The 57,671-nt window shown below is 54.8% G+C and carries 51 protein-coding genes (1 of these 51 only partly in view); 13 read left to right on the forward strand and 38 right to left on the reverse strand.

Annotation, left to right across the window (positions count from 1 at the left end; all coding sequences use genetic code 11):
- The 6 genes from ACTQ33_RS02030 to ACTQ33_RS02055 form a co-directional block, all read right to left on the reverse strand.
- Nucleotides 1-365, reverse strand: partial view of an AAA domain-containing protein gene (locus tag ACTQ33_RS02030; protein ID WP_441461706.1) — the beginning only. It extends 4,792 nt beyond the left edge of the window; only the first 365 of its 5,157 coding nucleotides appear in the window; it begins with the start codon at nucleotides 363-365; its stop codon lies beyond the left edge, outside the window.
- A gap of 254 nt (nucleotides 366-619) precedes the next feature.
- Entirely contained in the window at nucleotides 620-3,967 is a 3,348-nt protein-coding gene (locus ACTQ33_RS02035) for a DUF499 domain-containing protein (protein WP_441461708.1), read from the reverse strand.
- Between the two features lie 138 nt (nucleotides 3,968-4,105).
- Complete coding sequence (locus tag ACTQ33_RS02040) at nucleotides 4,106-5,782, reverse strand: RNA-binding domain-containing protein (protein ID WP_441461709.1); 1,677 nt, start codon at nucleotides 5,780-5,782, stop codon at nucleotides 4,106-4,108.
- Nucleotides 5,783-5,800: 18 nt separating this feature from the next.
- Complete coding sequence (locus tag ACTQ33_RS02045; RefSeq protein WP_441461711.1) at nucleotides 5,801-8,575, reverse strand: DUF1156 domain-containing protein; 2,775 nt, start codon at nucleotides 8,573-8,575, stop codon at nucleotides 5,801-5,803.
- A 10-nt stretch (nucleotides 8,576-8,585) separates the two neighbouring features.
- Nucleotides 8,586-12,092: a helicase-related protein gene (locus tag ACTQ33_RS02050; RefSeq protein WP_441461713.1), complete on the reverse strand. Its 3,507-nt coding sequence runs from the start codon at nucleotides 12,090-12,092 to the stop codon at nucleotides 8,586-8,588.
- Between the two features lie 452 nt (nucleotides 12,093-12,544).
- Nucleotides 12,545-12,916, reverse strand: a complete 372-nt coding sequence (locus ACTQ33_RS02055) for an SLOG family protein (protein ID WP_441461715.1) — start codon at nucleotides 12,914-12,916, stop codon at nucleotides 12,545-12,547.
- Between the two features lie 114 nt (nucleotides 12,917-13,030).
- Between ACTQ33_RS02055 and ACTQ33_RS02060 the strand changes: the two genes are divergently transcribed.
- The 6 genes from ACTQ33_RS02060 to ACTQ33_RS02085 all read left to right on the forward strand — a co-directional run bounded on the left by ACTQ33_RS02060 (nucleotide 13,031) and on the right by ACTQ33_RS02085 (nucleotide 16,821).
- A complete protein-coding gene (locus ACTQ33_RS02060) occupies nucleotides 13,031-13,234 on the forward strand; it encodes an Arc family DNA-binding protein (RefSeq protein WP_441461717.1) in 204 nt (67 codons plus the stop codon).
- 452 nt (nucleotides 13,235-13,686) lie between these two features.
- Nucleotides 13,687-14,157 carry an RNA polymerase subunit sigma-70 gene (locus ACTQ33_RS02065; protein ID WP_441461718.1) on the forward strand — a complete coding sequence of 157 codons (471 nt, stop codon included), beginning with the start codon at nucleotides 13,687-13,689 and terminating at the stop codon, nucleotides 14,155-14,157.
- A 480-nt stretch (nucleotides 14,158-14,637) separates the two neighbouring features.
- Nucleotides 14,638-15,102, forward strand: a complete 465-nt coding sequence (locus ACTQ33_RS02070) for a type II toxin-antitoxin system PemK/MazF family toxin (RefSeq protein ID WP_441461719.1) — start codon at nucleotides 14,638-14,640, stop codon at nucleotides 15,100-15,102.
- 64 nt (nucleotides 15,103-15,166) lie between these two features.
- Nucleotides 15,167-15,376, forward strand: a complete 210-nt coding sequence (locus tag ACTQ33_RS02075) for a helix-turn-helix domain-containing protein (protein WP_441461720.1) — start codon at nucleotides 15,167-15,169, stop codon at nucleotides 15,374-15,376.
- Nucleotides 15,369-16,520 carry a tyrosine-type recombinase/integrase gene (locus tag ACTQ33_RS02080; RefSeq protein ID WP_441461721.1) on the forward strand — a complete coding sequence of 384 codons (1,152 nt, stop codon included), beginning with the start codon at nucleotides 15,369-15,371 and terminating at the stop codon, nucleotides 16,518-16,520. Before ACTQ33_RS02075 ends, ACTQ33_RS02080 begins: the two co-directional genes overlap by 8 nt.
- Nucleotides 16,510-16,821: a plasmid mobilization protein gene (locus ACTQ33_RS02085; protein WP_441462033.1), complete on the forward strand. Its 312-nt coding sequence runs from the start codon at nucleotides 16,510-16,512 to the stop codon at nucleotides 16,819-16,821. The genes ACTQ33_RS02080 and ACTQ33_RS02085 overlap by 11 nt, the downstream gene beginning before the upstream one ends.
- 169 nt (nucleotides 16,822-16,990) lie before the next feature.
- Here ACTQ33_RS02085 and guaA read toward each other — a convergent pair whose 3' ends face one another.
- The 6 genes from guaA to ACTQ33_RS02115 all read right to left on the reverse strand — a co-directional run bounded on the left by guaA (nucleotide 16,991) and on the right by ACTQ33_RS02115 (nucleotide 22,089).
- Entirely contained in the window at nucleotides 16,991-18,532 is a 1,542-nt protein-coding gene (guaA, locus tag ACTQ33_RS02090) for a glutamine-hydrolyzing GMP synthase (protein ID WP_441461723.1), read from the reverse strand.
- A gap of 24 nt (nucleotides 18,533-18,556) precedes the next feature.
- The gene (locus tag ACTQ33_RS02095) at nucleotides 18,557-19,183 is read right to left on the reverse strand and encodes a hypothetical protein (RefSeq protein WP_441461725.1); all 627 of its coding nucleotides are present in this window, start codon (nucleotides 19,181-19,183) and stop codon (nucleotides 18,557-18,559) included.
- 78 nt (nucleotides 19,184-19,261) lie between these two features.
- Nucleotides 19,262-19,837, reverse strand: a complete 576-nt coding sequence (locus ACTQ33_RS02100; protein ID WP_441461727.1) for a xanthine phosphoribosyltransferase — start codon at nucleotides 19,835-19,837, stop codon at nucleotides 19,262-19,264.
- Nucleotides 19,838-20,073: 236 nt separating this feature from the next.
- Nucleotides 20,074-20,394: a thioredoxin gene (gene trxA, locus ACTQ33_RS02105; protein ID WP_441461729.1), complete on the reverse strand. Its 321-nt coding sequence runs from the start codon at nucleotides 20,392-20,394 to the stop codon at nucleotides 20,074-20,076.
- A gap of 2 nt (nucleotides 20,395-20,396) precedes the next feature.
- Nucleotides 20,397-21,263: an NAD(P)/FAD-dependent oxidoreductase gene (locus ACTQ33_RS02110; protein WP_441461730.1), complete on the reverse strand. Its 867-nt coding sequence runs from the start codon at nucleotides 21,261-21,263 to the stop codon at nucleotides 20,397-20,399.
- A gap of 22 nt (nucleotides 21,264-21,285) precedes the next feature.
- Entirely contained in the window at nucleotides 21,286-22,089 is an 804-nt protein-coding gene (locus ACTQ33_RS02115; RefSeq protein WP_441461731.1) for a DUF368 domain-containing protein, read from the reverse strand.
- Nucleotides 22,090-22,343: 254 nt separating this feature from the next.
- Between ACTQ33_RS02115 and ACTQ33_RS02120 the strand changes: the two genes are divergently transcribed.
- A complete protein-coding gene (locus tag ACTQ33_RS02120) occupies nucleotides 22,344-23,729 on the forward strand; it encodes an MATE family efflux transporter (protein WP_441461732.1) in 1,386 nt (461 codons plus the stop codon).
- Between the two features lie 62 nt (nucleotides 23,730-23,791).
- On the opposite strand, the gene ACTQ33_RS02125 is transcribed toward ACTQ33_RS02120, so the two are convergent.
- The 11 genes from ACTQ33_RS02125 to ACTQ33_RS02175 all read right to left on the reverse strand — a co-directional run bounded on the left by ACTQ33_RS02125 (nucleotide 23,792) and on the right by ACTQ33_RS02175 (nucleotide 36,405).
- Nucleotides 23,792-25,006, reverse strand: a complete 1,215-nt coding sequence (locus tag ACTQ33_RS02125; RefSeq protein ID WP_441461733.1) for a hypothetical protein — start codon at nucleotides 25,004-25,006, stop codon at nucleotides 23,792-23,794.
- Nucleotides 25,003-26,016: a carbohydrate kinase family protein gene (locus ACTQ33_RS02130; protein WP_441461735.1), complete on the reverse strand. Its 1,014-nt coding sequence runs from the start codon at nucleotides 26,014-26,016 to the stop codon at nucleotides 25,003-25,005. Before ACTQ33_RS02130 ends, ACTQ33_RS02125 begins: the two co-directional genes overlap by 4 nt.
- 154 nt (nucleotides 26,017-26,170) lie before the next feature.
- Nucleotides 26,171-27,427, reverse strand: a complete 1,257-nt coding sequence (locus tag ACTQ33_RS02135; RefSeq protein WP_441461737.1) for an ROK family transcriptional regulator — start codon at nucleotides 27,425-27,427, stop codon at nucleotides 26,171-26,173.
- A gap of 75 nt (nucleotides 27,428-27,502) precedes the next feature.
- Nucleotides 27,503-28,813: an ABC transporter substrate-binding protein gene (locus ACTQ33_RS02140; RefSeq protein ID WP_441461739.1), complete on the reverse strand. Its 1,311-nt coding sequence runs from the start codon at nucleotides 28,811-28,813 to the stop codon at nucleotides 27,503-27,505.
- Between the two features lie 11 nt (nucleotides 28,814-28,824).
- The gene (locus ACTQ33_RS02145) at nucleotides 28,825-29,493 is read right to left on the reverse strand and encodes a response regulator transcription factor (RefSeq protein WP_441461741.1); all 669 of its coding nucleotides are present in this window, start codon (nucleotides 29,491-29,493) and stop codon (nucleotides 28,825-28,827) included.
- Entirely contained in the window at nucleotides 29,486-30,814 is a 1,329-nt protein-coding gene (locus ACTQ33_RS02150; protein WP_441461743.1) for a sensor histidine kinase, read from the reverse strand. The genes ACTQ33_RS02145 and ACTQ33_RS02150 overlap by 8 nt, the downstream gene beginning before the upstream one ends.
- The gene (locus tag ACTQ33_RS02155) at nucleotides 30,792-31,748 is read right to left on the reverse strand and encodes a substrate-binding domain-containing protein (RefSeq protein ID WP_441461745.1); all 957 of its coding nucleotides are present in this window, start codon (nucleotides 31,746-31,748) and stop codon (nucleotides 30,792-30,794) included. Before ACTQ33_RS02155 ends, ACTQ33_RS02150 begins: the two co-directional genes overlap by 23 nt.
- 80 nt (nucleotides 31,749-31,828) lie before the next feature.
- On the reverse strand, nucleotides 31,829-32,827 hold the full coding sequence (locus tag ACTQ33_RS02160) for an ABC transporter permease (RefSeq protein WP_441461746.1): 999 nt from the start codon (nucleotides 32,825-32,827) through the stop codon (nucleotides 31,829-31,831).
- A gap of 18 nt (nucleotides 32,828-32,845) precedes the next feature.
- A complete protein-coding gene (locus ACTQ33_RS02165) occupies nucleotides 32,846-34,330 on the reverse strand; it encodes a sugar ABC transporter ATP-binding protein (RefSeq protein ID WP_441461747.1) in 1,485 nt (494 codons plus the stop codon).
- Nucleotides 34,331-34,453: 123 nt separating this feature from the next.
- Complete coding sequence (locus ACTQ33_RS02170) at nucleotides 34,454-35,476, reverse strand: sugar ABC transporter substrate-binding protein (protein ID WP_441461749.1); 1,023 nt, start codon at nucleotides 35,474-35,476, stop codon at nucleotides 34,454-34,456.
- A 242-nt stretch (nucleotides 35,477-35,718) separates the two neighbouring features.
- Entirely contained in the window at nucleotides 35,719-36,405 is a 687-nt protein-coding gene (locus ACTQ33_RS02175; protein ID WP_441461751.1) for a D-lyxose/D-mannose family sugar isomerase, read from the reverse strand.
- 367 nt (nucleotides 36,406-36,772) lie between these two features.
- On the opposite strand from ACTQ33_RS02175, the gene ACTQ33_RS02180 reads away from it, so the two are divergent.
- Complete coding sequence (locus tag ACTQ33_RS02180; RefSeq protein WP_441461753.1) at nucleotides 36,773-38,542, forward strand: ABC transporter ATP-binding protein; 1,770 nt, start codon at nucleotides 36,773-36,775, stop codon at nucleotides 38,540-38,542.
- An 84-nt stretch (nucleotides 38,543-38,626) separates the two neighbouring features.
- Here the strand turns inward: ACTQ33_RS02180 and ACTQ33_RS02185 are convergent, their stop codons facing one another.
- Entirely contained in the window at nucleotides 38,627-39,259 is a 633-nt protein-coding gene (locus tag ACTQ33_RS02185) for a hypothetical protein (RefSeq protein WP_441461755.1), read from the reverse strand.
- Nucleotides 39,260-39,552: 293 nt separating this feature from the next.
- On the reverse strand, nucleotides 39,553-39,726 hold the full coding sequence (locus tag ACTQ33_RS02190) for a hypothetical protein (protein WP_441461757.1): 174 nt from the start codon (nucleotides 39,724-39,726) through the stop codon (nucleotides 39,553-39,555).
- 186 nt (nucleotides 39,727-39,912) lie between these two features.
- On the opposite strand from ACTQ33_RS02190, the gene ACTQ33_RS02195 reads away from it, so the two are divergent.
- Together ACTQ33_RS02195 and ACTQ33_RS02200 are read left to right on the forward strand one after the other, a co-directional pair.
- On the forward strand, nucleotides 39,913-40,857 hold the full coding sequence (locus ACTQ33_RS02195; RefSeq protein ID WP_441461759.1) for a TerD family protein: 945 nt from the start codon (nucleotides 39,913-39,915) through the stop codon (nucleotides 40,855-40,857).
- Between the two features lie 13 nt (nucleotides 40,858-40,870).
- Nucleotides 40,871-41,575, forward strand: coding sequence for an AIM24 family protein (locus ACTQ33_RS02200; RefSeq protein ID WP_441461761.1), 705 nt, complete (start codon nucleotides 40,871-40,873; stop codon nucleotides 41,573-41,575).
- Between the two features lie 182 nt (nucleotides 41,576-41,757).
- Here the strand turns inward: ACTQ33_RS02200 and ACTQ33_RS02205 are convergent, their stop codons facing one another.
- Nucleotides 41,758-42,663 carry a LysR family transcriptional regulator gene (locus ACTQ33_RS02205; protein WP_441461763.1) on the reverse strand — a complete coding sequence of 302 codons (906 nt, stop codon included), beginning with the start codon at nucleotides 42,661-42,663 and terminating at the stop codon, nucleotides 41,758-41,760.
- A gap of 166 nt (nucleotides 42,664-42,829) precedes the next feature.
- On the opposite strand from ACTQ33_RS02205, the gene ACTQ33_RS02210 reads away from it, so the two are divergent.
- Genes ACTQ33_RS02210 through ACTQ33_RS02220 form a run of 3 tightly spaced genes read left to right on the forward strand, consistent with a single transcriptional unit; the run spans nucleotide 42,830 to nucleotide 44,338 of the window.
- Nucleotides 42,830-43,360: a chromate transporter gene (locus ACTQ33_RS02210; RefSeq protein ID WP_441462034.1), complete on the forward strand. Its 531-nt coding sequence runs from the start codon at nucleotides 42,830-42,832 to the stop codon at nucleotides 43,358-43,360.
- The gene (locus ACTQ33_RS02215; protein WP_441461765.1) at nucleotides 43,357-43,914 is read left to right on the forward strand and encodes a chromate transporter; all 558 of its coding nucleotides are present in this window, start codon (nucleotides 43,357-43,359) and stop codon (nucleotides 43,912-43,914) included. Before ACTQ33_RS02210 ends, ACTQ33_RS02215 begins: the two co-directional genes overlap by 4 nt.
- Nucleotides 43,915-43,924: 10 nt before the next feature.
- The gene (locus tag ACTQ33_RS02220; RefSeq protein ID WP_441461767.1) at nucleotides 43,925-44,338 is read left to right on the forward strand and encodes a hypothetical protein; all 414 of its coding nucleotides are present in this window, start codon (nucleotides 43,925-43,927) and stop codon (nucleotides 44,336-44,338) included.
- A gap of 44 nt (nucleotides 44,339-44,382) precedes the next feature.
- Here ACTQ33_RS02220 and ACTQ33_RS02225 read toward each other — a convergent pair whose 3' ends face one another.
- From ACTQ33_RS02225 to ACTQ33_RS02280, 12 genes are all read right to left on the reverse strand, one after another.
- Entirely contained in the window at nucleotides 44,383-45,879 is a 1,497-nt protein-coding gene (locus tag ACTQ33_RS02225) for a lactate racemase domain-containing protein (protein WP_441461769.1), read from the reverse strand.
- A gap of 17 nt (nucleotides 45,880-45,896) precedes the next feature.
- A complete protein-coding gene (locus ACTQ33_RS02230; RefSeq protein ID WP_441461771.1) occupies nucleotides 45,897-46,733 on the reverse strand; it encodes a triose-phosphate isomerase family protein in 837 nt (278 codons plus the stop codon).
- Nucleotides 46,730-48,016, reverse strand: coding sequence for a glucose-6-phosphate isomerase (locus ACTQ33_RS02235; protein WP_441461773.1), 1,287 nt, complete (start codon nucleotides 48,014-48,016; stop codon nucleotides 46,730-46,732). Before ACTQ33_RS02235 ends, ACTQ33_RS02230 begins: the two co-directional genes overlap by 4 nt.
- A gap of 3 nt (nucleotides 48,017-48,019) precedes the next feature.
- A complete protein-coding gene (locus ACTQ33_RS02240) occupies nucleotides 48,020-49,174 on the reverse strand; it encodes a class II fructose-bisphosphate aldolase (protein ID WP_441461775.1) in 1,155 nt (384 codons plus the stop codon).
- A 13-nt stretch (nucleotides 49,175-49,187) separates the two neighbouring features.
- Entirely contained in the window at nucleotides 49,188-50,354 is a 1,167-nt protein-coding gene (nagA, locus tag ACTQ33_RS02245) for an N-acetylglucosamine-6-phosphate deacetylase (RefSeq protein WP_441461777.1), read from the reverse strand.
- A gap of 12 nt (nucleotides 50,355-50,366) precedes the next feature.
- Nucleotides 50,367-51,182, reverse strand: coding sequence for a glucosamine-6-phosphate isomerase (locus tag ACTQ33_RS02250; RefSeq protein ID WP_441461779.1), 816 nt, complete (start codon nucleotides 51,180-51,182; stop codon nucleotides 50,367-50,369).
- An 18-nt stretch (nucleotides 51,183-51,200) separates the two neighbouring features.
- On the reverse strand, nucleotides 51,201-51,878 hold the full coding sequence (locus ACTQ33_RS02255) for a response regulator (protein WP_441461780.1): 678 nt from the start codon (nucleotides 51,876-51,878) through the stop codon (nucleotides 51,201-51,203).
- Nucleotides 51,875-53,389 (reverse strand): sensor histidine kinase, encoded by a 1,515-nt coding sequence (locus ACTQ33_RS02260; protein ID WP_441461781.1) that lies wholly within the window; start codon nucleotides 53,387-53,389, stop codon nucleotides 51,875-51,877. The genes ACTQ33_RS02255 and ACTQ33_RS02260 overlap by 4 nt, the downstream gene beginning before the upstream one ends.
- Nucleotides 53,390-53,514: 125 nt before the next feature.
- A complete protein-coding gene (locus ACTQ33_RS02265) occupies nucleotides 53,515-54,621 on the reverse strand; it encodes an ABC transporter substrate-binding protein (RefSeq protein WP_441461783.1) in 1,107 nt (368 codons plus the stop codon).
- Between the two features lie 54 nt (nucleotides 54,622-54,675).
- Complete coding sequence (locus ACTQ33_RS02270) at nucleotides 54,676-55,467, reverse strand: ABC transporter ATP-binding protein (RefSeq protein ID WP_441461785.1); 792 nt, start codon at nucleotides 55,465-55,467, stop codon at nucleotides 54,676-54,678.
- The gene (locus ACTQ33_RS02275) at nucleotides 55,443-56,222 is read right to left on the reverse strand and encodes an ABC transporter permease (RefSeq protein ID WP_441461787.1); all 780 of its coding nucleotides are present in this window, start codon (nucleotides 56,220-56,222) and stop codon (nucleotides 55,443-55,445) included. The genes ACTQ33_RS02270 and ACTQ33_RS02275 overlap by 25 nt, the downstream gene beginning before the upstream one ends.
- Nucleotides 56,223-56,362: 140 nt before the next feature.
- Nucleotides 56,363-57,517 carry a diphosphate--fructose-6-phosphate 1-phosphotransferase gene (locus ACTQ33_RS02280; RefSeq protein ID WP_441461789.1) on the reverse strand — a complete coding sequence of 385 codons (1,155 nt, stop codon included), beginning with the start codon at nucleotides 57,515-57,517 and terminating at the stop codon, nucleotides 56,363-56,365.
- Nucleotides 57,518-57,671 lie beyond the last annotated feature (154 nt).

Consider the following 57,671-nt stretch of genomic DNA (forward strand, 5'->3'; position numbering starts at 1 on the left):
GGATGCAAGAGAAATTCTTTTGTCTTAAGTTCATGACGATAGCTGTCCCATCCTCGCTCCAACCATTCCTCAAATACTTGCTCAGGCTCCGGGCAACGTTGAAATTCAGGCTTATGTACCGACAGCAATATATTGGCAGTATCCTCTGCTGCATCCTCCTCCACACGATCCCGATAGTAGATTTGGATATTCTCAGGATCATTTGGGAATGATGCGACTGAGCGCCACCATGGATGCTCTGACACACTAAGTACGACTTTCTGCTTTAATTTATTTAATTCTTCGATGAATTTGAAAAGAGAAACAACTTTATCCTGTTTGCTCCATTGTCCATCCACCATTTCCGTTATTACTCCGTCAGTCAAAGTTTCACTTCCTTTGCTGGTATTTATCCTGTATTGAAGTTGTTAGTACTTCCATGTTATCGCTGATATCAATGAGTAAAACTGTTAAACTACACAATTTTATCAATTCTATATGGATATACAGCTTTAACATATTTTTATGCACAAGACTTTCGGAGGCCTTTTTATGTAAAATCTCAGTTTTACTCATTTATAGTGTAGAATTTAACACACCATAAACCATATATCACCACAGCAAGCATTACAATTAAAATTTAATTATCTATACCAAAATTCTTGACCTTTAACGTTTTGCAATTTTCCATAATTGTACGCACAACAGGAACTGGCAACCCGTTAGGAGCTTGTACATTTACCTCAAGAGACACTTCAACTGCACAGCCATCTATATTCGTTAGATGTGCAATTACTTCTTCTACAAGGCGCTGAACGTCTCGGTTGATCCTCGTATTATCTAACTGCGCGGACATGAAGAAGTGTGTGTTTTGAGGAATTGAAAGCTTTTCATCTGCTGGTTTAGTGACTCCATCTTGTTCTTGATTTATAGATGGAGTCTCCTTGGGAGAAGGAGCTTGAATATTGTCTTTCACATTATTCTGCGCTTCGGAAGCAATTTGCTCCAGTGCAGCCATCTTTTTTACGAGGTAATCCGATGGCTGAATAAATCCTACATATTGATTAAATTTCAGGTCAATAAAACGGTTATCACTGCACCCTGCTGCAATTGCAAAGTATTCCGTAGAGTTTAATCCGGTTTGAATAGCATCTTCTAAAACATTATAACGTGCCAAACGCGGCAAATAGCAGTATGTGCAAAGATACTCCCATAGTTTTTTAATTTGGATATTAGTACTATCTTTCCAGAGAATATTGTCAAGCTCCATTGTCAGAAGCGCAGGTGCCCACTTGGTAATGAGCAATTCCTGCTGCATCATTTTATTCGCCGCCTTTATAACAATGCTGTCTGTTCCACCACTAATACGGATTGCTTCCCATTGAACAACCTTCATATCAACAAAACGGTCAATATAAGGTGCCAATAGCCAGCAATAGGTCTCCTTGATACGAGACTCAACTGTATCATTACTACGGTGCAAACTTCCGTCGGCTTCTCTCGTCTGAGAAACATCCAGATTCAATACTTCTTTGTCATCAATGATTGACTTCCATGCAAGATATTCGCGTGTACCTTGTTTCAGTGCCCCTATCAGTTCTTGATCTGGCGCAATAAAAGTCAGCATATTTCTATAAATTCGTGGAGAAGTTCCACGGTTATCCAAAATATTTGCTGCAGCATCCAGTGCACGATTTTTAGGATTATTCGGACGATATTCTTCGTTAATTCCGAGAATCACCAAACGAACTGCTGGATCATCTGATACGTGTAGCGATGATTCAGGGCAAATATGCAAGCCAGCGAAGGGCTCTTCTTTGTGGAGTTTGCGTAGTCGAGATTCAATTTCATATTCTACATCAATTTCAGAAAACTGTGTGGCTCGATCCTGTGCTGTTTTACGCAAGGTTGGTCTGGTATCATACCAATAACGATCTCCAGACATATTTGTATACAAATATGCTAAAGAACCTCTTAACGTATTCAGTGCATCATTAAAGTCCGCAATACTCTCTCCTGGCTGCACCACTCCCAAGCGGATGCGTGAAGACTCTATTCCTCGTACCGCCTGTGCCCTTACTGTAGGAGCACTTCCAAGCATAATAGTCCTGGCAACACGTCGAGCTGCTAATTTTTGGCCATATCGAGGGATAGTTTGATCCTTTTGATAAGGCACAGAGTTCTTTCCATCAATTTCACTACTGACAATTGAGTTCCAGCCTTCGTCCAAATAGCGAATCAATTCCTCGCGTACATTTGGTACATCTAGCGGAATAGAGCCTGGCATAATTAGAGCACTAGCATCATTACTCATCCATAGCTCATGAATAACAGAAGCCATTAGCCTCAGAACACCACGAGTACGCTGGAACCGCTCAAGTGTAGACCAATCCTCATACAAACGGTCAAAAATTTCTGGATGGATGGGATAACAAGACAACATGCGCTCGCGATATTCCACTTCCTTTGTTTCATAAGGAAAGTCTCCCGCATTTTCCATATACATTTGGCTGAACCGTGCACACACCTGATCCCTAGCAGTAGGATTTTTACAATCCAGGAACAGGCGGCGGCGTACCACCTCAAAACCTTCATTGGCAGCAACAGGTTTCCAGATTGATTCCATACGCCCAAATGTGTGCTCAATGGTCTCCAATGCAATTTTTCCAGCCTCTCCACCGATCTCAATATCCGATTCCGGAATAGATGCTACAACCAGGCTGTTTTGGCTTGCACGGGCGGCCTCGGTTACTTCTTGAATGAAGGAAATAAAGTTGTCGAAAGAACCGGCAGGCAGTCCAGTCACACCATAAATCTTTTTGGCATATGCAACCAACTCGTCCATTAGAATCAAGCAGGGGCCGCAAGCATCAAACAGATTCTTTAATGCCTCTGAACCGGGAGAAACACCTTTCTTATCGGCTTCCTTTACATAGTCATACAGCTCTGCATGACCAGCGGATTCTGCTAACTGCGCTGCCATTTCGCCCCACAGGGTATTGATCGTTATACCCGGAAAATTGATGGGCCGCTTGGCTTTGGTGGGATCCAACGCTGTGCCCACCAAAACCGCCACATTTGCGCGTGGAAGGGTAGCCACGCCTGCTCGCTCCATTACCGGCTTGATGGCAGGAATACTGTCAGCGGGAACCTTTCCGCGTAGCATATGATACAGTGCCAGCATACTATGGGTTTTACCGCCGCCGAAAGCAGTCTTCAGCTGAATGACCGGCTCTCCATCTTTACCGCGCACTCGCTTTAGAGCCTGCACTAGCAGTCCGGTCATGCCCTCAGTTACATAGGTGCGAGCAAAAAACTCTACTGGATCTCGATACTCAAAGGATCCCTCGCCACGAGCCACCTGAGCCAGGTCTGCAGCGAACTCAGCATTTTTATAGCGTCCCTGTGCCACGTCCGGATGGGGCTCAATCACTTCTCGCCAGCTGGGAAGACCAGAGAGTGTAAGATTCAGTACACCCGCCTGGCTCGCTCTGGGTCTTCCAGTCGGAACTGCGGTTTCGGTCACCATGGTGGAACCTGCAGCAGAACCGTACCGTGCTTCCCGCAGCAATTTACGGATCTCCTCCGCCCCTTCATCGTCAAAGGCCTCGCACAAACGGGCCATGGTGTCTAGCGCACGCCATGTATCGTCATTGTTGAAATCTTGCCCGCCAACATGGGCAACCTTGTGGCGCATACCCATCAATTCTTTGGCCCATGTGCGGTAGTCCATTGAAAGTTTCCGTTTGAAAAGGTCATTCCATTTACGATCAAAAAGCCGCAAACAATTTGCTATGTCCAATGAGTCAACAAGATCCCCGTATTCTCCTGTGTCCGGCAGATCCCGACTCTGGTCGGGCAAGGTCATCAAAACCTCCTGCCACCAGGAATCTTTATATTCATGACTCAGTTCCTGTCCCACATATCCTGCCAGAAGCGGGTGCAGAATACGAAAGGCCTGTTGTATCTTAGATAAATTATCAGGCATCTTAATGTTTCCTCCCATTTGTTCCGGACTACAAATTTCTTTATCATAGCTAACCGAGATTAGCCGGTTTAACTTCGCGATTGACTTTGGATTAACTTTGGATTGACTTAAATTGACTTTCATTCAGACATTTACAAGTCAATCCTTCCTTAAGAACCAAACTGCAGCTTTGGTATTACCCGTGCAGTCAATGGTTCTATCTTTGACTTTCATTGTCCGAAGCAAATTGGATAGTTTCCGTCGCTTTTTGTCTGGCGGCAAAATTGCCGGAAAGAGATCTCCAACAACTGCCATGAGTTCCTCCTTTTTTGCGGGACCTTTTTGGAGCGCTTTTAGGATAAACTCTTTGCACTTTTCATCTTCAAGTCCACTGTTGCGGATATACTCCGGTTTTTGTCCAACTGCTTCAGCTACACTGTACGAAACATAAATACTGGGATAACGTCCCTCGACTAAACCCGCTTTCTTCAAAGCTAAATACTGTTCGTGGGTAATCGTTTCCTTTTTCTGTACCTTATCCAAAAGAAAAACCGTTTGGATATTTAGACTTCGGTCTGAATTCAACAGCTGGGTGTAGTTCTTATCCAAGATTTTACCGTATACAGTAACCTTCACCCGGTTAGGGACAGAAAGATCATAACTGGGTAACGGGAAAAACTTTTCCTGTTGAATGCGGAACATAGTCGGAATACCAATGGCATTGCTGTCGATCATATACAGATTCACCATGGCATTGCATAAAAAAGTATTGCGATAATACGGAGGTTTGTAGCCTGGTTCCAACGCTGTTTCAATGGTTTCCGGAATAAATCCGCCCTCATTGATAAAGACCAGATAGTCCTCAAATTCCTCCACATTGATTTTGCCTCGCAAGGTGTAGTCCTGATGAGCAATGCAGTTGTGTAGAAGCTCTTTGATCAATTCAGCGTCATATTGATCTACTTCTTCCGGGAAAAGCGTTTGTTGACCGGCAATATACCGATATTTCACATTGCGGATTTGTCGGAATACCTTGTCCACTGCCAACAAAAAAGGCGTATCAAAATGCTCATAAGACTTTACAGAGCCATCTTGATTGTACAATGTCCAGGTGATTCTGGGAATGAATCCGTCGAAATAGTTTTTTGCATATTCGTCACCCAGCAATAAAAGAGCAGTACGCGTCACTTTGCCCCCAAGCAGAATCCCAGCTTTATTGAGAAGTTGTTCGTCTTCCAATTGTTCAAAATATGCTCGATCTTTGCCGCGCTGCACTTCGTGTTGGATAAACAATTCACGGGCCCGGCGGATGGCTTTCGGGTCAAGATCCGCCATAGACGCTTCTTCTACCACTGCTTTAGACCAGTCAAAGCCGATCTGTTGGCGGATTGCATCTAGTTTATTCATTGGCAGAGGGCAGACCGACTCATGGGCACGGCTATAGGCCATATCATCCCATGTTGTCGGAATCCCTGGGATAGCCGGTGGAATTTGAAACAAAATGATACGCTTGCCGTCCATTTGTAGTTCATAGATTTCTCGAAAAAGTAAGCCTTGGTTAGTTCGAGGTCGAATCTCTTTCTTCAAACCCTGCAGCGAATGACTGTCCTTGCGATAGTTGCTGCCCACAATCTGCATATCATTTGTTATGCCAAAGATTAGCCATCCTTCTGCTTTTCCTCGTAGATTGGCTTCGTTGCTCAAGGCAGAAAAATATTTTCCAATATCGTTAAAGCTATAGTTGCTCTCAGCTGTTTTGAACTCTACAACCTCATCCTCGTGATGTTTCATCATTTCCCGAAGTTTTTGAGACAAAGTCTGCTCATCATAAATCAAACCGGCATTCCTCTTTTCTTATTCAAACAATGTGATCTGTTCCGGCTTATATGCCTGCAGCTCGGCAGCGCGGGACTGAATTTCCGGCCAGGCGATGACCAAAGCATTATAGGCATAGGCCTCCTGGGCCCAGTTTTTACGTTCGGCCACAGTATAAAGGCGATAGGCCAAATCCTTAGCGCGTTCGGCGTTGGAGCCGAGCATATTCATGACGATCTGAGCACAGGCCGCCACGCCGCCGGTGGCCATGGCTTGGGTGAGCTGCTGACAGAGCAGCCAGATGGTCTCCTCCTGCTCATTCACCTTTTTCGGTAATTCCTCACGGGTAAGAAGATGAACCGATCCCTTCTGTGCATACAGCATACCTTTGGATACCAGTGCTGCCACCGAGGTATTTTTGGCCCGGGCCAACGTATCGGCATCACCGAACTTAATATCGTTGAAGGCATTCTGCATATATAAATCCACACAGAAGCGGCTGTTTTGATCCAGTTCACCGTCCTGTTCATTAAAGTAGACATCCAATTCTTGGTTGATGATCTGCAGTGCGCTGCGCACCGTCATGGGAGTGCCGTCCGACTCCAGCACCTTAGAATATTTGGAGTAAACGCCCATGCCAGGGCCGATAGCACTCTGTGCCAAATCCACCGGTGCAATATTACTGCGCTGGAGTTTTTGCAGAGCAGGCCGCAATTCTCGCTTGAGTTCCGCAATAAAGTTGCGGCGGGTGGTCATGGGAGCATCCTCTGGCCGCTTGCGGCAGACCAGGACGATGGAGGAGGCTAACGCATTTGTACCCATACCGATAGCGCGATAAGATTGTTCCGTACGCATTGGCCAAGTGCCAGTGATGGCAAACCCCGCTTGAATGACGGCCGACAGCATAGTTTCCCAGCCTGTAGATGCTGTTTTCGCTTCGGCTTCTCTGGTATCGGTATCGCTCTGCTTGTAGGCATAGTAAATGGTGACGGGGATGTCCTCCCGGGCATACTGGTAAATCTGCTGGCATGTGTGCAACATACCATTCTCAAAGAAATCCCTGGCTTTTTCCACGCTACCGTCAAAGCGGTAAGGAGTTGCCACCAATTCTTCCGCCTTGGGCACCAGCATAGTGCGGAACAAATTTGGATAGGTATGCTTCAGTGCCTGCCGCATCCATACATAGAAAAAGTCAGACAGATCAGCATAGCCAATATTATCGTAATAGGGTGGATCTGTGGATACCATAATATTTCGCAATCCACAGTCACTTTGTGCATCAAATTGTTTAACGTGACCCTTTTTGCTTTCTAGCGGCAGTTTTTCGATGCATTCAGAGATATAAGCTATAATACCAGTAAAACTACCAACAGCGTTGCCCATCGGATTTGCTTCAGGATAGTCCCACGTCATTGGTATAGCCTGTTTGCTAAAGCAATTCATAGGCTTTTCATTGGTAGGAGACCATCGAGAAACGGATGTGGAAAAGTCTGCTAAGCGATCAACCGCAAAAGACAAGTACACACCCACTGCTTCTCCATAGGCACAGGCACCGGAACCTCCTTCGCTGAGGGCAATGTGATCGTTAGGTAGCCCAGCGGCAACCGCATCTGCCTCAGCTTGCTTCTGTACTTCGCCTACCAGTTCGCTGAAAGTAGTTAATGCCGTCAACTGTCGATTAGTGAACAACTTGTGAAATTCATTCAGACCATATACATTGGTATTTAGGTGCCCTGGGTAAAATGCTAATTCACCATGGGGGTACTGCTCTGGCTTGTCAATGTGCGCGGTGAGTATTTGTTCGTCATCGGGTGATATATACAACCTTCTGCGGTTTCCTTCTGCCACAACAGCTATGAGCTGCGCAGACATTCTTCCCTCACGGCTTTCCTGACGAATATAGGGGTACTCCACAGGTGCACCGCAACAGGCACAAACAGCACCTTTGCGGTTGACTGTGCCCTCAATTGCTGGTTTCCCCTCGTGATGCACGGTGTACTTTGCTTTTCCATTTTCAAATAGCGGCTCGGCCCAGGCTACCTTTCCCTTTTTTTTCGAGAGCACAAAAGAACGAACCAGAGGCATCTCGCAGCCACAGGCCGGGTTAGGGCATTTGACTGTCCGTGCCCAGATCCAAGCAACGACATTGGCCTCACCGCCACCTTGTGTGGCAGGTATCTTTACCTTGGGGTAGAGATGGCCAATTTTCTTGGAAGCTTGTTCCCTCATCCATTCACCATAGTAGCATACATCCTCAGCAAGACCCTTTGCACCAACCCAGCCGCTGTCACTGTCCAGGCGCACCCGTGCATCGGGATTGATGGGAGCCTGTCCGGCAAACTTCGGTGGAATCTCGATCATAGCCTTGTTGATCATCACTGCCACCGGGTTCAGATCGTGGGCGTGGGCCTCCAATCCCAAACGCTGAGCCTCCAGCGGAATCGCGCCTCCACCTGCAAAGGGGTCCAGAAGCGGAGGCGGGTTGTTGCCGGTGGAGCGCAGAATTTCTGCCTTTGCTACCTCCAGAACCTTTGGGTTATTGGAGTTTTCCCACTTGACCAGCTCTTCCAGAATGGCAAACAAACGCTGACGTTCCTGGTTCTGCTCCTCGTCTGTGGGAAACTGCTCAGAATGCTCAGATGGATCATCCACCAAACTGGACCAAATCACCGCGCGGGCCGCTGCTAGGGGCCGCCTGGCCCACCATAAGTGCAGTCCTCTAGGATGCGCTCCAATACCGGGCATTTTTTCATATGCTGCAGCATTATTAATCGCTTCCAATGGAAGCGCAACTTCGATCAGTTTCCTTGCCATGATACTCTCCTTATTTTTGGAACACAATCTCCGCATTGCGGATCAAGTCCATCAAATCATAATTTACGCTGGTGGCGGTAAAATCTGGCGCATTCCGGAATGGATTCTTTAAATACACTGTATGGGTGTCGGTTCCATCTACCTCCACCACTGCCAAAATAAACTCCTCCGGTTTGTTGAGGCCAGTGAGGATTTCATTTTTGGAGACGGTCACGGTGGTTGCGCCCTTGGTCCGGCCCTTTACTTCGATAAACCGAAGCACATTTGTACCGGTACGTCGTTCTTCTGGGATGCTGGATTCAATGTCATACCCTACTTTACCAGCACTAACATCCCGAGGCAAATAGCCCAGCTTTCGTTCAATCTCCATCACTGCGTTCATGGCAATAAGTTCCACTGTCTTTTTGTCCACTCCGCCAAAAGACGCTACGGTGGATGGGCCCATCAGACGCTCCAAAAGGCCACGCGGAATCACCAGTGCGCCTCCGGTGACCACCGGTGGTGCCGGAGAAACCATACGTTCATTGTCCAACTCTGCCAGGCGTTTTTGCAGCCGGGCAGCCAAATCCTCGGCACGGCGGGCTGCCATTTGCGAATTGAGCCGTGCATTTGTTTTGCCTGCAGCTTCCTTTTGTTTCAGATCTGCGGCCCGGAAGTCCCAATATTGAATCTCAGCGGTTAACCGCTCTTTTACCGCTCTTGTAATCTTATCCACCATATTCTGCTTATGCTGTCGAACTTGCGCAAAATGTTGAGGAATAATTTGGGAAATTGCATAGCCCCTTGCCCGATCTTCTACTCCAGATATCAGCCAATCCTGCGTACTGATATAGCTACGGATAGCTGTTTGCTCCTGCTCTGTAGCTGCACGATAATCCAGATATGGGGCATAGCCCGCATGGCGGGCGGTACCATCTTCCAGCAGTTCCACAAAATGAACCTGCTTTGAGATCACGCGCTTTCCACCATCTGACAAAATGACACCATCCTGAATGCAATCCTCAATATAAAACAGCAGCCGTGCCTGGTCGCTGTCATCGCTGTCATCTACAAAGATTGTACCGCGTTTGAGCACATCCACGCTGCGCTCCCGGATCAGGTCAATGGTGGCTTCCAGCAGAGGATGACCGGGACAGACCAATTCTGCAGTCGGTAAGCCGGTAAGATTACAAGTGCTTTTATCAAAGCATACCCGTTCATACCTCTGCAAAACCGGTTCGCCAAAGCCAATCTGCATATCCCGATTACGCACTGCAAAGGGTACAGAAGTAATTTCATATCGGCCAGATTCCCGTGGGCGAATCTGGCCTCCCACAGAGCGGAACGCCTCTACAAAAAATGCTTCGATAAAATGTGGCTGAAGCTTGTGCGCTTCAATCCGTTCCATATCCTCACGGATAGCAGTCACGCGGTGAATGTCCATGGTATCCTCAGTCAAGGCATGCTCGTTTAACAGTTCCCGCAATGCCTGCTGATCCAATGAGTGATCTACCACCTGCCAAAGTCGAGCCCGTACATCCGGGTCATTGCCATATCGCACTGCTTCAATCAGCAGATCACGCAGCGGACGATTGTCAAACGTCATTTTTCCAAGAATGTCAAAAACTTTGCCACCCAAAGCCTCCCTCTCCTCCTCCAACTTGGAGAACAGGCGCTGAAATACCATACCTTCTCGCGTTTCCCGGGAGACCAGATTCCACAAATGACACACATCATTTTGCCCAATACGATGAATTCGTCCAAAACGCTGTTCCAAGCGATTTGGATTCCAGGGCAAATCATAGTTAATCATCAAATGCGCACGTTGCAGGTTAATACCTTCTCCAGCGGCATCTGTAGCAATCAGAATACGAACGTTTTTATCCTGCTTGAACAGCTCTTCCACCTTTCGCCGGTCATCCCGCAGCATACCTCCGTGGATTGTCACAACTGATTCGTCGCTGCCAAACAAATTGCGGATTTTATCGGCCAAATAGTGCAATGTATCCCGATGCTCAGTAAAGATAATCAATTTTTCACGTTGCCCCTCCGGACTGAACATATTTTTTTCTTCCTGTAAAAGAAGAGAGAGCTCATCCCACTTACGGTCTTCTCCACTAACACGAACAGCATTTGCCAACTGTTCCAAATGTTTTAATGTTCGGATCTCTGCTTCCATCTCCGAGATGGTATTGGCCGCGGATGCACGGTCGGCCACATTCTCTTCAGCATCTTCCATCTCCGCTGCTGTATAGTCATCTTCATCATAGTCATCAGAAAGACTGATTTTAAGGTTATATCTATCCCCACGACGCCCGATTTTTTCTTCAGCTAAAATATGTTCCAGTCGCTCTCTTCTGCGACGCAGGGATTGATAAATTGCTTCCGGTGAGGAAGCCAGCCTACGCTGCAAAACGGTCAACGCAAAGCCAACTGTTGTTTTCCGCTCATTTGTTAGTTTTTCCGCCCGGTTAAATTCGTCTTGGACATACTCCGTTACTTGCTTATAAAGTTGGGCTTCCCTGGGAGAAAGGTCATAGTTGACTGTATAGGCTCGCCGCTCTGGAAATAGCGGTTTGCCATCAAATTTAAGCAGTTCTTCTTTTACCAGACGGCGCATGACATCAGAAACATCAATGGCATGATTAGAAGATCTCGCTGCACCTTCAAAGCGATCGGAGTCAATCAATGATAGAAACAGCTGAAAATCCTCGCTTTTTCCATTATGCGGCGTAGCAGTCAGTAAGAGTAGGTTGCGGGTAATGTCAGATAAAAGCCTGCCAAGGTTAAAACGCTTTGTGTATTTGATTTCACCCCCCCACACAGTGGCACTCATTTTGTGTGCCTCATCACATACGATCAGATCCCAATCAGTGATTTTAAGCTTTTCTTGTAGCGATTCATTGCGTGCCAGCTTATCCAGCCGTGCAATACAAAAGGGCATTTCAGTAAAAATATTGCCGCTGACTGCCGACTCAATTCGATCATTGGTAAGTATCTCAAATCGCAGGTGAAATTTCCGATACAATTCATCTTGCCACTGTTCAGAGAGGTTACCTGGTGTCACGATAAGGCATCGCTTGAGGTCGCCTCGGACGATCAGCTCCTTGATAAACAGGCCAGTCATAATTGTTTTTCCTGCGCCAGGATCATCTGCCAAAATATACCGCAGGGGAAGCCTGGGCAACATTTCCTGATATACCGCAGAAATCTGATGTGGCAATGGTTCTATTGATGAAGTATGTACAGCAAGATACGGATCAAAAATATGTGCTAAATTGATTCGATAGGCTTCAGAAGCAAGCCGCATTTGATCTGCATCAGCATCAAAGCTCCATGGTAAATGATCATCCAAGACGTGAATACGGCTCTCGGCTTCCCTCAATAATAATTGGTTTGCCAGCTGTCCCTTGCTATTTTTAAATGTTATTTCTAAAACTGCATTTCCGTACCATTGTACTGCCACCACAGTAACAGACTCTCTGGCTACAATACCATCAATTTGGCAACCAATCGTTATATCTTCAAGTCGCGACATCTTATGCCCTCCTTTAATCAGAAATGCACATATCCTTAGACAATAGTCTAAAATAATATTTTTTAATGCTAACTCTAACACACCACAAACTACAAATCTTTTCCTAATGCTTCCAGCTTCTATATCTTTGTCACTACTTAGCTTTGTCATGGTGTTGGGAGCACATCCCGCCGCACGCGCATATCTGCCTCACTCATTTTCTGGTCAATTATCATTTTCCAGAGTTTGTTGTGTGAAATGATCTTAACAGATATCTGCAACCAGAAAATTCGACTATTTTATTATATCAGATACAGAAATTGAGAACAACAGATTTTCACATCTCGTTATGCGAAATATAAATAAGAAAAATTATTGCTGTTTTGATTAACTGTAGCTATTTCTATTCAGCTCTCAAAAGCATAATAAGCAACAAGCTATCTTTGACATTCATACGCCAATCCCTAAATGTATCAGCCAAAAATGACCATTTTAGAGCTGTGATAACATGAAGGATTGAGATCAAAAACCTTCACCGGCACTCCCATGCTCTTACAGTGATCAATAACAAACTTTGTACCACGGGATTTTCCATCCCAAAACGCCAAAACCAAATCCGCATACTCAATAATAGTAATGTTCCGCTTTAAAGGAGCAGCTTTTCCATACTTTTTATACTCTGGAAGAAACTCAATCAGCTTGATCCCTTTAGCCACCGCATACTCTCTGGCGCTGGTATCCACCCCTTTGGCTCCGCCGGAAACAATCTCTGTCACCTCTGCAGGTAGATACTTCCCCAGTTCTTTTACCGTCAGTCCTCGAGAGCCAATCACCGCCACTTTCATAGTCGCTTCTCCTCTACATCATATATTTTAGATATACCATATATCTATTATTAACATAGTACCACATGATAGCTATAAACTGAACACATAATATATCTAATCTGAGGTGTGTTTATGGCAATCAAAAGCGTGTCTATCCGAATTGAGGAAAAAATGTTGGAGAAGCTGAGCTTTGTGGCAGACTACGAAGGCCGTTCTGTCAACAGCCACATCCTGGTACTCATCCGTGAAAGCATTCAGGCCTATGAGCAGAAGCACGGAGAAATAGATGGTACGATCAATCCTGCTGTCAATGTAAAGCCCTCCCGTAAAAGCTGAGCCGAGAATATAATTTTGAAATCAATATTGGAATACTGGGTTTGGAGGTCATCTCCAATCCCAGTATTTTTTATTGTCAAAACATTTTCCACAGTTTTCAAAAATATGTCGAAAAAACGGTTGACCGACACTATATGTTCTGGTGTTTTTCGACCTGGTTGTTATAAAATATTGCTTTCCAGAAATATACAAAACTCCTTTGGCACATTTGGCAGTATGTGTGCATTGGTAAATTAGTGAAAGCAGTGTGTTTATGACGTTTCTTTTTGGCACTTGCCCGACTTTTTAGCATCACGCCCCTTCATACTAACAAAAAGAGCAGCGTAGACGTCCGTACAGGAGACGTCTGCGCTGCTTTCTGTTTTTCTGGATCAAATTACCATATTTGCTGCCGTTCTCCGCCTCCATTTGATTCACTTACCGCTTATTTGAATCAAATTGGAGGTTTTATCATGGGATTTCATTACGCATCTGAACTCAAAAAATTTACAAAAGAGTGGGAGCGTCTGGAAAAGAACTATCGGGATGCCGGTATGACTGACGAGCAGATTCAGAGTATCCGGGAATACGATTGGCAGTGGTTTTGCAGCCAGCGGACGTATCAAAACCGGAATCAGCCTCTGCCCAGTGAACAATGCGACAAAGAGAGTGAGCTGTACTGTCTCTTCCATAAGTTTGACTCTCTCTCCTATCGTTGGGATAATAGCGACATTGACCGCAATCGTTACGGTTGGTTATCTACTATCGAAGATCCACAGCTGTTTCAACGGCTCTGCAAACTCAACATCAAAGATCTGGAATTATTGACCCTGCTGTTTGTGGATGGGTATCGGCAGGCTGATGTGGCCCGGTTTTGGAAGTGCTCCCGAAGTGCAGTTGCCCAGAGATTGAAAAAAATTATAAATTTTTTGAAAACAGCTTAACAAATGGCCGTTCCCAATGCCTACACATTGAGGGGAACTATACCCTTTTCCCTGCACCTTGAAAATTCCATACCAGCAGGTCCGTACATAACCCATGTCCGAGCGAATCAGACACGCCGCCGGAACGGGACAGCGCCAGGAGGTGAACCAGCTGCGCTGTTCCCAGCGATACAACGTCCGTTTGAAACCCACTGTGGCACCGTGGGCCGCGACAACGGCATGGGGGCTAAGGATACTTCCTCACGGCCCCTCACAGACTGGAGGGGAACCCTGCGGCGCTTGGAATACCCGGCGTCCGTGGAGTTATGACAGCCGCGCCAGCGGAGACGAGACCTGCTGTTCTCTGCCAGCATAGCTGTTTTATGTTCCAATCTTTGCAGCTGTATTATGTCCCGGCATAGCAATGTGCCTCATTCCATGGTGCAGCTGCATTGGATTGTACTGTACATATCATCAATGAATCGGAAGGAAGTGGAACCAATGCAAGATTCCAATTCCAATAACAGCAAAGGTGGTGCTTCCACTCCCCCATCCACACATGGGACAGCAGATCGCAGAACTCCCTCCAATGTGGACTGGACTTATCGCCGTGGTGATCTTTACCTGGCAGACCTTGACCCCTGCATTGGCTCTGAGCAAGGAGGCACACGTCCAGTGGTCGTGCTTCAGAACAACACTGGAAATTTGTTCTGCCCTACCATCATCGTAGCGCCCATCACTTCACGGCTGGCCAAGCACCGGGGCTCGCCTGTCCATTACTTTGTAACAGGCACAGGTGCTTTGCATGGCCCATCTATTGTTCTGTTGGAGCAGATCAAGACCATTGATAAATGCAGAATTCGCAAATATCTCGGTAAACTGAGCCAATCGCAAATGGCTGAGATTGATGAGATGCTGGAAACCAGTTTGGGACTGTATGTACCAGAGAAACTGGAAAGACCCTGACCAGGTGACATCATGGCGTAAAAAACGATACTTTGTTAAGATATAGCACACAGGAGGTGCGCTTATGAGTAATCCAATCAATACAAACCGTTGCCTGTTCGTATCCGCGCAAGAGGTCTGCGAAGTACTGGGCATATCCAGAGCATACGCCTATCGTATTATCAAGGAACTCAATGATGAACTGAGCCAGAAGGGCTATCTGACCATTCATGGAAAGACCAATCGAAAATACTTTTACCAGAAAATCTATGGAAAGGATGCTTCCAATGAGTAAGCAGAACACGGATCTTTTCAAAAGCAGTATTCACAAATGCCCCGATGGAAAATACCGTGTGGATTACAGCTATCGTTCTCCCGATGGGGTACGTCACCGCACATGCAAACGCGGTTTCAAATTACAACGGGATGCCGTCAAGTGGCAGCGGGATGAACTGCCCAAAGTAGTCCAGCAACTTGGGCAGGAAAAGACCCTGGACGAGAACCTGACCATGGTCGATCTGATTGCCGAGTACATGGAATTCACAAGACTCCGCAGACGCGCAAGCACCGTAGAAATGAAGGCCAACATCATAGAAACAAAGATTGTTCCCTACTTCGGCCATCGGAAGGTATTCGATATCAGCCGGAATGACATTCGGGAATGGCAGGACAGGCTGTTGTCCATGACCAAGGCCAGCGGCAAGTCATATTCAACCACATATCTGCGGGCCATCAACAATCAGCTTTCGGCCATTCTCAACTATGCTGTTACCTACCACAATCTCCCCTCCAATCCGGTACTGCAAATCGAGCGCATTGGAACGAAACAGGCTGAACAGGAACGCGAGTTCTGGACGCTGGAGGAATATTCGCAGTTTTCCGCCGCCATTCAGGATAAGCCCCAATACTATTACGCCTTCCAGGTGCTTTTCTGGTGCGGTCTGAGAATGGGCGAACTTCAGGCCCTCACGAAAAAAGACGTTGATCTGGAAAACGGAATTTTGAATGTCCGAAACAGCTATTCCAAGGAGGAGCAGGCCAACGGCAAGACCAAAACCAGAAACAGTGTCCGTCTCGTACATATGCCGCAAGAACTGACGGAGGAAATCAGGGAATACATGGACACGCTTTATGAGCCTGACGATGATGACAGAATTTTTCCTCTGTCAAAATCCGAACTCCACAGAGCCATGACCTATGGCTCCAGCAAGGCCGGTGTCAAACGCATTACCATCCATGGATTACGCCATTCTCATATCAGCCTTCTGATGAACTATATCAGCTGTGCATCGGTCATGGATATTGCAAAGCGGGCCGGGCATAAATCCCCTGATATTACCATGATCTATTCCCATCGGTATGCCAATAAAGATGAAATCATTGCCCGGCAGCTGGATGATATGATGAGAGGAGGCAGGGAGTTTGTCGGTGAAAAATAGAGATCCCAAAGGGCATTGGCGCTGTAAAACCGTAGCCTTCCGGGTTTCTCCCGAGGAGGGCCAGCGGCTCGATATGCAGGTCAAAACCTCGGGGATGTTGAAGCAGGACTTTATTATCAAGCGGCTTCTGAATGACGAGATCACCGTCCGCCCCAACGTTCGGATTCAAAAATATCTGGCGGAGTATCTCACAGAGATGACCGCTGAACTGAAGCGGCTGGAAACGGTCAGTGAGAGCAGTTACATTCTGGAGAATATCCGCTATCTGCTGGAACTGATTGACAGACTCTCTCCCAGATAGAAAAAAGTGCTCTGCCTACCAAAACGGAGGCAGAGCACTTCTATTGTAACAATTATTTGGCAATAGCAATGGCAACACCTTCTGAACCGTAGTGTTGTCATAGTGTTGTCAAAACACCATCCAATTTACCAAAACCACTGTATTTTCAATGCTTTTCGGGTTTTGAAAATTATTCCCACTCTATTGTGGCGGGCGGTTTGCTGGTGATATCATAACAAATCCGGTTGATATTCGGGACCTCATTGACGATGCGCACCGACACACGGTCCAGCACATCATAGGGAATCCGTGCCCAGTCGGCGGTCATAAAGTCCGACGTTGTCACAGCGCGGAGGGCTAAGGTATAGTCATACGTCCGGCCATCACCCATGACGCCGACACTGCGGGTATTGGTCAGCACCGCAAAGTACTGGTTGATACTCCGATCCAAACCTGCATTGGCAATTTCCTCCCGGTAGATGGCGTCGGCATCCCGCAGAATATCAGCCTTCTCCTTTGTGATGTCGCCAATGATGCGGATGGCCAGACCGGGCCCAGGGAACGGTTGCCGCATGACCAGATACTCCGGCAGCCCCAGTTCGCGGCCCAGCTGACGGACTTCGTCCTTAAACAGCATTCGCAGGGGTTCGATGATCTCCTTGAAGTCCACATAATCCGGCAGACCTCCCACATTGTGGTGGCTCTTAATGACGGCAGCATCACCGGCGCCGGACTCAATCACGTCGGGATAGATGGTACCCTGGACCAGGAAGTCCACACGGCCGATCTTCTTTGCCTCTTCCTCAAAGACACGGATAAACTCTTCCCCGATGATTTTGCGCTTGCTCTCCGGCTCTACCACACCGGCCAGCTTCTCCAGGAACCGGGCCTCGGCATCCACACGAACGAAATTCAGGTCCCACTTGGAGAATGCAGCCTCCACCTCGTCGCCCTCATTTTTCCGCATAAGGCCATGGTCCACAAAGACACAGGTCAGCTGGCTGCCCACAGCCTCGGCTAACAGAGCCGCCGCCACAGAGGAATCGACGCCGCCGGACAGGGCCAGCAGCACCTTACCGCTGCCCACCTTCTCCCGAATCTGGGCAATGGCCGTCTTGCAGTAATCGCCCATGGTCCACTCGCCCTTGGCGCCGCAGACCTCATAGAGGAAGTTCCGGATCATATCGGTGCCGTGCTCCGTATGGTTGACCTCCGGATGGAACTGGACGCCATAGAACCCCCGGGTCTCGTCGCAGATAGCCACATTGGGGCAGGCGTCGGAATGGGCCACCAGCTGGAAGCCCTCGGGCACCTTTTCCATATAGTCTCCATGGCTCATCCAGGACACGCCCTGCTTGGGCAGACCCTTGAACAGGCGACAATCGGTATTGTAATACGTCTCGGTCTTGCCGTACTCTCTGGCAGAATCGTCGGTGGCGGCGGTGACACGGCCGCCCAAGTTATGGGCGATCAGCTGGCAGCCGTAACAGATACCCAGGACCGGTACACCCAGTTCAAAAATAGCCGGGTCCACCTGGGGGGATTTTTCATCATAGACGCTGTTGGGGCCGCCGGTAAAGATGATGCCCATGGGGTCAAACGCGCGAATGTCCTCCAGAGACATGGTATAGGGCTTGACCTCGCAATACACGTTGCATTCACGGACGCGGCGGGCAATCAGCTGATTGTACTGACCGCCGAAGTCCAGAACCAGAATCGATTGTTTCGACAAACTATATTCTCTCCTTTTGTCAGACTAGGGGACTTTGCAGCCTCCCCACTCCACAACTGTAAATCCTTCTCTTTGGAACGGTTCCAACGTTTGGGACGGCACTTCCACCGGCTCCTCCACCGGTTTCCAGGCCAGAAATACCCTTAGAATGCTGTCTGGCTCCGGTGTGATGGTCAGACGGGCATGGTCGGTGTAGGCCTCCGTCTGAAATGCCATCAAATTATAGGCGTTGCCTTCCATCTGCGGCAGCCAATAGATCAGAAACTCGTTGGCCTCCCGTTCCGTAAGCCCCAGTTCCGCCAGTGCCTGCTCCAAAAAGTCCGCCGTATCGGCGCCCGCCACGCAGAAGCCCTCGGAAAAGTCATACTCCGTTTCCGTAACGCCTTCCCAGAACAGACAGTAATACATTCTGCCCGTTTCCGGGTCGATCAGGGTCCCGTCTGGTTTGGCATGGATGTTCCACCCAGCTTCATAGGCTGGATAGGTGGCGGTCAACGGTCCGTCATGGTCCAGTTCCACCGTGACATCGGTCTCCTGTTCCGGATAAAGGTAGAGGACCGGTTTTGCACTGACCGCCTCCTCTTCCTGTGGCGTGCAGGCCGTAACCGTCAGCAGCACCAGCAGGGCCATCAGACAGCTGTTCCATTTCATAGCAGCATACCTCCTTTTGTTGGGGTTCTACCAATAGAAACGGAACTTTGGGCGGTTGGGTTGCAGTTTTCGGGGCGCTTACTCCTCGCGGAAGATGATGCCGTTCTCGTCGGCGCGCTCAATGATGGCCAGGGACTTCAGATTGATGCCGGCGGCACGGAGCCGGTCTCCGCCGCCCTGGAAGCCCTTCTCCACGGCGCATCCGACGCCCACCAACGTGGCGCCGGCGTTTTTGACAATGTCGCACAGACCACGGACAGCTTCGCCATTGGCCATAAAGTCATCGATGATCAGGACATGGTCCGTGGGCTTCATCCACTCATTGCTGACCAGCAGCGTGACTTTCTTCTTATATGTATAGGAGAAGATATCACTCTGATACAGACCGCCCTCGATATTGTCGCTCTTGGCCTTCTTGGCGAACACCATGGGCAGACCCCAGCGATGGGCGCAAATGGTGGCCAATGCAATGCCGCTGGCTTCTGCCGTCAGAATCAGCGACACCTGGCGCAGATCAAAATGATGGGCAAATTCGTCGGCGATATCCTGCATCAGCTTTGTGTCGATCCGATGGTTCAAAAATCCGTCTACCTTGATGATGTTGCCGGGCAGAACCTTGCCCTCTTTGAGAATGCGCTCCTTGAGTTGCTGCATAGTGTGATATGCCCCTTTCCTGTTATTCAAAACATAAATGGTCCTAGATGCCGCCATTTTATACTATTCTTTATTATTCCCTATTTTCTGATTTTTTCAACTGTAAAGGATGATAAACTTTCCATGTAAAATTTGTCGATATTCGTAGGTTCTACCCACACCGGGGCAGCCGCCCGGACGCACCGCCGGAATCGGCTAGAAAAGGGATGCCGCATACGACGGCATCCCTCTTTGCATTATCCCTCCAGAGCCGTGTCCAGCAGCCCGGCATAGACAGACTCCGGCTGTACGCCCACGGTCTGCTCCAAAATACGGCCGTCCTGAAACACCATCACCGTGGGAATGCTCATGATGTTGAACCGCTGGGCCAAGCCCGGGTTCTCATCGATATCCACCTTGGCGACGGTGGCTTTCCCGTCGTATTTCCCGGCCAGTCCCTCCAGCACCGGAGCCACCATCTTGCAGGGGCCACACCAGGTGGCCCAAAAATCCACCAGCGTCACACCATGCTCAATGGTGTCATCAAAATTCTGTTGGTTCAGATGCAAAATTGCCATACTCACTGTACTCCTTCCGTCGAGGCCGTCAGCCACCGGTCCGCCGACAGCGCCGCGATATTGCCCTCACCGGCAGCCTTTGCCACCTGATACGGCTTTCCGACACAGTCTCCGGCCGCAAAGACGCCGGGCACCGACGTAGCCATAGCGGCATCGACGCCGATGTGGCCGTCGTGCATCTCCAGACCCGGCAGCAGACTATCGGCCACCACGCTGTCCCGCAGGAGGAATACCCCCTCCACCGCGTAGAGGGAGCCGTCGGCCTCCAGCCCGGTGACCCGGTCGCCGTCGCCCTGGATGGCGTAGCGGGCCGCCTGATGGTATTCCAGGGCGTCATCCCACCGGTCCGGTTTGGGACCCCTGCCAAAGTACAGGACCTTGCAGCCGATTCCGGCCAGGAAGGCGGCCTCCTCCGGCGCTTCCGCGCCGAAGCCCAGGACCGCCACCGTCTTCTGGCGGTACAGCATACCGTCGCAGGTGGCGCAATAGCTGAGTCCCCGGCCCAGATACGTCTGCTCGCCGGGCAGGCCCCGCTGGGGCATATGACCCATGGCCAGAATCAGCGCTCTGCCCTCGTAGACCTCCGACCCGGCGGCACAGAGGAACCGGTCTCCCAGGGCCATGATCTGCACCACTTTACTCTCCACCCGCTCAATACCGGCCACGTCCAGCTGGGCCGTCATGACTTCCAGCATGGTCTGGCCCGTCACGTCGGGCATGCCGGGATAGTTGCTGACCCGTTCGGCCCGGGCCAGCGGGTTGCTCTCAATGGGGTTGCTGAGGACCAGGGGGGTCCTGCCGCGGCTGTGGGCCGTCAGCGCCGCGGAGACGCCGGCGGGACCGCCGCCAATGATCAAAATATCGTACATAAAGCCTCCAATTCCCGATGGGTCAGCCCACCGTTCCTTCCTGACGGGGCTTGCGCCGTCCTTCCAGTGTCCAGGCTACGGCGAATCCCATAATGCTGCAAACGGCGCAGGCCGCAATCACAGCAGGGTCGCCGTACTTCGTAGGTATGATTGCCACGGTGGAGGCCACGACAAAGCCCACCACCACGTGGAACGCCAACCGGTAATAGTTGGCAAAGATGTAATTGACCAGCCGGCTCAGCAGCACCACCGTGGCCAGCGCGCCGACAAAAATCGGCAGGACCACACCCATGTCAAAGGCGGCAATACCGGCGGTCATGGGCTCAAAGAGCCCCAGAAAAATCAGGGTGGACGAAGAGCTCATGCCAGGCACCACCACGCTCAATCCCCACAGGACGCCGCAGAAGGTGAACCACAGAAGATTGGGCTGGATGTGAAAGGTCGTGCCCCGCTCCAGTATATTGAAAAACAGCAGCATCACAACAGCACTGACCGCCAGTGACGTCCATCCGCCCCGGCCATGGCCCCGTTTGCCCGCTTCCCGCCAGAGACTGGGGAAAGACCCGGCGATGAGGCCGATGAACAGCCAGATAGCCACGGCGGCATTGGCCGCAAACAGGACGTTGACCAGTTTCGCAAAAGCAAAGAAGCCGATCATCCAGCCGATGCCCGCCGGAAACAGCTGGGGAAACACCCGCATAAAGTTGCCGATGGGATGGGCAAAAAAGGACATCATAGGCTGATAGATGCCGAAGAGCACACACAAAACACCGCCGCTGATACCCGGCAGAATGGCGCCGCTGCCCACCAGGATCCCCTGGACCATACGCAGGAGCCATCGACCCGGCGGCATGGCAAAAAACAATTTACGAAATAACAATTTGATCGTTACCTTTCTCGCTACAGATCGCGTTAGAGTTCTGTAGTTGAGTATATCATATTTTACTGCTTTGGAAAAGAGTACGGCGGGAATTTCTTAAAAAAACCAGTGCTTCACGAACGCAACTGCATCTTGCCCGACGGTGGAAAATCGGGTATACTGGTCCATGACACGCAGACAAATCTTAATGAGGTGATTCCTTGTTCTCCTATTTGAACCGCGGCGGCGCGTTTTACCGCAATGTGGCAAAGCTGGCCCTGCCCATCGTCCTGCAAAACCTGTGCACCACCCTGCTGGGTCTGGTGGATACCTTCATGGTGGGCGCGTTGGGAGAAGCGCCCCTGGCAGCGGTGCTGGTGGCCAACATCCCGGTGTTTATCATTCAGCTGATTATCTTCGGATTGCAGAGCGGCTCGTCGGTACTGATCAGCCAGTTCTGGGGCAAAGGGGATACAGACTCCATCAACCGGGTCATGGGTCTGGGCGCCTATGTGGCCGGGGCCATTTCCCTGCTGTTCGCGTCGGTGATGTTTTTCTTTCCGGTGCAGCTCATGGGATTGCTGGCCGACAACGCCGAACTGGTGCCCCTGGCGGCCCAATACGCCCGTATCGTGGGCTTCTCCTATATTTTCAACAGTCTGACGGGCATTTATGTGGGCGCCCACCGGGCCATGGAGAACCCCAAGCTGGGCACCATCGTCTTTGCCTGTTCCATGGCGGCCAACACCTTCCTCAACTGGGTGTTTATCTTCGGCAACCTGGGCGCACCGGCCATGGGCGTGCGGGGCGCAGCTTTCGCCACGCTGCTGTCCCGGATTCTGGAATTTATCATTATGATCAGCTACGCCCTGACCAACCGGCGGTTCCGCATGAAACCGGCGCTGATGGTGCGGCCCGGCAAGGTATTGATTCAGAAATTCCTCCGTTACTCCGGCCCCGTGGTCCTCAACGAAACCCTGTGGGGCGTCGGCGCGTCCATGTACAAGGTGGTCATGGGCCATATGGAGGGCTCCACGGAGATTCTGGCGGCCCGGGCCCTGGCGGGCAACGTGGAGGACCTTTGCACCGTCATCGTCTTTGCCATTGCCGGTACCACGGCCATTATCATCGGCCGGGAAATCGGTGCGGGACGGCGGGACTCAGTCTATGAAATCGGCGCCACCCTGGACACCCTGGGCTTTTTCTGCGGCCTTGTCATCGGCTTGCCCATGGTGGCCTGTGCCTGGCTGGTGTTCCCGGACCTGCTGTACCCTTTCTTCCACCTGTCCCCCGCTGCCGGACGCATCACAACGATGATGCTGACGTTCATCGGTTCCCTGCTGGCCTTGCGATCCTTTGAGACCGTAAATATTGTCGGCGTTCTCCGAGGCGGCGGCGATGTACGGACGGCCACAGTCATCGATCTGATTCCCATGTGGTGCGTGTCCATTCCCCTGTCGGCCCTCTTCGGTCTGGTGCTGGAATGGGGCATCTTCTGGGTCTATGTGGGCATGGTCAGCGAATATTTCATCAAATTTACCGTGGGCCTCATCCGGCTGCGGTCCGGCCGCTGGATTCGGGATGTAACGCGTCTTTCCGAACCGTAACTTCCATCCTAATGCGCAACAGGGCGTGCTGCCACCGGCAGCGCGCCCTGTTTTGATCGGATTCAAACAATATTGTGCAGCGCCGCGCCCCGAACCTCGTCGGCGGCCCGACGCAAATCAGCCACGGTGCAGCCGTCCAGGATTTTGCCGTAGAACTGCTCCACCAGTGCTGTAAAGGGGTGATCCATTGGCAGTTGGGACACCTCAGCCAGGACTTTGCGGCAGGCATCTGCCGTCTTCTCCCAGCCCGCCTCCTGCACATAGCGCCGCACACCGGCGGCAGCGCCCACAGCCATATAGGCAGGCATCACGTCCATGTCCACAGCCAGCTTGGCCGCACCCACCAGACGGTCCTCCGGCGACAGCTTCCGGCCCGGATCGCCGCCCACTCTGGCGCAGGTATCGCCCAAGGCCCGATTGGTAAACCGCCGCAGCAGGTCCATCTTGTGGAGCATCAGCTGATCCATGGGGACCGCATACCGCTTGGACAGGGCCATCAGACTTTCCTCCATGGCCCCCTCCGTGAGAATGCGGATGTCCGGGTTGTCGATGGCCTGCCAGATGTAGGGCAGTCCCAGCAGATCGCCCAAATAGGCGCAGGTGGCATGCCCCATGTTGTGGAGGTACAGCTTGCGCTTGATGTAGAAATCAAAGGGCGCGAAGGGCACCATGCCCGGCAGCTCCGGCGGCTGTCCTTTGAAGGCGGCCCCGTCCACCGGCAGATAGCCATAGCGCTCCACACAAACCCGCAGCGGGTCTCCGTCCTTCATCTCCTCGGTCTGCACCGGCACCATGCGGCCGATGGATGCCTCCACCAAGCCCACAGTCTCGTCGAATTTCCGGCACTCCTCCTCCGTCAGCTGTTCCTTGAGCATCCGCTCCAGAATCCGGTTGGCGTCCATGAGGTTTTCACAGATGATGATATTCAACGGCATATCGGTACGCTGCCAGCGTTTGCGCAGACCCGCCACGATATTCCCCACAATAAATTTAAGGATTCTCGCGCCCACGGCCGTAGCCATGATATCACAGGCGGCGATGGCCTCGGCGGCGGCTTCCTGGTCGTTGCCGTTGACCGCCGTCACCGGCGACACCATCACATCCTCATAGCCCTGGCTGGACACGTAGCGGACAGGGTAAGCACCCCGCTTCTGCAAGCCCTCCACCACCGGCTCGGCCACATCGATAAATGTGACGGCGCAGCCAGCCTGGCTGAACAACGCACCAATAAATCCGCGGCCGATATTGCCGCCGCCGTACATAACCGCCTGTTTCATTCCGCATTCCCTCCGTACTGCTCATACAGTTTCATGACCTCTTCCACCGTGCCAACACCATCGGACGCGCCGGGACGGCTCAGAGACGCCGCCGCCGTACAAGCGGCCAGCTTCAGTGCCGCATCCAACGCCATGCCCGTCTCCGCACCGTAGAGGATACCGGCGCAGAAGGCGTCGCCCGCGCCCACAGTACCCTGAATGTAGCCCTTGGGCAGCGTCAGGCTGGGAACCCGGTGGAACGTTCCCGCCGCGTCCAGGGCGCAGCCCATCTCCGGACAGTGGATGACGGCCCAGGTGGACACGCCCAGGTCGAAAAGCGCCCGCAAGGCGGTTTCCATGTGCTCCGGGTGGAGCGTTCCGGCATCGTCCCGCAGCACCACGCCGGTGGTCTGCTGGGCTTCCAGCTCATTGATGATGCAGTAGTCGGTGTACCGCAGAGCCGGGGTCACCAGACGACGGAACCGGTCACCGGCCTCGCTGACCACGTCAATGGACGTCTTGAACCCCCGCTGCTGGGCTTCGTGGAGCAGTCGCGCCATGGCGGTGCCGTACTCCGGGTCCTCCCGATCCAGGGCAGGCAGCAGCAGAATGTAGCCGATGTGGAACAAATTCACGTCCAGCTTGTCCCAGTCGATGTACGTCTCGTCATACTGGGCGTTGGCACCGGCGTACTGGAAGAAGGTCCGTTCCTTCGTCTGGTTGTTGCTCATAACCGCCGTAAAGGAGGTCCGTCCCGTGCGGCGAATCATGGACAGGTCGATGTTCTTGTATTTGCCGAACTCCTCCATGACCAGCTCCCCCTCTGGGTCATATCCCACGGCACCGGACGCCACCAGATGGAGCGTCGGGTCCAGCCGGGCCAGGTCCACCACCGTGTTGCAGACCGCGCCGCCGGTGGTATGACAGATGCCCTCGGTGATGTGGGTCAACTCACTCTGCCGGGGCCACGTCTCGATGGGATAGGTGATGTCCACCAGAATGTTTCCCGCGCAGCAGATGCCCTTCTTCACATTGACTCACCCTTTCCAGCGGAACCGCTGGCTTCGGTACCGCCATTTATAAATTCATTTTAATAAATAATGCCATTTTTTCTGTGCAAACTCATTGTACCATAGGAACTCGCGGAGTTCAACGGAGCATTTTGCACACATTTACAAGTTGATTTTAAGAATTCAGCACAATTGCCTCGTCTCCGTCGGTGGACAAGCCGCCGCACCGGCACAAAACGGCCTCCTCCAAAAAGGCGTCCATGGCCAGCGTCACACCGCCTTTGACAAAGGCCCGGTCGCCAAAAGCGGTCAATTCCACCGCTACCGTGTGGCCGTGGGGCGGATAGGGTGTCCGCCGGACCTGCTCCCGGATGGCGTCGGCAAAGCCCGCCTGAAAGGCCATGGGACCGGACAGGACAATGATTTCCGGGCTGATGGTATTGATGATATTCCGCAGCGCCATGGCCACATAGGCCGCTGCTTCCTCCACCGTCCGGCGGCAGATGGGTTCCCCCTGCTGCGCCAGATCAAAGACCTGTTCCAGCGTCAGATGGGGGCCTTGGGACGCGGCCCGGGGGTCCAGCGTCATGCGCCACCGCTTCCGGACCAGCTCCACCAGCACGTCGCCGGAGACCACGGTCTCCAGACAGCCGTACCCGCCGCAGGCGCAGGGCGCGCCGCCGGTGACCACGGTGGTGTGGCCGATTTCTCCGGCGCCGTCGCAGAAGCCCCGCAGAACCCGGCCGCCGTACACGCAGCCGCCGCCGATGCCCCGGGTGAAGAGCCCCAGCATATAGGACGTCTCCCGTCCGGCGGAAACGCCGTAGAGCGATTCGGCCAGGGCCGCCGCGTTGGTCTCCCGGTCACAGCAGACGGGCATCTTCAGCCGCCGGGAGAGGATCTCGCAGATGGGCACATTCTTCCACAGGGGCATATTGGGGGGACTGCGCAGAACACCGGCCTTGGAATCCAACGGCCCCGGCAGGGCCATCCCCATACCCAGGACCCGCTCCAGGGGCACCCGCTGATCGGCCAGCAGCGCCCGAATCACGGTTTCCAGCTCCTGCAAGGTCTCCTCCACGCCCCGCTGGGCGTCGAAGTCCATGACCCGTACCGCTTGGATATTCCCTCGGAAATCGGCCAGGCCCACCACCAGACTACAGTTGTTCATCTCCACGCCGAGACTGTAAAAGGCGCAGGGGTTGACATCCACCATGACGGCCCGCCGTCCCAGCGCCCCGGTGCTGTCGTGGCCCGCCTGACACAGAATCCCGGCTTCCACCAGACCGTTGGACAGATTGGTGACCGTGGCCACGGTCAGTCCCAGCTGTTCGGCCAGGGCCGTCCGGGAGATGGGGCCCCGGCGCTGTACCGTCCGGACCACCTGCATCAGATTAAAGCGTTTCATCACGCCGCTGTTGATTTTGCGCATGAGGTGTTACCTGCCTTCCTGCCGTTCCAGTTGGTTCCATGATAGCATGGACTGGTCTCCGTGGCAACGGTTGTCCTATTGCTGCAAGTAGGCGTCCACCTCATGCTGGAGAATTTTCATCTCGCTGTCCACCACATTGTCGGCATCCAGCAGGGTGTTGATTTTGCTGTTGGCCAGGGACATGGCCTGCTCGTACTTCTTGAACTGCGGCTCGATGCAGCCTTCTTCAATGACACGGCTCAGCAGCGCGCCGCTGATGACGCGGTCGCCTTCGTCCATATCCTCCTGCAAAATGGCCTCCACCTGCCGGGAGCCGGTGACGGATTTCAGCACCGACGCCCCCTGAGACTGGCGGAAAATCTCCGTCTGGATGGTGGGATCACAGGTCAGCAGCTTCAAAAACTCCCAGGCCAGCTGTGTCTGGCGGGTGTTGGCGCTGATGCCCATGAGCAGCGTATCCACTTGGGAAATGTTGTCTCCCTGGCTACCGGCGGGCATGGTGATGCAGTCCCACTGGAAATTGCTGTAGCGCTTGATCTTGTAGGGATACGTCTTATAGGTCCGATACTCGGCAAAGGTCAGGGGCATAAAGGCCACCTTACCGGCATTGAAGTCCTCCTGGGTCACGGTCTGGCCCTGGTACAGCTCCTGAAGCTGCGCGATGAATTTCACCGCCTGGACCGTCTTTTCGTCACCGAAATAGCTCTGGGTCCCCCCCTGGTTGAACAGGTCGGCGCCGTTGCTGTGGGCCGCCTCCAGCCAGCCGTAGTTGTAGGTTCCAAACTGGTCCAGAATGCCGTCGCCGTTGATATCCTGGGTGACCTGGCGGCAGATTTTATAGAATTCCTCCCACGTCCAGTTTTCGTCCGGGACCGTGATGCCCTCCTTGTTCAGCAACGTCTGGTTGACGAACATAAGGGTGGGCACCGTCTCGTAGGGCAGGGCATACTGGGTCCCGCCGTACTGGCCCGACACAAAGGCGCTGGTAAAGTAGGCGCTTTCGTCAAAGGTGTCATCCGCCGCCATCAGCGGTCCCAGGTCCTTTAGAATGCCCATGGAGGTAAACTGGTGAAAATCGGAGCCCAGGACCATAAACACGTCGGGCGTCTCGTTGCGCAGGAGTTTCCGGGAAAACCACTCGGAATAATCGTCCTTGTCCACGCCGCTGTAGTAGTGGATGCGGACGCCGGGATGGGCCGCTTCAAAGGTCTCAATGGCCTGGTCGATGATGGTAAAGCTGTTGGCGTTGGCCACGTCCCAATAGCTGCCGGTGAACATGCCGAATTCCAGCACCACTTCCCGTTCCCCACTGGCGTAGGCGGCGCCGCCGGCCACGGCGGCCAGCACCGCCGTCCCCAGCAGCACACCGATCCATTTTCGTTTCATCCGCTTCCCCCTCAGTCCAGATTCCGCTGGGACGCATGGCTCTGGACAGCCCAGATGGCCAGTTGGGTCCGGTCCCGCAGCTCCAGCTTGTTGAGGATGGAGCTGAGATAGTTGCGCACCGTACCGTCAGACAGGCGCATGACCTCGGCAATCTCCTTGTTGGTGGCGCCCCGCTCCACCTGGGCGATGATCTTCCATTCGGTTTTCGTCAGTTCCTCCACGGCCCGGGTCCCCACTGGGATGGTGTAGTCGGCCTGGGCCATATGGGAAAAGAACTTTAAGACCTTGGTGGCAATATCCGGGTTGATCATTGCCCGGCCGCTGTGGACCACCTTGATGGCGTTTTCCAGCTCGTCCATGGAAACGCCCTTGAGCAGGTAGCCGCTGGCGCCGTATTTCAGAGCATTGAACACATACTCATCGTCGTCAAAGGTGGTCAGAATGACAATTTTAATTTCCGGATATGTCTCCTTGATAAGCTTGGTACACTGAACGCCGTCCATTTTGGGCATACGGATATCCATAAGGATGACGTCGGGCCGCTGCTGCCGGACGCACTGCATGACCTCCTGGCCGTCGGCGGCCACGCCGATGACCTGTAAATCCGGCTTGCTGTTGAGAACGATTTCCAGGCTCTGGCGGATCAGCTCCTGGTCGTCGGCGATGAGAATTTTAATCATACGTTTCACTCCATCGGATGGGGATGCGGGCTGTGACGGTGAATCCATCCGAACCGTCAAAGGTCACAGTCCCCTGCAACATTTCAATCCGTTCTTTCATGTGCCGTGTGCCGAAGCCCTTTTTGATCTCCGCCGCACCCACGCCGTTGTCGTGGATCACCAGCAGCACTTCCTGTTCCCGGCGGCTGAGGGTAATCCAGATTTCCTTGGCATGGCCATGGCGGACGGCGTTGGTGATGCCCTCCTGAATGACGCGATAAATGGCGTTTTCCTCGTCGGCGTCAAACTGCAGCCGTTCCTGATCGGTCTGGAAGTGAATCTGCACATCGGAAATCTGGCTCATGGCCTGGACCATTTCCTCAATCGCCTGCCGGAGATTCAGCCGCTCCAGGGCGTCGGGCCGCAGCTCATTGACCGACCGGCGCACATCCTTGATGCCCTCGCGGCTGACTTTGGACAGCAGCTCCAGCTGCTTTTTCGTCTGCTCCGGCGACACCTCCACCAAGGCCAGACAGGCATCCAGGCCCGCGGCAATGCCAGTGAGCGTGTGACCCAGCGTATCGTGAATCTCCCGGGCCAGCCGGTTGCGTTCCCGGGTCTGGGCCATGCGCTCGGACATATCGGCATATTGGAGCAGCTGCTGGTTGGCCGATTGCAGCTCTTCATAGAGCTGGTTGACCTTCTCAATGGTGCCCCGCTGCCAGTCGATTACGCAGATGCAATAGGCCACAAACAGGACAATATTCAGCGACGTCAACACATTATTGATACTGAACAGGTACTGCTGGACGTCGGCCGTATAGTATTGGATATAGTCCGACACCCGATACAGCGGCAGATAGATGGACAGCAGATTGTAATCGGCCAGCAGATAGCCGCAGATGGCCAATGCCGCCACCAGCAGCTTGGCCTTGCCGTCACGGACGTTGGCCACCACATTGGCAAAGACCAGCAGCACTACGCCGTTATAGTTGAAGTCCAGGCGGTAGATCAGCAGAGCGCAGACCACCACATCCAGCGCCAGTGTCACCGCCGTCCACGGTCCCTGATGGTGCTCCAGCCACAGAATCCGGGCCACAAAGGTCGCCGCCAGAACCCCCATAAGCACCATGCAGAACAGCAGGTCCTCCCTGGGGTCCGCCGGAATAGTCACCACAGTATCCAGAAACGTGCGGGCATTGTATTGGGCGCAGATGCGCTGGGTGGTGTCGTATACGAAAAAGCAGATGGCAAAGACGGCGACGCAGTTCAGGGCCAGCATGGCCCCCTGGAGCGTCCAAATGCGCCGCTGGTTGCTCTCATTCCCATTCGTTGATCTCATAATACTCCAAATTATCCTCTGTGATAAGATGTGGTTCAATGCTGATGTACGGTTCCACGGTCTGGCCGTCCAGATAGGCGTAGGCCGTCTCCGCTGCCACCCGGCCAATGGTGCCGGGGCTCTGGGTACTGGTGCCGGAAACGTATCCCAGCTCCAGCATGGCCTTGAAGTCCGGAGAACCGTCGATGCCGTAGATCAGAACGCCTTCATCCTCCAGCCGGTTCTGCTGCAACGCGGCCAGCGCGCCCAATGCCGACGGGTCATTGCCGCCCAGAATCACCTCAAAGTCAAACTGCCCGCCCTCCTGTGCAATTATCTCATTGACCACATCCGCGGAGATTTCAAACTCACCGGCAGACGTCTCCACATATTGGACCCGGAAGTTGGGATTGTCGCCGATGGTGTCGACGAACCCCTGAATACGGTTGACAATGGACATCTGCACCGGATTTCCCAAAACCAGAATATCCCCCTCGGTAATCTGCGTCATCATTTCCCGGGCGCAGAAGACGCCGGCCTGATAGTTGTCGGTTTCCACCACCGACACCACATACTCTGTATCCTGCACCACCGTGTCCACGTTGATGACCACCACGCCCGCCTCCCGGCAGGCCTCCAGGGCCGGTTTTACCTCAATCCAGTCCGCCGGATTGAGAAACAGCACGGAGATGCCCTCGTCGATCATCTCGAGAATCTGTTCATTCTGCTTCTGCTGATCCTGGCAGGGGTCCCGGACGATGAGAATGTCGCCGTTGCTCTCCACAACGCTTTCAATGGCGTTGTGGAGCACGTCAAAATAGGGGTTGTTCCGCGTCATATAGGTTGCCCCGAATATCCGGGGATCGTTTTGAGCGGACAGCTCCGCCGTCAGGCTGCACCCTGTCAGCGGTAACAGTGCCAGCACCAGGGCGGTCCATTTCCAGAATTGCTTCATGCCGTTTGTCTCCATATGCGAATATAGGGCAAAAGCCCCTCCCGCACCGGGCGGGAGAGACTGTTGCTCCATGGAAGTCGTTATCTGCCGGCCTTCTTGTTCCGCAGGAAGTCCACATAGACCGCCAGCAGAATGACAAGGCCCTTGACGATGTATTGCCAGTTGGAATCGACGCCCAACAGGTTCAGGCCGTTGTTCAGGACACCGATGATAAGAACACCGATGAGGGTACCGCCCAGGCGGCCGGAACCACCGCTCATGGACGTACCGCCGACGACGACCGCGGCAATGGCGTCCATTTCAGCGCCGTCACCGGCTGTGGGCTGACCGGAGTACAGGCGGGAGGCCACCACCATACCGGCGATACCTGCCATAATACCAGTATAAGTATACACCAAGAACTTGACTTTTTCCACATTGATGCCGGAGAATTTTGCTGCCTGGGCGTTGCCGCCGACAGCGTAAATATGACGGCCCAGGTGGGTACGGTTGACGATGAGCACCGCGATGACAAAGACGACCAGCATCAGAATGACGGGAACCGGAATGGGGCCGACATAACCGGCGCCGGGGAACTTGAACGCGTCGGTCATGCAGCGGATGGGGGCGCCGTTGGTGTAGACCAGGGCGATGCCCTTGGTGATGTTCATGGAAGCCAGGGTCACAATGAAGGGGGGAATCTCGGTCTTGCTGATGATCAGACCGTTAAACATACCCACCAGGCCGCCGACAACGATGCAGGCAGCAAAGCCGGCCACGGCGGCAACGGCCTGAGCGCCGGCGGTCTCGCCGCCCATGGCGGTGGTGATACCGGCGGCCACGCAGCCCGACAGGGCGATGACCGTACCAACGGACAGGTCGATGCCGCCGAGGATGATGACCATGGTCATGCCGGTGGCCAGGAACAGGTTGGAGGCGTTCTGGCGCAGAATATTGAAGATGTTCTTACCCGTCATAAAGGTGGTGCGGGTGGTGGGGAATGCCACCAGGAAAATGCACATTGCCACCAGGGCAATGATGATACCGATGTTGTCTTTCAGATATTTGACAACCGGATTCGTGCTGTTGAGTCTGTTCATGAATCCAATCCTCCTCACTTACTTGGCAGCCAGCTGCATAATCCGCTCCTGGGTTGCCTCTTCGTGGCCCAGGCAGCCGGTGACCTGGCCATCGCACATGACATAGACGCGGTCGCTCATATTGATGATCTCGGGCAGTTCCGAAGAAATCATGATAATGGACATGCCCTGCTTCACCAGTTCGTTCATAATGGCATAGATTTCCGCCTTGGCGCCCACGTCCACGCCGCGGGTGGGCTCGTCCAGAATCAGAATCTTGGGATTGGTGGCCAGCCAGCGACCGATCATAACCTTCTGCTGGTTGCCGCCGGACAGGTTGCCGATGATCTGCTCCTGCGACGGTGTCTTGGTAGCCATCATATCAATATATTTTTGCGTGATCTGCCGCTCTTTTGCGGAATTCACACCCAAATGCCGGATAAATTCACCCAATACCTCAATGGTGGCGTTGAACCGGACGCTCATGACCCGGTACAGGCCCTCCTCCTTGCGGCTCTCGGGAACCAGGGCGATGCCGTATTTCATGGCATCGATGGGCGACTTGATCTGGACCTTTTTGCCCTCCACATAAACATCGCCGCTCATATTGGGAGCCAGGCCGAAGATGGCCTTCATGGTCTCGCTGCGTCCGGCGCCCACCAGGCCTGCGAAGCCGATGATCTCGCCCTTGCGCAGTTCAAAGCTGGCGTCCTTGGACATCTTGCCGTCGGAGATGTGGTCGCACTTGAGCACCACTTCGCCGGGTTCCAGATAGTCGCGGGTGTAGTAATTGGTCAGCTCGCGGCCCACCATCAGGGCAATGAGATCGTCCTTGGTGCTCTCCTTGACCACCTTCGTGCCCACGGTCTCGCCGTCGCGCATCACCGTAACGCGGTCGCAGATCTCCTCCAGCTCGCTCATTTTATGGGAGATATAGATAATGCCGACTCCCTTTTTCGTCAGGGTGCGCATGGTTTCAAAGAGGAAGCCCACTTCCTTGTCGGAAATGGACGAGGTGGGCTCATCCATCACCAGAATCTTGGACTGGAAGGAAATCGCTTTCACAATCTCCACCATCTGCTGCTGGGCGATGGTCAGATGCTCCACCAGCATATCGGCATCGATATTCATATCGTAGGTGTCCAGGAGCTTTTGTGCCTCCTGGGACATTTTCCGGCGGTCAATGTTGAACTTGCCGCCCATTTCACGGCCGAGGAAAATATTTTCGGCCACAGTCATATAGGGGACGAGGACCAGTTCCTGATGGACGATGGACACGCCGGCAGCACGAGCCGCCACAACGCCGTCAATGTCCTTCTTCTGGCCATCGATGTAGATTTCGCCTTCTTCGGCATGGTAAATGCCGCCCAGAACCTTGATCAGCGTCGACTTGCCGGCGCCGTTTTCGCCGAGAAGCGCATGGACTTCTCCGGCTTTCAGCTGCAAGCTCACGTTTTTCAGCGCCTTGACGCCGGGGAAGGATTTGCTGATCCCTTTCATTTCCAGTAAATACTGCTCACTCATAAATCGCCACCACCTCTCGCGGATTTCGTCGAATACTACGCTTTGGAAAAGGGCTTTGCCCCGTCGTTGGGGCAAAGCCCTTGCCTATGTACGCTATACGGTCAGATGTACAGCGGCTGTCGATTATTGCCAGCCGTCGGTGCCGTAGTCGGCAACGTTGTCAGCGGTGATGAGGAAGGTCTCGATGGGGATGAACGCCTCCACTTCCTCGCCATTCAGCCAGCTGTAAGCGGTCTCAGCAATGGTCTTGCCGATGGTCATGGGGGACTGAGCGCCGGTGCCCTCCATCATGGTGCTGCCCAGCAGAGCCTTCACGTCGGGGGAACCGTCAACGCCGTAGATCATGGGGCTCAGGCCGGCGGCATCGGCAGCGGTGTAAGCGCCCAGGGCCGTGGGATCGTTGCCGCCGAAGATGGCGACGACGTCGGGGTTGGCAGTCAGCATATCGGTGGCCTTCTGGTTGGAGACCTGCTGGTTGCCCTGGCCGTCCTGCTGGCCAACGATGTTGAAGGTCACGCCGGACTCCTCAATGGCGTCCAGGAAGCCGTTGACACGGTCGGTGATGGACTGCATGGTGGGGCTGTCCAGAACCAGGATGTCGCCGCCCTCGGGAACCTTCTCAGCCAGGTCCACGCCGCAGACGTAACCGGCGTTGTAGTTATCGGAACCGGCGTAGGACACCAGATAGCTCATGTCGCCCACCTGGGTGTCAAAACCGAACATGGGGATATCGGCATCTTTCAGCATATCCAGCGCGGGAATGATGCCGTCGGCGTCAACGGGGTTGACGAACATAACTTCCACACCACGGGAGATCATATCCTCGATCTGGTCGATCTGGGTGTTGGAGTCGTTGGCAGGGTCCATGGAGATCAGGGTGTCGCCGTTGGCCTCCACAACCTCACGGATGGAGTTCTCCAGAGCCACAAAGAAGGGGTTAGTGCCGTCCATGCAGGTGTAGCCAAAGATGCGGCCGCCCTCGGAGCTGGTGTCGCCGCCCTCGGTGCTGGCGTCGGTGTTGGCAGTGTTTTCGGTGTTGGCGGTATCCTCCGTCGCGGTGTCGGCGGGGGCCTTCTCGGTGCTGCAGCCGGCAGCCATGGTGGCGATCAGTGCGGCGGCAGAAACGATGCTGATGATCTTTTTCATTTTTATTCCTCCTGACAGTAGTTTGAAACGGCGGTCGGGCCGTTCCTGCAATTTTGAATTGCACCCGCATTATATCCAACCCCGGGCCGTTGCGCACCTGTATTTTGTAATAAACCTCACATGACATTTGTCATTTTTTGTGCATATCGTGTAATGTATACAAAAACGCTTTTCTGTTTTTAGTCATATTTACAATCAATAATCCCCTGTCCGCCAACTGGTGGACAGGGGATCGCGTTCGATTATTTGGCTGCGGGATACTCGTTGCACAGCAGGCGGTAAGGCTTCTCGTCCTCCTCGATGGCCGGGAAACGGCCTGCAGGGGGATTGAACCGGTTATCGGTGTTATCGTCGTTGCACTGGCTCACCTCGCCCAGCAGCACGGGGCCGGTGCCGGGCTCCACGGAGAAGTCGTGGTACATCCGCTGCCGGACGTAGATACTCTCGCCGGGCTTGAGGCGGATTTGGGTACCGGCAGGTACATAGCGGGCATAGCCGTCGGTCTGCACCAGCACGTCGCTTTCGTAGTCGATTTCCTCATTGGGCAGGGAGTTGTAGACGCGGATGAGCACGTTGCCGCCGCCGCGGTTGATGATATCCTCGGTCTTGTACCAGTGGAAGTGGTTCAGGGCGTACTGGCCCTCCTTGAGGTACAGCAGCTTCTCGGCGTAGACCTTGGGATACCGGTCGGCCATCTGCCGGTTGCCGTTGCGGATGGTGATGAGGGAAAAGCCCACCTTGTCGAAATCCCCCTGGCCGTAATCGGTAATATCCCAGCCCAGCATACAGTCGCGGACCTCGTCATACTCGTGGCCCTTGTTCTCCCACTCCTCCGGGGTAAAATGGCAGAACGGCGGCAGATAGCAGTGGTACGTTTCGCACATGGCTTCCAGCTCTTTCAGCGCCTTGTTGATCTCGGAACGCTTCATAACGTCACAACTCCTTATGTACTTTGGGGAATCCCCCGGTATTTCTTAAATTCGTTTTAATAAATCCGTTGTGCATCCCCAATATATTTTTATTCCTCCCCTAAGATATCACCTTTTTATGAAAAACACAAACAGATTTTTAAATTTCTTTTATAATTGCATCCTTTTGGCTCTTTGCATAATGATTGACACTTTTATTTGTTCAACCTGCCGGAATTCCCGTTTACTGTATTTTATGCGGCACTGTACCGCCGTACCATTCCAAATCGCCAGTATGTTTTCTCTTCACCGGTGGATGCAGGCTTGTGAAACAGCAAAATATCTGTTACAGTAAATGGCAGAACAGAAGGTTCCGGAGGCGGTCGCCATGAAAAAGAATCAACAAGTTTTCGCCATTTTCAAAAAGATCTACGGGCTGTTGGAGCGGAGACAGAAACAGGCCTTTGCCCTGATTCTGCTGGTGATGGCCGTATCGGCGGCCCTGACCCAGTTTACGCCCAAGGCCATCGGTTGGCTGACCGATGACATTCTCCAACAAAATTCCCTGGATTTTTTGAAGATTGTCCCAACTTTGTGCGCCATTCTTGTGGTCACCGTGGTCAATGAACTTTTGAAGATCGGCCGGAGACTGCTGGTGGAGGACACAGCCACCAAACTGGAAAAGAAAGCCCGTGGGCTGGTCATTGTCTCGCTGCTGCGGGCACCTCTGGCCTTTTTCAAGGAGACCATGACGGGAAACATCCATGGACGATTGAACCGCTGTCTGGATGGCACAGTAAAGCTGGAAAAGCTCCTGTTTATGGACCTGGCCCCGGTCATATTTAACAGTGTGGCCGCCGTAGTGGTGATCGTCACCACCCTGCCGCCGGTGCTGGCCCTGCCCATGCTGCTGGTGGTCCCCATTGGTATCGCCATTGTATTCCGCCAAATCAGCACCCAGCGGGGCATCCGGGTGGAGCTGCTGGAAACCAAGGCGGCCATGGACGGCTCCATCGTGGAGCTGCTAAACGGGATTGAGGTCATCCGCATCATTGACAGTGTGTCGTTGGAACAGGCGCGGTTTGACCGGAAATCGGAGTTTTTGCGGGCCAAGGAAATGCGGCACCACGTTCAGATGGCCAAATACGACTGTCTTAAATTTCTCAACGAAGCGGTATTTACCGTACTGATGATCGGCGTTTCGGCCTATCTGGCCACGCAAAACGTTATCAGTACCGGCGCCGTTCTGACCTCCTATCTCTGCTTCAATCAGCTGCTCAAGCCCCTGGAGGAACTGCACCGCATTCTCGATGAACTGTCGGAGAGCATGGTACTGGCCGAGGACTATTTCCGTTTGGCGGAGATTCCCTGTGATTTTTCCTTCCTGCCCGTGGAAGCGGCCCAGTCTGCCCCGGCGACACCGCCGGAAACCGCCATCGAATTACGACGGCTGTGCTTTGCCTACCATCCGGACAAAGTGATTCTCCACGATTTGGACCTGTCCATCCCCCACGGTATGTTTCTGGGCATTGCCGGTCCCAGCGGCTGTGGCAAGTCCTCCCTGATCAAAGCCATCTGCAAATTGGAAAACTACACCGGAACCATTCGGATTGGTGGCCGGGATCTGCGGCAATTTTCCAGAAAAGAACTGGCGGATACCATCGCCCTGGTACCGCAGAATCCCTTTCTCATCGCCGGGACCATCTATGAAAACGTCTGCTATGGGTTGGAGCGGCAGCCCACGGAACAGGAAGTCCACGCGGCCATTGAACAAGCCTGTCTCCGGGAGTTTGTGGACAGCCTCCCGGACACTCTCCATACGGTTTTGGCCGAAGGCGGCGCCAATCTGTCCGGCGGACAAAAACAGCGCATTGCCATTGCGAGAATCTTTTTGCGGAAGCCGGAAATTCTGATTCTGGATGAAGCCACCTCGGCGCTGGACAACACCTCGGAACGGCTGATTCAAAGCGCCATCGAACAGCTGATGAAGGAGACCGGTATGACGGTGCTCTCCATCGCCCACCGGCTCACCACGCTGAAAAACGCCAACCGCATTATCGTCATGGACGGCGGCCGCATTGTCCAGAGCGGTACCTATGGGGAATTGATCGAACAGGACGGCATTTTCAGCGATATGTACTACGGGAAGCTGAAATAAGCTACATACAGTCCCAACCTGAAAGAACGGGGGTGCTGCACTGGGCAGCACCCCCGAAACATTTATCAGATGGACTTTGCACCGTCAGCGCTGGGCGTTTCTGCGCTGTTTTTCAATGCTCCGCTTGCGGAATACAATGCACAGCACAATGTACAGCACCAGCATTAGGATAACGGTTCCTTTCTCAAAATAGCCATACAGAGGACGAGAGACAAAGTATTCGCCTTCCGTCATCACCTTGTCAAAATCGCCCTTCATATCCACATAGTGGTCTTCCACATCCAGATAGGGGCAATCCACCTGGGCTATTTGCTCCTCCGTCAGCGGGACCCACCGGCCCACCGGCATCCGCCGCATGGGGGATTCCAGAAGTTCCGTGGAGTCCCAGTCCACGCGGACCAGAACACTCTCCTCGTTTTCCAGCTCCAGTTCATAATAGTTTTTGCCGTCGATGACATAGGGCGTATCGCGCAGGCGGCCGATGGTGTAGAACGTGTCCATGGTTTCAAAATCAGCAATGGAGGATGCCAAGGGCGTATCGGCGGTAGGTTCAGCGCCGACGTCTCCCGGCTCCAGTTGCAGACTTTCCATGTAGGCCGGGTAAGTAACCCGGTTCGTATACTGCCGGTACAGGGTTGTACTGAGCAGAAGCACAGCCGCAGACACCACAAAGGCGATCAGGATGGCTGGAATGGCATATTTGGGTACTTTGATCATAAAAAAACTCCTCCATTCTCTTTTGCACCTTGCTGCGGCGGAATGCTTCCCATGAGCGCATCGGCTGGGATACGATTCCACGCGGCTGCCGGGCCGCTCGCAGCATTGGACAGAATGGAATTATCATACCGCAGATTCCGCCGCCTGTCCAGCAATTTGCAAAATCTTCCGGTTATGTGTTGGATTCCCTATGATCTCCGTTGATGGTTCCGCCCATGCACAGCTTCCAGACCTTGCACAAACTCCCCATTGATCTTTAGCTTGGCGCGCCGTCGTGCGGCAGATGTCGAATGCTATCCCTCGATGTGCTGATGGGGAACATCCACCTTGATATGGAACTGCGTCAGATTGCCGACCCAGGTGGTGACGGAGCATTCCACAATCCGGCCGTTTTGCGCCCGGTGGGACGACAGAATGCGCAGGGTAGGTAGACGCGGCCCTGCGCGGCTGAAAAACCGTTTTGGCAAACTGTGTCCCGTCCAAAGCAGGAAGCCCCGTCCCCATATTGAAAAATCTCTATCAAAAGAGGGCTTGTCATCTGCACCGGCAGACGGCAAGCCCTCTTGTTTTCTGATTTTACTACAGGTTTGTTCATTGATGGTTTACAATTTTTTTGCTTTATTATATAATGATCTCACCTTGGGAGCACTGTGATGGCTGACGGCATTGCCGTATGTTCCGTCGGTGCTTTACTACGCGGATGGGCAGCAGCGCCAATGCTGCCAGAATGCATCAACTTGCCACATCAACCGGGCTTCTCATCTCTTGCTAAAATGTACGGTATTCGTTCCCGGATGCCCAATCTGTCGGGAGGAATTTTTATGATGCCTGTCGCCAATCGCACCTCCACGCCATGGACGCGCAGTAATCTTCCCTCTTTGAATCAAACGACCTCTACTGCTGTGAGCCGACATACGGTTGCCAGTCTGAATCGTGGACGCGCTTCGCAGCCGCTTGGTTCTTCTTCCGCTTCTCCACGTCCAGCCCCCGCTCCTCAGCCTGTCCCCACGCCTCAGTCTGTCGCGCCGTTCCCCGTGCCTCCCCTGCTGCATCCACTGCAAAAAGGGCAGAAAACTGCCCTTGCACTCTCAGGCGCACGTCCCAGGCTGACGATTGGCGTAGGTTGGTCCGTCACAAATCCCCGCTGTGATGTGGATGTATCGGCATTTTTACTGACCAGCAATAACCGCGTTCCCGGTGATGACTGGTTTGTTTTTTACGGTCAGAACCAAAGCCCCGACCGCAGCGTTTTGTTCCATAGCGAACCCGCAGGGGGCGACCGTCAGCACATCGATGTGGATTTGTCCCGTCTGGATACCCGCATCTGTAAAATCGCCCTGGTGTTGACCATACATGAGGCACTGGAGCAGAAGCTGAATTTCAGCATGATACGGGATGCGTATATCCGGATTTTATCCTCCGACGACCACAAAGAGCTTTTAAGTTATCAAATGGCCGACTATTACAGCAATGTGACTTCCATGACCATTGGTGAACTCTATCTGCATAATCAGCAATGGAAATTCAATCCCGTCGGCAACGGCGTAAGCCAGGATTTAGCCGGTCAATGCGCCATCTATGGCGTAGAAATTAGTTGAGGAGGGACAGACCTTGCTGACATTTGAAACCATTAACGAATTAACATTAAAAGTTACCTGCCGCGGGAGCGATACTTTGATTGCCAAAGCCGGCGCGTTTATCGCCGGAGAAAGCCAACACGGGAAAAATTATCGCTTTGAAAAGCTTCTGCTGGGTCCTCAGACCGGTTTTGCGCAGGCAGCCCTCGGATCATTGATCCGTCGTGCCACCGGAGAAAATATCCCGCTGATGAAAGTGATGTTCAGCGGCGACTCTGTCACCTATTATGCCAGTTACGGCCGTCATGTGGTCATTTACCACCTGGAACCTGGGGAATCCATTTCCGTGGAATCAGAAAATCTCTTGGCTTTCACACAGGACTGTGATTATACGGTCCGCTTTATCGGTGTCGGCATCTTATCGCAAAAAGGCTTGGCTACCACTTTTATAACCGGTCGAGGCCGAGATGCATACGTCGCAGTTTTGTCCGACGGCAATCCCATTGTCATCAGTAATGTCGGAACACAGAACGCCATCTCTGTAGATCCTGACGCAGTCATCTGCTGGATTGGAAATGGAGCCTGTGATCCACAGGTAAAGGTGGACGTGAATTGGAAAACCTTCATCGGCCAGACCTCCGGCGAATCCTATGCTTTTGAATGGTCCCCAGGCCAGCCTGTCACTGTCATTCTACAGCCATCTGAGCGTTCAGGCGGTATCCGGGTGGGGATTGATTAACGTTCCCCGCTCCCGCAATCTGACCGCAAGCGCGGTCTGTCCCTTGATCGTCGCCAAAAGAACCGGCTGATCTGCGACACAATCCATGGCGCTGCATACAGCATCCAAGCATGCTCACTGACGGAATATTTACATAACTGCCGGCGGCCGGGTCGATGTTCGACCCGGCCGCTAATGAGTAATTACCGCGCTTCCTCTGGATTGAGCATCATCTGTGAGCATGTCTCAAAGCAGTCCATCAACTCCAGTGCTGACGGTGTCAAAAACTTCTGCCGATGCCATACGATATGGTTTTCCCGCACGAAGGACTCGTCCGCCAGTACCACAGTCGTCACCATACCGCTGTCAATGGCCTGCTGCACCAACTGCCGGGGCAAAATCGAAATTCCCAGACCCGCGTGGACTGCTTGCAGGATGGCTTGTGTGCTGACACTCTCCATAATAGGGTCCAGCGCAATCCCATGCATTGCGAAAATGTGGTCCACAAAGGACCGGCTCATGCTGCCGGGATTGCGCAGAATGAACGCGTCGTGCCGGAAGTCCCCCAGACACAGCCCGGAACACGATGCCCGGCCGTCGTCCGGCGGCAGAATCATCACCAAACGATCATCTGCGATTCGGCGGGAGAGCAGGTCTTCGTGATAAATCGTCCCTTCCACCACGGCAAAATCCAGCTGATTGTCAACCAATGCCGTTTGCAGCGTCTGCCCGGTGGCAACCGTGGTCCGGACCTGCAGCTGGCGGTGCTGCCGGCGGAACCGGCACAGCACCTGGGGCAGCAGCACATTGCCGATGGTGAGGGTCGTACCGATGCGCAGAGTCCCCAGTTCCTCCCAGTTCCGCAGATTCTTTTCCAACTGGTCAAAGGAATCGAGAATGTGCAGGCTGTAGGTATAGAGACGTGTTCCGGCCTCTGTCACATAGAGTCTGCGGTTGATGCGGTCAAAGAGCCGTACACCGTAATACGTCTCCAGCTCCCGAATGGCCCGGGTAACCGCCGGCTGTGTCATACACAGCGCCTCGGCGGCCCGGGTGATGCTCTTTTTTTGATAGACCGCTTGGAATATCTGCATATGGCGTAATGTCATGGTTCCATCCCCATTTTTATCATACCAATATCGCTATGAACTATATAAAATAATAGCATTTTACGAAATAATTGGGAAGCCGTATAATAAGTGCAATGAAAGGAGCGATGAGGCAGTGCCAGAATCAACAAAACAAAAAGGCGCGTTGCGCAAACTGTTCTTTACCATGCTGTATATCAGCACCTTTACCTTTGGCGGCGGTTTTGTCATTATCACGTTTATGAAGAAAAAGTTCGTGGATGAACTGCATTGGATCGATGAAACCGAGATGTTGGATCTGACGGCGTTGGCCCAGTCCTCTCCCGGCGCCATTGCGGTCAACGCGGCCATTCTGGTAGGCTGGCGCGTTGCCGGTTTCCCCGGTATGGCCGTGGCGGTTCTTGCCACCATCATTCCCCCCATGGTCATCCTGTCGGTGATTTCTTTCTTCTACGCCGCCTTTGCCGCCAACACCTATGTGGCCATGGTCCTGAAGGGTATGCAGGCCGGTGTCGCGGCCGTCATCCTCGATGTGGTGGTAGGACTGGGCGCCAATGTGGTGAAAACCAAGTCCATCATCCATCTGGCCATCATGGCGGCAGCCTTCATCGCCACCTTTGTCTATGGCGTCAACGTCATCTACATCATTCTGGGCGCGGCAGCCATCGGCATCCTCCTTGCCATGTATGACCGCAAGAGAAAAGAGGAACGCCAATGATCTATCTGCAACTGTTTTGGAGCTTTATTCAGATCGGTCTGTTCTCCATCGGCGGCGGTTACGCGGCCATGCCCCTGATTCAGGCCCAGGTGGTGCAGCACCACGCCTGGCTGACCATGAGCGAATTCACCGATCTGATCACCATTGCGGAAATGACGCCCGGCCCCATTGCCGTCAACTCCGCCACCTTTGTGGGCATCCGCATTGCGGGACTGCCCGGCGCGCTCATCGCCACCTTCGGCTGTATTCTCCCCTCGCTGTTTATTGTTTCTCTGCTGGCGTTCATCTACTATCGCTACAACTCCCTGTCCCTGCTGCAAAGCATCCTGGCCAGCCTGCGGCCGGCTGTGGTGGCCCTGATTGCATCCGCCGGTCTGTCCATCCTGCTACAGGTCGTATTCGGCGGTCAGGCTATGGCATTGGAGGTTGTCAACTGGGTGGGCGTTGTTCTGTTTGTCGCGGCGTTTTTCGCCCTCAGAAAGCTCAAATGGAATCCCATTCTGGTGATGGTGCTCTGTGGCGTGGGCAATCTGTTGGTGGGCCTGGTACGGTAACGACAAACCCATGAAGCATTGGACCGTGCAGCGGGGCAACAAACTTCACCGGCTCTCCAACGCCCAGTCCCTTCCGGCAGCCTATATCCGCCGGAAGGGCGCTGCGGTGCTGGTGACCGACCCCATGGAGCGGGTGCTGCTGACCATAACAACGCCTGTTCCGGACTGCTTTTTCATTCTTGGCGCGGCAGGCGACTGCGGGACTGCGCAGCAAGATGGATATGCCACCCTCTCCCTGCACTGGGGCAACGCCGCCCTGACGCTGACGGCGGCTGAAACCGGGCAGACGGCCATTCTGCGGGAGACGACACCCGTAGGCCGGATTACCCGCCAGTCGGACACCGTGGACTTTCTGGTTACCGAAGACGCCACTCCGGCGGAATTTGCAGCCCTGTTCTGGGTGCTGGCCGAAACGATAAAATGACGAACTCGCAGCGGAGTTCGTCATTTTATTTTTATCCGTGGAGCTTATCCGCAGCAGGGATGGCCCGTTGCGCCGTCGCGGCTGTGGCTGTTCTGGCTGGGGTCCTTCATGCACAGGTGGACCGCCGCCGTGGTGAAGGTCTGGGGCAGGGCCAGAATGTTGGGGTTGGGGCCCACAAACTTCTTCTTGGCATCCTCCAAGGCCTCCTCAAAGGTGGCGCGGGTCTTGAGACCCATACCACGGGCAATGCCCGGTTCCCGTGCGCCGACGATATAAATGGCGCTGGTGTGCTCCTCGGCCAGATGGCCGCAGCTCATCATACTGAAGCCGTGGAAGGGGTGGAAAGCGTTGGTAAAGCGGTACTTGCGGATGTACTCGGCGTTGGTGCCGAAATACTCGCCGTAGCGGTTCATATCCGGCAGAATGTTCATATAGTCATGCTGGAACATCTCATACAGCTCCCGCAGGTAGGGCCAGCGCTCGTCGTGGAAGTAGCCGTCGCAAATGCTGGAAACAATGAACACGCACCGGTCGGAGAGGATGCGCTTGTGGCGGATGACCTGGGCCGAAAGGGCCTGCATCATCTGAATGGGATTGGTGCCCATGCCGTTGCCGTAGTGGAAATTGGTGGGCATACCGAACACCACCACATCGTACTTCTTCTCGGCCCAGTGGACATAGGTGCGCTTATCGGCGGTTTTCCAGGAGATGGGCTGCATCTCCTTGGCCCAGCCGGAGTTGATCTCGATCTGACGGGACCTGGTATCCAGCACGGCATCACAGCAGAAGAACTTCTTGCCCATTTTCTCTTCCATGTGCATACCCTGCTGGTCGAACTTGTGGCGCATTTCGCTGGAGGTGGACACGGGTACGAAGTCCTGCCGGTGCATGACCTGGGGCACATGGTGGGCGGCGATGGACCGCCAGTGGCTGATGCCGGTGGCACAGTGCTTGTAGCCGCCGGAGTAACCGCCGTAGGGATTGCCCTGGGTGTGGCCGATGAGAACGGCAATATCGGCGTCATAGACGTACTTGTTCATGATGACGTGGTCGCCCTGGGCCGTATAGCCCAAATCCACCAGATGGTCATAGTCCTCGCTGTCGTGGCTGGTGATCTGCCCTGTGGGATAGAACTCGTTGAACAGCTCGGGACCCAGGATGGTGCGCATTTCCGCCACGGTGGCCCGGGGATGGAGGCCGTTGGAGAACAGCAGCAGCACATCCTGCTGACGCACACCGGCGCTGTACAGCTCATCCAGGCAGGCCCGGATGGCCACCTTCCGGTGGGAGGTGGCCTGATTGCCGCCCTTGACGATGTCGGGGATGACGATGACCACGGTCTTGCCGGGGGCGGCCAGGTCCTTCAAGGGTTCCATGCCGATGGGATTGCGGATGGAGTGCAGGGTGGCTTCGTACAGGGCCTCCCAGGTCTGCTCGATGCAGGGGGGATCGGGTACGGTGACGCCGGGAATAAACACATCGGTGTTGTCCGGCAGCTCGGCGCTCATAAAGCCCTGACCGTATTCAAACTCCAGTTTCATTTGTCATTCCTCCCATATCAGTGGCCCAGATAGAGCCGGATGATCTCCAGATATTCCTGCGGATAAAAGCCGATTTCCCCGGAAAAGCGGGTCAATGCGATAAGGCCGCCGTCAATGTCATCAATCGAAGCCAGCATGGCGGCGTTGTCGGATTTCAAGCCGCCGCCGTAGACCACGTCCAGGCCGCCGGTGCGCTCCTTGACGAAGCGGGCAATTTTTTCAATGTAGGGCTTGTCGGCTGGGGTCTTGCCGGGTCCGATGGACCAGATGGGCTCATAGGCGATAACCACCCGGCTCAAATCGGCCCCCTGCAGGCCCACTTCCAGCTGCTGGCCCAGGACCTGCTGCCATTGCTCCTGCTCCTCGCTCTTTTCGCCGATGCAGTAGAGCACCCGCAGTCCGGCGGCCTGGGCTGCCAGAATTTCCCGGTTCAGCAGCCGGTTGACGGCGGCAGGGTCCACCACACCGGCCTCGGCCAGGATACCGGCCTTGTCATTGCGCTCCTCACAATGGCCGATCAACGTCCAGCCGCAGCCCAGGGCGGCGGCGGCATGGGCGGGACGGTTGGTGGTAAAGGCGCCGAAATTGCCGCCCACAGCCGTATCGTCCCGGTAAACGCCCTGGCAGCCGATCTGCACGGGGCTGTCCTCCGTGCGGGCAGCAGCGGCGGGGATCAGATGGGCCTCGGGAAAAAAGTCCACAAACTCCGCCTCATCGGCATTGTAGTCCCCAAGCCCCGCCTGGGTCTGTTCCACGATAACCTTTCCCCACTCCGCCGGAGCGGCCAGACGGTTGACGCCGCCCAGTTCCACAGGAATGTCGAATCGCTTGAGATTTAAAAACAGATGTTTCATTGCATACCCTCCGGTTTTCCCAGATTCTTGAACATATAGCCCTTGTAGTTCTCCACGCCGGGCTGGTCAAAGGGATTGACGCCCAGCAGCTTGCAGGAGAGATAGCAGGCAAAGAGGAAGAAGTAATAGAGCTGGCCCAATGTGTGGGCGTCGATGGCAGGGATCGAGAAATTGAGGCACGGAATGCCCCGCTCGCTGTGGGCCTCCATAGTGGCCTTCCGGGCAATGTCGTTGATATCCCAGAAGTCCTTGCCCTCCAGATAGTCGAAGTAATCCTTCTTGTCGTCGTGGGGGAAGATCACAGAAGCGTCCCGCTGACGCACTTGCAGGAAGGTTTCAAACAGGATGGGACTTCCCTGCTGGACAAACTGGCCCGTGGCGTGCAGGTCCTCGGAGTTGGAGGCCACCACTGGATAGAGGGCCGTATTATTCTTGCCCTCGCTTTCGGCAAAGGTCTGGACCCACCATTTGGCGAAGTAATCCAGGCGGGGTTCAAAGAAGGACAGCATTTCCAGGCTGTAGCCACGCTCCAGCATCAGTTTGCGAATACAGGCGTAGCGCAGGGCCAGATTGCTCTGGGCCGGTTCCGAAAAGAGGCGGTCGCGCATATGGCGCATACCGTCGGTGATGGCCATGATGTCGATACCGGCCACGGCCATGGGAAACAGGCCCACGTCGCTGACGACGGAGAACCGGCCACCCACCCGCTCCGGGAACTCCAGGAAGGTGTAGCCGTAATCGATGCACAGCTGTTCCAGGCTGGAACCGGGCGTACCGGCGGCGAAAATCCGCCGGGCGGCATCCTCGGGGCCGTAACGCTTCTCCAGATACTGGCGCAGCATCCGGAACGTGATGCCCGGCTCCAGCGTCTCAAAGTTTTTGGCAATGCAGTCGATGTAGATGGATTGATAGCCGTCCAGCTCCTCCAGGGTCCGGGCCATTTCACAGGCGGAGATGGTGTTGCCTGCCCAGAGAATGGCCGGGCCGTCCTTGGGCCGCAGCGCCTTGATGGCGGCCCGGGAGGACTGGTTGGAGCCGCCAATGCCGATGACCACCAGGGCGTCGCCGTCGGCCCGGACCCGGTCAGCCTGCTGCTGGAGCCAGCGGACCCGCTCCGGCCCGGCGGATTCGTCCACGGAGTGCCAGCCCAAGAACGGCTGATACTGGGCCTCTCCGGCCACGGCCTCTGCCAGCAGCGGGGCCGCCCGGTTCATGCGGGCTTCCAGCTCGCCGGGGGCGATGACGTTTTTCCGGTCGATGAGAGAGAGGGTGATTTCCTCCATGGCTTATCCCTCCTTGCGGTAGCGCTCTGCCATTTCCTCCAGCGTTACATACTCCACCAGAGGGGCGCGGCCCACGCTGCCGAATTCCACAATGAGGGTGCCCACGGCCTCCTGGACGCCGCGGCGGATGGCGTCGGTGACCAGGGCCACGGTGCCGTCGTCGCCGGTACCGTACATGACCGTATCCATAATGGGCGGCAGGAAAGCGCGGGGGTCGAAGGCCTCCCGCTTTTCATCCAGCAGCGTCCAAATGCCGCCGACGCGGTCGTCGTTCTTCAGCTCCGGGTGGTCCCGGAACAGCTCCCGCAGATTGCGGGTGACGGCCAGACGGATATCCGTATCCACATTGATCTTGCCGATACCGCAGGGAATGGCGGCTTTCAGCTCCTCCTTGGAAATACCGTAGGCGTTCTGGATGTTGCCGCCCAGGGCGTTGATCTCCTGAACAATGTACTGTGGCACCGTGGAGGAGCCGTGTGACACCAAAACACCGAAGATGCCCTCGTGATTCATGCACTCTTTGATGGCAATGGGAATTTCCCGGCGCAGCTTGACGTTTTTGCCCTTGCTGGCGCCGTGCATGGTGCCGTAGCTGATGGCCAGGGCATCCACACCGGTCTTGCGGAAGAATTCCACCGCCGACAGCGGATTTGTATAGGTGGACGTGGCGGCAAACACATGGTCTTCCACACCGGCCAGAACGCCCAGTTCACCTTCGACGCTGACGCCGCGTGCATGGGCGTACTTGACGACCTCCCGGGTCAGCTCCACGTTTTCTTCAAAGGGCAGGGACGAACCGTCGATCATGACGGAGGTATAGCCGCCCTCAATGGCTGCCACACAGGAGTCGAAGTTCTTGCCGTGGTCCAAATGCAGCACCACGGGAATGGGGCTGTCGGCGGCAAAACGTTTGACCGCGTCGGCAATGTTTTTCGCGCCGCGCTTTTTGTCCTCCAGGGTGCCGTTCTGAAAGTCCGTCCGGCCGCCCATAAAGGCGTTGGCCAGGTCGGCGCCCTGCAAAATCGCAGGAGAACGGAACATCTCATGGACGGCGATAACGGCCTCGGCCTGGGCGACGGCGTTGACATTGAAAGCGCCCTGGGCATAGCCGTGGGCAACGGTGGCCTCCAGAACGGGGCGCATGGGTACCAGTGGCATGACGATTCTCCTTTCAGCAGTTGGGACGGGTGTAGACGGAATGACCGGCGGCGAAGGTCTGCACCACCTGGCAGGCCCCGTCCAGCAAAACCAGATCGGCGTCGCAGCCCACGGCCAGACGGCCCTTGGAGGGCCAGCCCATGAGACGGGCCTGGTTCTCCGACAGCATGGGGGCGATCTGCTCCAGGGGGCGGCGGGTAAAGACCAGCAGATTCCGCAGGGCCTGGGCCATGGTCAGGGTGGACCCGGCCCGGACGCCGTTGGGCAGTTTGGCATCGCCGTCTTTCACAATGACGTCGTTGACGCCCAGCTTGTACTGGCCGTCCGGCAGTCCGGCAGCCATGATGGAGTCTGTGACTGCCAGCATTCTGTGCATTCCCTTGGCCTTGCAGTAGAGCCGGACCGTGCCGGGATGGAGATGGCGGCCGTCGCAGATGGCCTCCACATAGGCGTCGCTCTCCAGAGCCACGCCGAAAATAGCCGGATCATGCTGATGGAACAGCCGCATGGCGTTGCCCAAATGGGTCACGGAGCGGACACCCGCATGAATGCAGCCCATGGCGCAGTCGTAGCCCGCGCCGCTGTGGCCCATGGCGCAGACCATGCCCAGGGCCGTAAGCCGGGGCACCAGCTCCACCACGCCGGGAATCTCCGGCGACAACGTCACATAGCGGATATGGCCGTTGGCAACAGTCTGATACCGGGCAAAGAGATCGTAGTTGGCCTCGTGCATCAGCAGATGCTCCGGCATGGCCCCCTTGTACTCGGTGGACAGGCAGGGACCTTCCAGGTGGATGCCCAGCAGGGGCGCGCCGTCATAAGGGCCGCCCTCAATGACCTGCCGGGCCTGTTCGATGCACCACAGCGTTTGCTCCACCGTGTCGGTGAGAATGGAGCACAGCCAGCCGGAGACGCCCTGGGAGGCAAAGAACCGTCCAATGGTCCGCAGCCCGTCCACGTCGGCGGCATTGACGTCCACTCCGGCGGCGCCGTGGGTGTGGAGGTCCAGGAAGCCGGGCAGAATCTGCAATCCCGCCGCATCCACCTCCGGCAGCCCCTTGGGGTTGGTACCGTCGGTGGTCAAGGCGGTAATGACGCCGTTTTCCACAGCCATGTGCAGCGGGACCATGGCTCCCTCCGAAAGCAGCGTGCCGTTTTTCAGAAAAAAGGTGTTGTTCATGGGAAAAACCTCTCAATAGGCCCGTTGGGCCGCGTTGGCATTGACATACAACCGGGCGTCGGGATGGTTCTGGGCCAGGGTGGCGGGGAACGACGCAGTAACGTCGCCATAGGCCGCCCGACGGCACACGGCCCGGTGCCAGTCACGGAACACGGCCAGACGGAGTTTCCGGGCCGACAGAATTTCTTTCATGCCAATGGTGACGCACTTTCTGGGCATATCTTCCAGAGCGCCGCCCAAATCGCCGATGCAATTGGTGGCCCGGGTCTCCGGCGCGATATCCAGGACGCGGGTGGTCAGCTGGGCAAATTCCTCCGCCGTCAGCTGGGGCTGCGGCTCGTTGAAGGCCAGATGGCCCGTGATGCCAATGCCGCCGAAGGCGATATCCACACCGCCCAGTTCCTCAATCAGCGCCGGGATACGGCCCAGATCATTGGGGTCCGGGAAGATGCGCTGCGCCTCCGGCACCACCAGAGCCGGATCGATCTTGCTGTATACCTCCCGCTCCATAAAGCCGCGGAACGAAAGGGGGTCATCCTTTGCAATCCACTGACCGTTGTCGGTGAGGTACTCGTCCATGTTCAGGAACCAGCAGTTCCGCAGGGACAGCCCTTCTGCGTTGACCAGCCGGACAAAAATGGGATACTGTCCCACGGGGCCCACAGGGCAGATGAATACCGTCCGCTTCCCTGCCGCGTTGTTGCGGCGGATTTCGTCGCACATCTCCCGGGCCAGCTCATAAAAAACCTCGCCGGAGTCGCCCAGCTTGACAATGGGGAGCTTGGCGCCCTTGCCCAGTTCCGCGGCAGACAGATGATAGTAATCCATTACAGTACCTCCTAAAGATCATTGGAACAGGTGTTCCAGCTTCATTTGGCGGATCATTTTTACGATTTCCTTCGTGCGGGTACACCCGAATTTGTGCAGCAGTCCTTTGATCTGCGTTTTGATGGTGACCACCTCCACGCAGCGCAGCCGGGCAATTTCCGCCACCTTTTTCTCCTGGAGCAGCAGCTTTACCAGCTCCCGCTCCGTAGGCGTCAAATGGGCCACATTATTGATAAAAAAGATCAGAGAGCGCTCGCTGCGGCGCAGCCGGGCGTATTCCTCCAGGACCGTGGCATGGATGCGGGGGTCCAGCTCCGTATGACCGGCATACGTTTTGCGGACATGTTCCAGCAGATGCGCCTCCTCGCAGCCCTTGACCACATAGTCCACGGCTCCGGTGCCCATGGCGCTGGTAATCATGTCGTTGGTCTCGTGGGCCGTCAGAAAGATGATCTTGATTTGGGGATGCTCCAGCAAAATGGCCTCGGCGGCCCGGATACCGGCATCCACGGTTTCCATTTCTATGTCCATCAAGATCACGTCGCAGGGGACCTGTGCGGCCAGCGCCACAATCTCCGCGCCGGTGGCGGCGCTGCCCACCACTTCCATATCCTCCTGCGCAGCCAGGGTGTCGCAAAAGTCCTCCCGCAGCAGCGGTAAGTCCTCTGCAACCAGAATGCGAATGGGTTGGCTCATGGTTCACGTTCCCTTCTGCGTGCGTCGTATGCGGGCAGCAGAATCAGAAAAACGGTGCCCCCGCCGGTTCGATTTTCCAGCCGCAGCCGCCCCAGGTGGCTGCGAACGATTTTACGGACGTAATACAGACCCATGCCCCAGTTGTAATTGGTATTTTTACTGGTAAAAAACGGGTCAAAGATGTGATTGCGGGTTTCCGGCGGAATGCCGGGGCCGTTGTCCTCCACAGAAACAATGGTCCACATGCGCTCGTTGCGGATGCGGAGGGCCACCTGCGGCGTCGGGCTGTGCTGGGCGGCGGCCTCGTAGCCGTTGCACAGCAGATTGCAGACGGCCTCGCTGAGATGGGATTCGTCGGCCAGAACCTGCCGCTGGGACTGTACCTCCACCGTCACGGGCGCATTGGGATATTTGTCGTGGAACCGCCGCACGCTGGCCTCGGCCAGCTGTTGCGACGAGATCGGAACCAGTGAGATGGAATTGGATTTCACCGTACGGTACAGCTCGTCCATTCGTCCCAGCAGTCCCTCGTTGAGTTCGTGCAGCTGCCGGACATAGGCGCGAATCTCCTCCAAATCCGGCTGCGGCTGCTCCAATGCCCGGGACAGCTTCTTGTTGAGAACGCGAATGGAAAGCAGCTGGTTTTTGGCGCCGTGGACAAAGACGGATACGCCTAAACCGGCCGTATCGAACTTTCGTTCCAGCATGGCATCCTGTCGGGAATCGTCATAGACCAGCTTGGTGTAGCACATGAGGTTGTAGCTGCCGAGCACCACCACAAACACTGTACACAATCCCAAAACAATCCAGGATACCTCCGGCAGAGACGCGCTGATGTAGCTGGTAAAGCCGTGCCGGATATACTCGGAAAGGAACATATGATAGATCTGCGTGGGGTCTTTGGTGGCGTAGAGCAAATATAGTGCCGATGTACAGAGGAACGACAGGAGGATGTAGCGGGTGTTACGCTTGAAAATGGGCATGGTGGTGGAGCGGTACTCCTGTATCAGCAGCAGCATGGATACCGCCAGATAGAGCACCACCCACACCAAACCCGCCACAATAATCCACGGCAGAATCCAGTATCGTCCATCGACCACGGCGTAAAAAACGTCGGGAAAGTAGAAAATCAGGCTGAGCAACGCCGGTACGGCGGCGGCGATCCGCAGCTGTCTCGACCGGCGGCGCAAGGCGCTGATCATGGTCAATTCCAGGGCCGCGTAGAAGGCAAACAGCGGAAACAGCGTCCGGCCCAACGCCACCAGGTAGCCCAGCTGCCCCAACGGCAGCGGCAGATATTGCAGCCAGACCTGCAAATCTGTCAGCAAAAAGAGGAAGACCGATTCCCGGGCCGCCGTACCGCCCATTTTGGCAATGTAGATCACGATGCCGGACAGCATGACCAGATTGGAAACGTTCATACCCAGGAGATACACGGCCAGGGAGTCCCGCCGCCGGACGGCTACATAGATGGATGTCAGCAAACAGAGCAGCAGTACAATAATCAGCATGGACTTCCCTCCCACGAAATCGCGTGATACTGGTTTTATTATACTGCCGCCGCACCTCTATGGCAAGCCGGGGCTCCGCCTCAAACGGAGCCCCGGCGGGGTGGTAGCACAGAAAAAATTACGAATTACTGGGCGCTGTAGGCATCATAGGCGGCCTGCATCACATCGAACAGGACGTAGTTCTCCACAGGGACTTCCTCGGTAACGGTGCCGTTGTTGAGGAAGACCTGCTGCTGGGCCTCATAGTAGCCGCGGATGGTATCAAAATCACCCATGCAATCCACGGTGCCCTGCCAGTTACCCTCACCGGTGGCGGCCAGCATGGTGTCCTCGGGGGCGTCCAGCTTGGCGGCCAGCATCTTGGCGACCTCATCGATGTTCTCAGCGCGGTAGACCTGAGCCTTCAGAATGGCCTGGCTGAACCGAACCAGAATGTCCTGGTTGGCAGCGGCGTACTCGCTGGTGCAGATGAAGCTGGAGGGGAAAGCGGCCTGGTCTGTGTAGTCATTGTTGGTGCCCAGAACCAGGTAGTCATCGCCCATGGCTTCCGCCAGGGTGACGGTGTTGGGGGACCAGGTGGCGGCGGCGTCGATCTGGCCGGAAACCAGAGCGGCCGTCATGCCTTCCACGTTCATTTCCACCGTGTTGATGTCGGCTTCGGTAAGGCCGGCGTCTTGCAGCACGAACTGCAAAATGATCTGAGAGGAGGTGCCGGTGGCCACGGCCACGGTCTTGCCCTTCAAATCGGCGGCGGATTCAATGCCCTTGGCCTTGTTGGCAACCACGGCGTCAGCCTGGGACAGCTGATCGAAGGCAAACACAGCGGCATCGCCCTGGATGCACAGGGAGTGGGCGCCGTGGCCGATCTGGGAGATATCGATATCGCCGGAGGCCATGGCGGAAATCTCAGCAGGGCCGCCGGAGAACTGATAGGGCTCCACAGTCAGGCCCACTTCCTCAAAGTAGCCCTGCTCCATGGCCGTGAACAGGCTGGAGGCGGAGCCCAGGTTGGGCATATAGGCCACGCGGACGGTGGCAGGCTCATAGGTGGGCGTTTCCTCCGTGCTGCCGGTGTCCTCGGTATCGGTGGTTTCCGGGGTGGTGTCCGGAGTGGTGTCGGTGGTTTCCGGAGTGGTGTCCGGGGTGGTGTCCTCGGCGGGCTTGGAGCCGCAGGCGCCAAGGGACAGGACCATGGTCAGAGCCAGTGCAAGCGCGAGTAACTTCTTTTTCATGTAGGTTCCTCCTTAAACTTATATGTCGGATGGATTGTACATCCGCTGGCAACATTATTTCCGTACGGACAGATACTCCTGATACACCTGGCTCCAAATATGGTTTTTCAGCTCCAGGAATCGGGGGCTCATCTTGGTTTCCTGATCGCGGGGGTGGGGAATGTCGATATCGACAATTTCCTTGACCCGGCCGGGGCGGGCGCACATGATGACCACGCGCTGGGCCAGAATGATGGCCTCTTCCACATCGTGGGTGATAAAGAAGCAGGTCTTCTGCTCCTTTTCCCAAGTGTTCAGCAGCTCCTGTTGCAGCTGGGTGCGGGTCTGCGCGTCCAACGCGCCGAAGGGTTCATCCATCAGCAGGACCTTGGGGTTGACGGCGTAGGCTCTGGCAATAGCCACACGCTGTTTCATGCCGCCGGACAGCTCCTTGGGATACGCTTTGGCAAAGCTCTCCAGGTCCACCATCTTCAAATACTTGTGGGCCAGCTCAGCGCGTTCCTCGGGGCCTTTGCCCTGGAGTTTCAGGCCGAATTCCACGTTCTTTTCCACAGTGAGCCAGGGGAACAGGGCGTACTGCTGGAACACAATGCCGCGGTCGGGGCCAGGACCTTCCACCGGCTTACCGTCCACCAGGACCTGGCCCTCGGTGGGCGTTTCCAGACCGCCGATGATATTCAGCAGTGTGGATTTGCCGCAGCCGGAGGGACCGACCACACAGATAAATTCGTTTTCGTGAATGTCCATGTCCACGCCGTTGAGGGCGACCATTTCGCCGTTGCGTGTCTCGAACTTTTTGACCACATGATCGATGTGGACCTTTACTGCTGAATTGTTTCCTGCCATCCCGTTAACCTTCTTTCCAGGAATTTTACAATTTTCTCAAAGCAAATACCCAGCACACCCAGGAGAATGATACCCATGAGCACCACATCCATCTGGAAATAGCCGTTGGCCTGCTGGATCATCATGCCGATGCCCTTGTCGCCGCCGACGATTTCCGACGCCATCAGGGTGGTCAGGGAGGTGGACAGGCCCAGGCGGGCAGCCACCAGAATAAACGGTGTGGACGCCGGGATGGTGACGCGGAAGAAAATATCCCGCTGCCGTGCGCCCAGAACGCGGGCGGCCTTGATGAGGGTGGTATCCACATTGCGGACACCCTGATAGATGGTGACCACCATGACCAGGAACGACGCGATGTAGATGACGGTGATCTTGCCGGTCTGGCCAACGCCCAATGCCACGGTAATCAGGTAGACGTAGGCCAGGGGCGGAATGTTGCGGATGAACTGAATCCAGGGCTCCACCACATGGCGGAAGGGATCGTACCAGGCCATGAGGAACGCCACAGGAATCGCGGTGATAAACGCGCAGGCAAAGCCGATGAGAACACGGGACAAACTGGCCCAGATGTGTCCCCACAGAACACCGCTGGAGGCTTTATCCACCAGTGCGTTCACAACCTGAATGGGATCTGCAAACACATAGGACCACTTGGCTGAGGCAAACAGCCAGAGCAGAATCGCCACTCCCAGAGAGATCAGGAGCCAAACCCAATTGGGGAGCTTACTCCAAACAGAGGATTTTTTCAGTCTCATGGTATCGAGCCTCCTTTTGATGGCTCCAGTATATCAGACAATGTTCCTTGGAAAAAGTATGAAGTTTTCTCCACCTTTTTCCCGGGAAAAATGGCAGGAGCATCGTCTGTGAAATGACAGACGATGCTCCTGATTTGGTTTCAGAACAAGCGGGCCATGGACGGCAGCGCCGGGCCCAGCAGCGGGGCGCACCAGCTGCGGAACGCGTCGGTCACATCCGTGCCGTCGGCGGTGAGGTACTCGGTCGACAAGGTTCTCTCCCCCAGCATGACCTCCTCAATGGGAATCAAGAAGGTTTCGCAGGCGTAGCCGGGGCCGTTCAAACGCCGCAGACCCACCATTTTGCCGCTCTCCCCTGCCAGGGCCGCCCGGCAGGCCACCCGGGCCACCTCTTCGGCCTCGGCAGCATCCACCGGCGACTGCCAGGCAATGGAGGCCCGGGCCAAAATCCCCGGCTTTTCGCTTCTGGCCTTGATGCCCAGCCGCCGGACAATGGTCTGGGCCAGATGGGCCGAAACATCACCGAAATAGGTGGATCGGCCCGTCTGGAAAATGGGCGGTACAATGGGCGTACCGTCGGCTTTCCGCAGCCCCTCGCTGGCCACCACCACCACGCCGCCCAGGCGGTGATACAAGGCGGACACCCGGTCGAGAAATTCCTCCTCGTCAAACGCACGCTCCGGCGGATACAGCAGATGGGGGCCGTCGCCGTCCTGTTCTCTGGCCAGGGCGGCGGAGACGGTGGTCCACCCGGCATTGCGGCCCAGGGCCTCCAGCACCACCACATGGATGGGCAGGCTCCGCACATCCACCGCCAGCTCCCGCACGGTACCGGCCATGTACCGGGCCACGCTGCCGAAGCCGGGGCAATGGTCCGTAACGGCGATGTCGTTGTCCATGGTCTTGGGGATGCCCATGACAAAAATCCCCTTGTCCCGGCAGACGGCAGCCAACTTGCCGCAGGCGTCCATGGTACCGTTGCCGCCGTTCATCAAAACGTATCGAATGTGATGCCGCTGTAAGATTTCGGCCATTTTTTCGTAGTCCTCCGGCTCCAGAGCGTCCCGGGAGGTGCCGATGGCCGTGGCCGGCGTATGGCGCAGCCGTTGCAGCTGGTCCTCCGGAACGGCTCCAAAGTCCAACAGTTCCTCCCGCAGCAAGCCGCCTGTCCCGCCTTTGGCGCCGAAAACCTGTCCCACGGCGCCGCTGCGCCGGGCCTCGTCCATGGCGCCGTACAGCGAACAGTTGAGAACCGCGGTGGGGCCGCCGCCGTGGATGATGATGAGATTGTCCATAAGCCGTCCCTCCTTATAATCCAGAACCAGTATAGCCCCGGCTCCGCCGGTTGAAAAGGTGGAATTATCATCATACTTCCCCATTGGCAAATACACATCGCTCCGTGTATTGTAGCAGTGATTGGCCCCCCTCTCCGCGGTATGGAACAGGGCC

This window comes from Candidatus Avoscillospira sp. LCP25S3_F1, from assembly GCF_052117125.1.
Taxonomy (GTDB): Bacteria; Bacillota; Clostridia; order Oscillospirales; family Oscillospiraceae; genus Avoscillospira_A.

Bases quoted from the DNA above. Each gene is read 5' to 3' on its own strand.
- ACTQ33_RS02035 (WP_441461708.1), bottom strand. From the start codon at position 3,967: ATGCCTGATAATTTATCTAAGATACAACAGGCCTTTCGTATTCTGCAC.
- ACTQ33_RS02045 (WP_441461711.1), bottom strand. From the start codon at position 8,575: ATGGCAAGGAAACTGATCGAAGTTGCGCTTCCATTGGAAGCGATTAAT.
- ACTQ33_RS02050 (WP_441461713.1), bottom strand. From the start codon at position 12,092: ATGTCGCGACTTGAAGATATAACGATTGGTTGCCAAATTGATGGTATT.
- ACTQ33_RS02055 (WP_441461715.1), bottom strand. From the start codon at position 12,916: ATGAAAGTGGCGGTGATTGGCTCTCGAGGACTGACGGTAAAAGAACTG.
- ACTQ33_RS02060 (WP_441461717.1), top strand. From the start codon at position 13,031: ATGGCAATCAAAAGCGTGTCTATCCGAATTGAGGAAAAAATGTTGGAG.
- ACTQ33_RS02065 (WP_441461718.1), top strand. From the start codon at position 13,687: ATGGGATTTCATTACGCATCTGAACTCAAAAAATTTACAAAAGAGTGG.
- ACTQ33_RS02070 (WP_441461719.1), top strand. From the start codon at position 14,638: ATGCAAGATTCCAATTCCAATAACAGCAAAGGTGGTGCTTCCACTCCC.
- ACTQ33_RS02075 (WP_441461720.1), top strand. From the start codon at position 15,167: ATGAGTAATCCAATCAATACAAACCGTTGCCTGTTCGTATCCGCGCAA.
- ACTQ33_RS02080 (WP_441461721.1), top strand. From the start codon at position 15,369: ATGAGTAAGCAGAACACGGATCTTTTCAAAAGCAGTATTCACAAATGC.
- ACTQ33_RS02095 (WP_441461725.1), bottom strand. From the start codon at position 19,183: ATGAAATGGAACAGCTGTCTGATGGCCCTGCTGGTGCTGCTGACGGTT.
- ACTQ33_RS02100 (WP_441461727.1), bottom strand. From the start codon at position 19,837: ATGCAGCAACTCAAGGAGCGCATTCTCAAAGAGGGCAAGGTTCTGCCC.
- trxA (WP_441461729.1), bottom strand. From the start codon at position 20,394: ATGGCAATTTTGCATCTGAACCAACAGAATTTTGATGACACCATTGAG.
- ACTQ33_RS02110 (WP_441461730.1), bottom strand. From the start codon at position 21,263: ATGTACGATATTTTGATCATTGGCGGCGGTCCCGCCGGCGTCTCCGCG.
- ACTQ33_RS02115 (WP_441461731.1), bottom strand. From the start codon at position 22,089: ATGGTCCAGGGGATCCTGGTGGGCAGCGGCGCCATTCTGCCGGGTATC.
- ACTQ33_RS02125 (WP_441461733.1), bottom strand. From the start codon at position 25,006: ATGAAACAGGCGGTTATGTACGGCGGCGGCAATATCGGCCGCGGATTT.
- ACTQ33_RS02135 (WP_441461737.1), bottom strand. From the start codon at position 27,427: ATGCGCAAAATCAACAGCGGCGTGATGAAACGCTTTAATCTGATGCAG.
- ACTQ33_RS02140 (WP_441461739.1), bottom strand. From the start codon at position 28,813: ATGAAACGAAAATGGATCGGTGTGCTGCTGGGGACGGCGGTGCTGGCC.
- ACTQ33_RS02145 (WP_441461741.1), bottom strand. From the start codon at position 29,493: ATGATTAAAATTCTCATCGCCGACGACCAGGAGCTGATCCGCCAGAGC.
- ACTQ33_RS02150 (WP_441461743.1), bottom strand. From the start codon at position 30,814: ATGAGATCAACGAATGGGAATGAGAGCAACCAGCGGCGCATTTGGACG.
- ACTQ33_RS02155 (WP_441461745.1), bottom strand. From the start codon at position 31,748: ATGAAGCAATTCTGGAAATGGACCGCCCTGGTGCTGGCACTGTTACCG.
- ACTQ33_RS02160 (WP_441461746.1), bottom strand. From the start codon at position 32,827: ATGAACAGACTCAACAGCACGAATCCGGTTGTCAAATATCTGAAAGAC.
- ACTQ33_RS02165 (WP_441461747.1), bottom strand. From the start codon at position 34,330: ATGAGTGAGCAGTATTTACTGGAAATGAAAGGGATCAGCAAATCCTTC.
- ACTQ33_RS02170 (WP_441461749.1), bottom strand. From the start codon at position 35,476: ATGAAAAAGATCATCAGCATCGTTTCTGCCGCCGCACTGATCGCCACC.
- ACTQ33_RS02175 (WP_441461751.1), bottom strand. From the start codon at position 36,405: ATGAAGCGTTCCGAGATCAACAAGGCGCTGAAAGAGCTGGAAGCCATG.
- ACTQ33_RS02180 (WP_441461753.1), top strand. From the start codon at position 36,773: ATGAAAAAGAATCAACAAGTTTTCGCCATTTTCAAAAAGATCTACGGG.
- ACTQ33_RS02185 (WP_441461755.1), bottom strand. From the start codon at position 39,259: ATGATCAAAGTACCCAAATATGCCATTCCAGCCATCCTGATCGCCTTT.
- ACTQ33_RS02195 (WP_441461759.1), top strand. From the start codon at position 39,913: ATGGCTGACGGCATTGCCGTATGTTCCGTCGGTGCTTTACTACGCGGA.
- ACTQ33_RS02205 (WP_441461763.1), bottom strand. From the start codon at position 42,663: ATGACATTACGCCATATGCAGATATTCCAAGCGGTCTATCAAAAAAAG.
- ACTQ33_RS02210 (WP_441462034.1), top strand. From the start codon at position 42,830: ATGCTGTATATCAGCACCTTTACCTTTGGCGGCGGTTTTGTCATTATC.
- ACTQ33_RS02215 (WP_441461765.1), top strand. From the start codon at position 43,357: ATGATCTATCTGCAACTGTTTTGGAGCTTTATTCAGATCGGTCTGTTC.
- ACTQ33_RS02220 (WP_441461767.1), top strand. From the start codon at position 43,925: ATGAAGCATTGGACCGTGCAGCGGGGCAACAAACTTCACCGGCTCTCC.
- ACTQ33_RS02225 (WP_441461769.1), bottom strand. From the start codon at position 45,879: ATGAAACTGGAGTTTGAATACGGTCAGGGCTTTATGAGCGCCGAGCTG.
- ACTQ33_RS02230 (WP_441461771.1), bottom strand. From the start codon at position 46,733: ATGAAACATCTGTTTTTAAATCTCAAGCGATTCGACATTCCTGTGGAA.
- ACTQ33_RS02235 (WP_441461773.1), bottom strand. From the start codon at position 48,016: ATGGAGGAAATCACCCTCTCTCTCATCGACCGGAAAAACGTCATCGCC.
- ACTQ33_RS02240 (WP_441461775.1), bottom strand. From the start codon at position 49,174: ATGCCACTGGTACCCATGCGCCCCGTTCTGGAGGCCACCGTTGCCCAC.
- nagA (WP_441461777.1), bottom strand. From the start codon at position 50,354: ATGAACAACACCTTTTTTCTGAAAAACGGCACGCTGCTTTCGGAGGGA.
- ACTQ33_RS02250 (WP_441461779.1), bottom strand. From the start codon at position 51,182: ATGGATTACTATCATCTGTCTGCCGCGGAACTGGGCAAGGGCGCCAAG.
- ACTQ33_RS02255 (WP_441461780.1), bottom strand. From the start codon at position 51,878: ATGAGCCAACCCATTCGCATTCTGGTTGCAGAGGACTTACCGCTGCTG.
- ACTQ33_RS02260 (WP_441461781.1), bottom strand. From the start codon at position 53,389: ATGCTGATTATTGTACTGCTGCTCTGTTTGCTGACATCCATCTATGTA.
- ACTQ33_RS02265 (WP_441461783.1), bottom strand. From the start codon at position 54,621: ATGAAAAAGAAGTTACTCGCGCTTGCACTGGCTCTGACCATGGTCCTG.
- ACTQ33_RS02270 (WP_441461785.1), bottom strand. From the start codon at position 55,467: ATGGCAGGAAACAATTCAGCAGTAAAGGTCCACATCGATCATGTGGTC.
- ACTQ33_RS02275 (WP_441461787.1), bottom strand. From the start codon at position 56,222: ATGAGACTGAAAAAATCCTCTGTTTGGAGTAAGCTCCCCAATTGGGTT.
- ACTQ33_RS02280 (WP_441461789.1), bottom strand. From the start codon at position 57,517: ATGGACAATCTCATCATCATCCACGGCGGCGGCCCCACCGCGGTTCTC.